This window comes from Pseudomonas sp. LAMO17WK12:I10 (assembly GCF_900215185.1).
In the GTDB taxonomy this organism is placed as follows: Bacteria; Pseudomonadota; Gammaproteobacteria; order Pseudomonadales; family Pseudomonadaceae; genus Aquipseudomonas; species Aquipseudomonas chlororaphis.
Genome location: NZ_OBDX01000030.1, coordinates 1 through 56322, shown reverse-complemented (window position 1 = coordinate 56322; position 56322 = coordinate 1). Strand labels below are relative to the sequence as shown.

50 protein-coding genes and 2 pseudogenes (1 of these 52 only partly in view) are annotated in these 56322 nt (G+C 63.8%); 26 read left to right on the top strand and 26 right to left on the bottom strand.

All coding sequences use genetic code 11. From position 1 onward, the window contains the following. Both CRO75_RS26215 and CRO75_RS26210 read right to left on the bottom strand, forming a co-directional pair. Positions 1–194, bottom strand: the 5' portion of a protein-coding gene (locus tag CRO75_RS26215) for a DUF6572 domain-containing protein (RefSeq protein ID WP_009043303.1). 163 nt of this gene lie to the left of the window's left edge; 194 of the gene's 357 nt are visible here — the first part of the coding sequence; the start codon lies at positions 192–194; the stop codon falls past the left edge of the window. A gap of 10 nt (positions 195–204) precedes the next feature. Next, a complete protein-coding gene (locus tag CRO75_RS26210; RefSeq protein WP_177409788.1) occupies positions 205–1473 on the bottom strand; it encodes an S-type pyocin domain-containing protein in 1269 nt (422 codons plus the stop codon). A gap of 268 nt (positions 1474–1741) precedes the next feature. Here CRO75_RS26210 and CRO75_RS26205 point away from each other — a divergent pair, with 268 nt between their 5' ends. The 3 genes from CRO75_RS26205 to dmeF all read left to right on the top strand — a co-directional run bounded on the left by CRO75_RS26205 (position 1742) and on the right by dmeF (position 3531). Further along, positions 1742–2080 (top strand): FKBP-type peptidyl-prolyl cis-trans isomerase, encoded by a 339-nt coding sequence (locus CRO75_RS26205; RefSeq protein WP_062825438.1) that lies wholly within the window; start codon positions 1742–1744, stop codon positions 2078–2080. Positions 2081–2293: 213 nt separating this feature from the next. Continuing rightward, a complete protein-coding gene (locus CRO75_RS26200) occupies positions 2294–2566 on the top strand; it encodes a metal/formaldehyde-sensitive transcriptional repressor (RefSeq protein WP_053260665.1) in 273 nt (90 codons plus the stop codon). A gap of 14 nt (positions 2567–2580) precedes the next feature. Then, entirely contained in the window at positions 2581–3531 is a 951-nt protein-coding gene (gene dmeF / locus CRO75_RS26195) for a CDF family Co(II)/Ni(II) efflux transporter DmeF (RefSeq protein WP_097139195.1), read from the top strand. Here the strand turns inward: dmeF and CRO75_RS26190 are convergent. The 3 genes and pseudogenes from CRO75_RS26190 to CRO75_RS26180 all read right to left on the bottom strand — a co-directional run bounded on the left by CRO75_RS26190 (position 3506) and on the right by CRO75_RS26180 (position 6099). After that, positions 3506–4507, bottom strand: a complete 1002-nt coding sequence (locus tag CRO75_RS26190; protein ID WP_097139192.1) for an alpha/beta hydrolase — start codon at positions 4505–4507, stop codon at positions 3506–3508. The genes dmeF and CRO75_RS26190 overlap by 26 nt on opposite strands. Positions 4508–4598: 91 nt before the next feature. Beyond that, the gene (locus tag CRO75_RS26185; protein ID WP_062825441.1) at positions 4599–4946 is read right to left on the bottom strand and encodes an antibiotic biosynthesis monooxygenase; all 348 of its coding nucleotides are present in this window, start codon (positions 4944–4946) and stop codon (positions 4599–4601) included. Then, positions 4946–6099, bottom strand: a pseudogene (locus CRO75_RS26180) (cytochrome P450). Before CRO75_RS26180 ends, CRO75_RS26185 begins: the two are co-directional and overlap by 1 nt. An 81-nt stretch (positions 6100–6180) precedes the next feature. Here CRO75_RS26180 and CRO75_RS26175 point away from each other — a divergent pair. From CRO75_RS26175 to CRO75_RS26150, 6 genes are all read left to right on the top strand, one after another. Then, entirely contained in the window at positions 6181–6954 is a 774-nt protein-coding gene (locus CRO75_RS26175; RefSeq protein ID WP_097139190.1) for a helix-turn-helix transcriptional regulator, read from the top strand. Positions 6955–7022: 68 nt separating this feature from the next. Continuing rightward, on the top strand, positions 7023–7520 hold the full coding sequence (locus tag CRO75_RS26170; RefSeq protein WP_097139188.1) for an AAA family ATPase: 498 nt from the start codon (positions 7023–7025) through the stop codon (positions 7518–7520). A 919-nt stretch (positions 7521–8439) separates the two neighbouring features. Next, entirely contained in the window at positions 8440–9849 is a 1410-nt protein-coding gene (locus CRO75_RS26165; protein ID WP_009043313.1) for a circularly permuted type 2 ATP-grasp protein, read from the top strand. Positions 9850–9852: 3 nt separating this feature from the next. Then, positions 9853–10803, top strand: coding sequence for an alpha-E domain-containing protein (locus tag CRO75_RS26160; protein WP_007925069.1), 951 nt, complete (start codon positions 9853–9855; stop codon positions 10801–10803). Continuing rightward, positions 10800–11597 (top strand): transglutaminase family protein, encoded by a 798-nt coding sequence (locus CRO75_RS26155; RefSeq protein WP_097139186.1) that lies wholly within the window; start codon positions 10800–10802, stop codon positions 11595–11597. Before CRO75_RS26160 ends, CRO75_RS26155 begins: the two co-directional genes overlap by 4 nt. Before the next feature lie 231 nt (positions 11598–11828). Then, positions 11829–12713, top strand: coding sequence for an N-acetylmuramoyl-L-alanine amidase (locus CRO75_RS26150; RefSeq protein WP_097139184.1), 885 nt, complete (start codon positions 11829–11831; stop codon positions 12711–12713). Between the two features lie 83 nt (positions 12714–12796). On the opposite strand, the gene CRO75_RS26145 is transcribed toward CRO75_RS26150, so the two are convergent. The 5 genes from CRO75_RS26145 to CRO75_RS26125 all read right to left on the bottom strand — a co-directional run bounded on the left by CRO75_RS26145 (position 12797) and on the right by CRO75_RS26125 (position 19100). Continuing rightward, positions 12797–13816, bottom strand: coding sequence for a branched-chain amino acid aminotransferase (locus tag CRO75_RS26145; protein WP_062825447.1), 1020 nt, complete (start codon positions 13814–13816; stop codon positions 12797–12799). Between the two features lie 294 nt (positions 13817–14110). Beyond that, entirely contained in the window at positions 14111–15502 is a 1392-nt protein-coding gene (gene lpdA / locus CRO75_RS26140; protein WP_097139182.1) for a dihydrolipoyl dehydrogenase, read from the bottom strand. Positions 15503–15505: 3 nt separating this feature from the next. Continuing rightward, positions 15506–16804 (bottom strand): dihydrolipoamide acetyltransferase family protein, encoded by a 1299-nt coding sequence (locus CRO75_RS26135; RefSeq protein ID WP_097139180.1) that lies wholly within the window; start codon positions 16802–16804, stop codon positions 15506–15508. After that, positions 16805–17863, bottom strand: a complete 1059-nt coding sequence (locus tag CRO75_RS26130) for an alpha-ketoacid dehydrogenase subunit beta (RefSeq protein WP_009043319.1) — start codon at positions 17861–17863, stop codon at positions 16805–16807. 1 nt (position 17864) lies between these two features. After that, the gene (locus CRO75_RS26125; RefSeq protein WP_097139178.1) at positions 17865–19100 is read right to left on the bottom strand and encodes a 3-methyl-2-oxobutanoate dehydrogenase (2-methylpropanoyl-transferring) subunit alpha; all 1236 of its coding nucleotides are present in this window, start codon (positions 19098–19100) and stop codon (positions 17865–17867) included. A gap of 197 nt (positions 19101–19297) precedes the next feature. On the opposite strand from CRO75_RS26125, the gene bkdR reads away from it, so the two are divergent. Continuing rightward, positions 19298–19786 (top strand): Bkd operon transcriptional regulator BkdR, encoded by a 489-nt coding sequence (gene bkdR / locus CRO75_RS26120; RefSeq protein ID WP_009048410.1) that lies wholly within the window; start codon positions 19298–19300, stop codon positions 19784–19786. A gap of 181 nt (positions 19787–19967) precedes the next feature. On the opposite strand, the gene CRO75_RS26115 is transcribed toward bkdR, so the two are convergent. Next, entirely contained in the window at positions 19968–20909 is a 942-nt protein-coding gene (locus tag CRO75_RS26115) for a polysaccharide deacetylase family protein (RefSeq protein WP_085531473.1), read from the bottom strand. 204 nt (positions 20910–21113) lie between these two features. On the opposite strand from CRO75_RS26115, the pseudogene CRO75_RS33350 reads away from it, so the two are divergent. Then, positions 21114–21266: pseudogene (locus tag CRO75_RS33350) on the top strand (LysR family transcriptional regulator); the annotation flags it as partial. A gap of 51 nt (positions 21267–21317) precedes the next feature. Then, positions 21318–21947: a PAS domain-containing protein gene (locus CRO75_RS26110; protein ID WP_009043321.1), complete on the top strand. Its 630-nt coding sequence runs from the start codon at positions 21318–21320 to the stop codon at positions 21945–21947. A gap of 167 nt (positions 21948–22114) precedes the next feature. On the opposite strand, the gene CRO75_RS26105 is transcribed toward CRO75_RS26110, so the two are convergent. The 5 genes from CRO75_RS26105 to dapF form a co-directional block, all read right to left on the bottom strand. Continuing rightward, positions 22115–22489 (bottom strand): Rid family detoxifying hydrolase, encoded by a 375-nt coding sequence (locus CRO75_RS26105; protein ID WP_085531471.1) that lies wholly within the window; start codon positions 22487–22489, stop codon positions 22115–22117. A gap of 102 nt (positions 22490–22591) precedes the next feature. Next, the gene (locus CRO75_RS26100) at positions 22592–23857 is read right to left on the bottom strand and encodes a dicarboxylate/amino acid:cation symporter (RefSeq protein ID WP_097139176.1); all 1266 of its coding nucleotides are present in this window, start codon (positions 23855–23857) and stop codon (positions 22592–22594) included. A gap of 134 nt (positions 23858–23991) precedes the next feature. Beyond that, entirely contained in the window at positions 23992–24957 is a 966-nt protein-coding gene (locus CRO75_RS26095) for a threo-3-hydroxy-L-aspartate ammonia-lyase (RefSeq protein ID WP_097139173.1), read from the bottom strand. A gap of 20 nt (positions 24958–24977) precedes the next feature. Further along, positions 24978–25163, bottom strand: a complete 186-nt coding sequence (locus tag CRO75_RS32675; RefSeq protein WP_256596237.1) for a hypothetical protein — start codon at positions 25161–25163, stop codon at positions 24978–24980. 93 nt (positions 25164–25256) lie between these two features. Next, positions 25257–26057 (bottom strand): diaminopimelate epimerase, encoded by an 801-nt coding sequence (gene dapF, locus CRO75_RS26090; protein WP_097139171.1) that lies wholly within the window; start codon positions 26055–26057, stop codon positions 25257–25259. Positions 26058–26330: 273 nt separating this feature from the next. Here dapF and CRO75_RS26085 point away from each other — a divergent pair, with 273 nt between their 5' ends. Beyond that, entirely contained in the window at positions 26331–27998 is a 1668-nt protein-coding gene (locus tag CRO75_RS26085) for an MFS transporter (RefSeq protein WP_097139169.1), read from the top strand. Next, positions 27995–29140: an HlyD family secretion protein gene (locus CRO75_RS26080; protein WP_097139168.1), complete on the top strand. Its 1146-nt coding sequence runs from the start codon at positions 27995–27997 to the stop codon at positions 29138–29140. Before CRO75_RS26085 ends, CRO75_RS26080 begins: the two co-directional genes overlap by 4 nt. A gap of 168 nt (positions 29141–29308) precedes the next feature. Here the strand turns inward: CRO75_RS26080 and copD are convergent, their stop codons facing one another. The 3 genes from copD to CRO75_RS26065 all read right to left on the bottom strand — a co-directional run bounded on the left by copD (position 29309) and on the right by CRO75_RS26065 (position 31069). Then, entirely contained in the window at positions 29309–30169 is an 861-nt protein-coding gene (copD, locus tag CRO75_RS26075) for a copper homeostasis membrane protein CopD (RefSeq protein ID WP_097139166.1), read from the bottom strand. 3 nt (positions 30170–30172) lie between these two features. Further along, a complete protein-coding gene (gene copC / locus CRO75_RS26070) occupies positions 30173–30535 on the bottom strand; it encodes a copper homeostasis periplasmic binding protein CopC (protein WP_097139164.1) in 363 nt (120 codons plus the stop codon). Positions 30536–30628: 93 nt separating this feature from the next. Then, positions 30629–31069 (bottom strand): acetyltransferase, encoded by a 441-nt coding sequence (locus CRO75_RS26065; RefSeq protein WP_097139162.1) that lies wholly within the window; start codon positions 31067–31069, stop codon positions 30629–30631. A 239-nt stretch (positions 31070–31308) separates the two neighbouring features. Here CRO75_RS26065 and CRO75_RS26060 point away from each other — a divergent pair, with 239 nt between their 5' ends. After that, a complete protein-coding gene (locus tag CRO75_RS26060) occupies positions 31309–31929 on the top strand; it encodes a TetR/AcrR family transcriptional regulator (RefSeq protein WP_007922198.1) in 621 nt (206 codons plus the stop codon). Positions 31930–32166: 237 nt separating this feature from the next. Here the strand turns inward: CRO75_RS26060 and preA are convergent, their stop codons facing one another. From preA to hydA, 3 genes are all read right to left on the bottom strand, one after another. Beyond that, positions 32167–33441: an NAD-dependent dihydropyrimidine dehydrogenase subunit PreA gene (preA, locus tag CRO75_RS26055; protein ID WP_097139160.1), complete on the bottom strand. Its 1275-nt coding sequence runs from the start codon at positions 33439–33441 to the stop codon at positions 32167–32169. Next, on the bottom strand, positions 33442–34821 hold the full coding sequence (locus tag CRO75_RS26050; protein ID WP_097139158.1) for an NAD(P)-dependent oxidoreductase: 1380 nt from the start codon (positions 34819–34821) through the stop codon (positions 33442–33444). It lies immediately after the preceding gene. A 269-nt stretch (positions 34822–35090) separates the two neighbouring features. After that, the gene (gene hydA / locus CRO75_RS26045) at positions 35091–36536 is read right to left on the bottom strand and encodes a dihydropyrimidinase (RefSeq protein WP_097139156.1); all 1446 of its coding nucleotides are present in this window, start codon (positions 36534–36536) and stop codon (positions 35091–35093) included. A gap of 623 nt (positions 36537–37159) precedes the next feature. Between hydA and CRO75_RS26040 the strand changes: the two genes are divergently transcribed. From CRO75_RS26040 to msrA, 6 genes are all read left to right on the top strand, one after another. After that, positions 37160–38647, top strand: coding sequence for an NCS1 family nucleobase:cation symporter-1 (locus CRO75_RS26040; protein WP_097139155.1), 1488 nt, complete (start codon positions 37160–37162; stop codon positions 38645–38647). A 171-nt stretch (positions 38648–38818) separates the two neighbouring features. Continuing rightward, a complete protein-coding gene (locus CRO75_RS26035; RefSeq protein WP_097139153.1) occupies positions 38819–40102 on the top strand; it encodes a Zn-dependent hydrolase in 1284 nt (427 codons plus the stop codon). 266 nt (positions 40103–40368) lie between these two features. Further along, positions 40369–41337 carry an aliphatic sulfonate ABC transporter substrate-binding protein gene (locus CRO75_RS26030; RefSeq protein ID WP_097139151.1) on the top strand — a complete coding sequence of 323 codons (969 nt, stop codon included), beginning with the start codon at positions 40369–40371 and terminating at the stop codon, positions 41335–41337. Between the two features lie 125 nt (positions 41338–41462). Next, a complete protein-coding gene (locus CRO75_RS26025; protein ID WP_097139149.1) occupies positions 41463–43529 on the top strand; it encodes an ATP-binding cassette domain-containing protein in 2067 nt (688 codons plus the stop codon). After that, positions 43526–44581 carry a glycine betaine ABC transporter substrate-binding protein gene (locus tag CRO75_RS26020; protein WP_097139148.1) on the top strand — a complete coding sequence of 352 codons (1056 nt, stop codon included), beginning with the start codon at positions 43526–43528 and terminating at the stop codon, positions 44579–44581. Before CRO75_RS26025 ends, CRO75_RS26020 begins: the two co-directional genes overlap by 4 nt. Positions 44582–44598: 17 nt before the next feature. Further along, positions 44599–45048: a peptide-methionine (S)-S-oxide reductase MsrA gene (gene msrA / locus CRO75_RS26015; RefSeq protein WP_097139146.1), complete on the top strand. Its 450-nt coding sequence runs from the start codon at positions 44599–44601 to the stop codon at positions 45046–45048. A gap of 1050 nt (positions 45049–46098) precedes the next feature. Here msrA and CRO75_RS26005 read toward each other — a convergent pair. From CRO75_RS26005 to CRO75_RS25995, 3 genes are read right to left on the bottom strand one after another with little or no spacing between them, the layout of a single operon-like run. Beyond that, positions 46099–47517, bottom strand: coding sequence for an efflux transporter outer membrane subunit (locus CRO75_RS26005; RefSeq protein ID WP_097139144.1), 1419 nt, complete (start codon positions 47515–47517; stop codon positions 46099–46101). Beyond that, the gene (locus CRO75_RS26000; RefSeq protein WP_097139142.1) at positions 47501–48667 is read right to left on the bottom strand and encodes an efflux RND transporter periplasmic adaptor subunit; all 1167 of its coding nucleotides are present in this window, start codon (positions 48665–48667) and stop codon (positions 47501–47503) included. Before CRO75_RS26000 ends, CRO75_RS26005 begins: the two co-directional genes overlap by 17 nt. Beyond that, positions 48657–51878 (bottom strand): efflux RND transporter permease subunit, encoded by a 3222-nt coding sequence (locus CRO75_RS25995; protein WP_097139140.1) that lies wholly within the window; start codon positions 51876–51878, stop codon positions 48657–48659. The genes CRO75_RS26000 and CRO75_RS25995 overlap by 11 nt, the downstream gene beginning before the upstream one ends. 221 nt (positions 51879–52099) lie before the next feature. Here CRO75_RS25995 and CRO75_RS25990 point away from each other — a divergent pair, with 221 nt between their 5' ends. From CRO75_RS25990 to sigJ, 4 genes are all read left to right on the top strand, one after another. After that, complete coding sequence (locus CRO75_RS25990; RefSeq protein WP_097139138.1) at positions 52100–52510, top strand: hypothetical protein; 411 nt, start codon at positions 52100–52102, stop codon at positions 52508–52510. A 123-nt stretch (positions 52511–52633) separates the two neighbouring features. After that, positions 52634–53638 carry a PDDEXK nuclease domain-containing protein gene (locus CRO75_RS25985; protein WP_097139136.1) on the top strand — a complete coding sequence of 335 codons (1005 nt, stop codon included), beginning with the start codon at positions 52634–52636 and terminating at the stop codon, positions 53636–53638. Positions 53639–53738: 100 nt separating this feature from the next. After that, complete coding sequence (locus tag CRO75_RS25980) at positions 53739–54179, top strand: carboxymuconolactone decarboxylase family protein (RefSeq protein ID WP_097139134.1); 441 nt, start codon at positions 53739–53741, stop codon at positions 54177–54179. Between the two features lie 2 nt (positions 54180–54181). Beyond that, positions 54182–55069, top strand: a complete 888-nt coding sequence (sigJ, locus tag CRO75_RS25975) for an RNA polymerase sigma factor SigJ (protein ID WP_097139132.1) — start codon at positions 54182–54184, stop codon at positions 55067–55069. 331 nt (positions 55070–55400) lie between these two features. Here sigJ and CRO75_RS33345 read toward each other — a convergent pair whose 3' ends face one another. Then, positions 55401–55952, bottom strand: coding sequence for an HNH endonuclease (locus CRO75_RS33345; protein ID WP_239990643.1), 552 nt, complete (start codon positions 55950–55952; stop codon positions 55401–55403). A 132-nt stretch (positions 55953–56084) separates the two neighbouring features. On the opposite strand from CRO75_RS33345, the gene CRO75_RS25960 reads away from it, so the two are divergent. Then, the coding region (locus tag CRO75_RS25960) for a transposase (RefSeq protein ID WP_143504067.1) at positions 56085–56322 on the top strand (238 nt) is incomplete at its 3' end.

Sequence of the window (56322 nt, the reverse complement as noted above, 5' to 3'; positions counted from 1 at the left end):
TAGCTCTCTAGGATTTCACCGCTTTCGATGAACGCGATGTAAGTGTTGATCTTCTCTTGCAGCAATAATAGGTGTTCACCTTGTTGGGTTTTATCACCCCATTCAAGGTGGTCCGTGATAACCAGAATCACGTTATCGGGTTCCCACTCTGGCACTGCAATAATATCTACGACTTTCGTGTCTACGATGGACATGTCTGTTCCCTCAGAGGGCCGGGTCAGGTCGGATGATTTCGACTCTGGTGGGTGGAATAGTGGTGCCTCCGGGGAAGCCGGGTTTACCTTTGCCTACAACGGTCGCACCGGTTTTCTCAATTTCCGGGAAAGCCTTTTTCTGGTTCTTGGTCAATGGTGCGATTTCAGAAGATTTGCATTCAACACATGAGATTTCGCCATCAGCATTCCTGCCCATCATATCAATACGTGTGCGCACTCCACTGTCGGTTTTCACTGTGACTTCACGGGCACTTTCGGGCTTGGTCTTGCTGTACTCGTCATAAGACATGTCCTCAAAAGCCTTGCCCTGCTTCCTGTTCTTCTCCAACTGAATGTTGAACACGATGTACAGAGGCTGAATCCCGGACCCCGGCGGGAAGACCAGGATGAAGTCTTTGTAATCAGGCGGGTAGAGCGGGTTGACGATGATGCTATCCGCCTGTTCGGTGGGCGGATAAATCCATATCTGGGGAGCTTGTGGTGCAGCTTCTAGCGGGGGAATTCCTGACGTGCTGGATGGGTCAATGGCTGGTGTCCAGGTCAGGGTGATCCCGTCTCCGAAATCGGCCACCTGCTGAGAGCCCTGAGTCTCGAACCGGGCAACAGGGATCATTTCCCAGTCGCTGCGCTTCTCAGTGTTGTATCCGTAGCCTTTCAGCGTGCCGTCAGCTTGCTGTTCTATGTGCAACCGGACACGTGTGCGGCCTTCCTTGAGCGCTTTGAGCTGTTCGGTTGTGTACAGGCTGCTGTCGCCCAAGCTCGATGGCCAGAGCAACGCGGCTATGCCCGCCAATCCACCTGCAATAACGCCCGTGGTAAAAAACGTGGTACCCGCACTCGCGCCTGTTGCCGCAGTACCCGTGCTGATTCCAGCACCGGCCCCAGTGCCAACCCCTGTAGCAGCACCAGCAGTAGCAGCCACTCCACCTAATAGAAGTGTTCCAAGTGCAGCAGGTAACGCGTGACCACTGATTTGCTGGAGAGGGATTTTCCCCGTTGCATCCGCTTCGCGTCCGCCCAGCAAAACGAGCTGCCCGTATTCGCTGATGGCATTGGTGGGAATGGCGGAGCTGGCGTAGTTGATGACCCCATCAGGGAGCTTGCAGGGCTTGGTAAAGGTGCACCCAGCTGTCTGGGGTTTGGCTTCTGCCTTCGGTGGCAGGTCCGGGTATTGCGCCCAGCGTTGGGCGCCCAGATCGACGGGCTCTACCCCCTTGTTGCGATAGCCCTTCGGGGCGTTCGGTACGTAGCCACTCATCCGTGTTTGCGTCCACATTGTCCATAAAGAAGCCCCCGTCAGAGGGGGAGCGAAGAGCATTTGCAGTTGGCTTAGGGACGCTATTGGATTCGGCTATGGAGGGTCTGTAGGGACAATCTGAAAATTTTGGCTGGGCCAGGAGGCATCAGTAATGTGCCCTGCCTCAGCCCCATCCAGGAGCATGCCTTACAGGTCGCGAGGGCGAAAATTTGTTACTTTCCGCACCCTCGGTGGCCACTGCCGGCCGCCGTCAATAGAGAGTGAGTGGATGAGCGATTCGTTGCAGGTGATCGATATCGAAGTGGGCGAGGGCAAGGCGGTGGTCAAGGGCGCCTTGATTACCACCCAGTACCGCGGTTTCCTGGAAGACGGCACGCCCTTCGATTCGTCCTGGGAGCGCGGCAAGCCTTTCCAGTGCGTGATCGGCACCGGACGGGTAATTAAAGGCTGGGACCAGGGCCTGATGGGCATGCAGGTCGGCGGCAAGCGCAAGCTCTTGGTGCCGGCGCACCTGGGTTATGGCGAGCGGTCGATGGGCAAGATCCCGCCGAATGCCAACCTGGTGTTCGAAATCGAGTTGCTGGAAGTCCTGACCCGCGACGATTGATTTCGCCCATCGCCCAGGTCAGGAGATCTGCCTGATCTGGGCGTGACCTTCCTCGGTAAATCCCTCTTTGAAATCGTGTCTCCGTGCTTCGCCTGGCAGGGCTGGGCCGTGGGTGATCGATAGGCAGTGGCGGACGACCGGTGTCATCAAGCCCTTGCGTAGGCCCATGGCATCGGCCAGGATAAACGCCATATAGGTATAGGGGGTATAGGTATGTCGCACACGCACGCACAGAAAGACGATCTGCTCAAACGGGTCCGGCGCATCCAGGGCCAGATGCAGGCCGTGGAGCGGGCCCTGGAGTCCGGCGCGGAGTGCGCCAAGACCCTGCACCTGGTGGCGGCCACCCGTGGCGCGATCAACGGGCTGATGGGGGAAATCATCGAGGCCCATGCCCTGGAGCATGTGGCCCATCCTGAACTCAGCGATGCCGAACGGGCCAAGGGCGTGAACGAACTGCTCGAAGCCATTCGTCGTTATTCCTGACTGGAGGCCACACCATGCGCCCGACCTTGCCAGCGGCAGGCTTGACCCACGACCACCACTTCCTCGGTGCCGCCCACGATGAAAACGCCCGGCGCACATTGTGGGTGGTGGCGCTGACCTTCGTCATGATGATTGGCGAAATCGCCGCCGGTTATCTCACCGGTTCCATGGCCTTGCTCGCCGATGGTTTCCACATGGCGACCCACGCCGGGGCCCTGGGCATCGCGGCGGCGGCCTACGGTTTTGCCCGGCGCAATGCCGACAACGCGCGTTTCAGCTTCGGCACCGGCAAGGTCGGCGACCTGGCGGGGTTCGCTTCGGCGCTGATCCTCGGCCTGGTGGCCATCGGCATTGCCGGCGAGTCGTTGCTGCGGCTGTTGCAGCCGACCCAGGTGGCCTTCACCGAGGCGACTGTGATCGCCGTGGCCGGGCTGCTGGTGAACATCGTCAGTGCCTTGCTGCTTTCCGGCGGCCACGCCCATCACGGCCACGTTGATCAGCAGGCTCATGAGCATCCGCACGAGCATTCACACGGGCACGGCCATCACCACGACAACAACCTGCGCTCGGCCTACGTCCATGTGCTGGCCGATGCCCTGACTTCGGTCCTGGCCATCGCCGCATTGCTGGCGGGGCGTTACCTGGGGTGGGTCTGGCTCGACCCGGTGATGGGCATCGTTGGCGCGGTGGTGATCGCCCGTTGGGCGTATAGCCTGATGAAGTCCAGCGCGGCGGTACTGCTCGACACCACGGACGAACAACTGGCCGGCGAGATTCGCCAGTCGGTGGAAGCCGCCGGCGATGCGCGCATCACCGACCTGCATGTGTGGCAGGTCGGCCCGCAGGCGCGGGCGGCGATTGTCAGTGTGGTGGCGGCCGCCGGCGTCAGCGCCGAGACCATCCGCCAGCGCCTGGCGCCGGTCCACGAACTGTCGCACCTCACCCTCGAGCACCGCAGTCTGTAACGCTGGCCCCTGTCCGGGCCGCAGGCGGGCAGGGGTAATGCCGGCGCAGAAAATCCAACAGCCGCAGATTGACCTCTGCGGCCTGTTCGCTTTGGATCCAGTGCCCGCAATCCGCCAGCCGATGCTGTTCCAGGCGCGGCACCTTGCCGGGCATGCGCTCCAGCGTGCGGGCTTCCAGCTGGCCCACCGGGTCGCGGTCGCCGATCATGAACAGGGTGGGTTGGCTCACCTGGCATTCGCCCAGGTGTTCGGTCCGTTGCCAGTTGCGCTCGAAGTTGCGGTACCAGTTCAAGGCGCCGCGAAAACCTCGCCCTGCAAAGGTGCGCCGGTACACCGCAAAATCCTCCGGCGTGCACCAGGCGGGCGGTGCGTGGCGCGCAGGCATGCCCTCGAACAGCAGGGCCGACGGGCTTTTTTCATCCAGCAGGCGTTCGCAGTCGTGCATGAAATGCAGCAGGCTGCGGTCGATGTCGGCGTCCAGTTCCCGCTCGGCGACGCCGGGTTCCTGGAAGTACAGGATGTAGTTGAAACGCTCGGCGAACAGCTCGCGCATGATCTCCACGGCCGGGCGTTTCGGGCGGCCGGCGAACGGCACCGACAGGGTCACCAGGGCCTTGACCCGTTGCGGCTCCAGCAGCGCCAGATGCCAGGCCACCACGGCGCCCCAGTCGTGACCGACGATGCAGGCCTGCTCCTGGCCCAGGGCATCCATCGCTTGTTGAATATCGGCGCACAGGGTCAACACGTCATAGGCCGCCACCTCCTCGGGGGCGCTGCTGTCGCCGTAGCCGCGCATCTGCGGGAGCAGCACCCGGTAGCCGGCGGCCGTCAGAGGCGCGACCTGCCGGCGCCACGAATACCAGCACTCGGGAAACCCATGCAGCAGCCACACCGGCGGGCCGTCCAGCGGGCCGGCGGCATGCAGGTGCAATTCGATGCCATTGAGCTTCAGGGCGTGTTGGGTGATCTGGCTCATGATCCTGTCCTCCCGGGTCCAAGCATGACCCTAGCAGAAGCCCGATCACCCTCTGAGCACCATTCATTGGTCGAATAGGCGCCCAGCAGTGTTACCCGGCATGGGCCCGGCGGCTGTCCGCCGGCGCCTGCTCGCGCTGGGTCAGCCCGTAGTCGCGCGCCACCTCGGCGACCCGCAGCCGGTAGTCGGCGAACACCTGGGTCCGCCCCAGGGCCTGGGCCGTGCGATGGCGTTCCAGGGTGCGCCAGGCTTCGACCGCTTGCTCGTCGCGCCAGAACGACAGGGACAGCAGCTTGTCCGGCTCGCTCAGGCTCTGGAAACGTTCGATGGAAATGAAGCCGTCGATCTCCAGCAGCAGCGGTTTCAACGCGGCGGCGAGGTCCAGGTAACGCTGACGATGTTCCGGGCGGGGCAGGGCCTCGAATATCACGGCGATCATCAGTGCGACTCCGGCAGGCTAGTGAACAAGGGGATGCGCCCGTTGAGCGAGGGTTTGTAAGTCCAGGCGATGGGCTGGTCGAGGGTCGATTGCCGCGCCAGCGCACCGACCACCGCGCTGGCGATGGCCAGGGCCAACTCTTGGCCGGGGCATTGGTGGCGATCGCTGCCAAAGCTGAAACTGCGCCGCGCCTGGCGTTCGAGCAGCAGGCGATCCGGCTGCGGGTTCAACTGCGGGTCGCGATTGGCCGAGGCCAGCAACACCAGCACCACTGCGCCGGGCTCCAGCGTCACCCCGGCGATGCTGCAAGGCGCGGCGACGAAGCGCCGGGTGTTCTGCACCGGCGGATCGTGGCGCTGCACTTCGGCCAGCAGGTCGGCGACCCGGGTGGGCGCCGCTCGCAGGTCCGCGAGCAACCGGCGATCGCCCAGCAGGGCGCAGAGGGTATTGCCGATCAGCCCGGCGCTGGCTTCGAAGGTCTGGGACAACAGGCCGATCAGGTTGGCGATCAGGCTGTCGCGATCTTGAGCGTTGAAGCCTGCGACGATCCGTTGCAACAGTGGGCTGACGGGCGGCTGATCGAGCAGAACCTCAAAGCGTCGAGTCAGTTGTCCGGCCGCCCGATGGGCGGCATCCCGTTGTGCCCGGTCGCTGGCCGGCGACAGGCAGGCGACAGGCAGGCGACAAAGTCCCGGGTCAGCCCGGCAATCGCCGGCAATTGGTGCGCGGCAAAGCCCAGCAGCCCGGCGACCACCGCCACCGGCAGGTGGAACTGGCAGTCATGCAGCCTGGCCGGGGTATCGCTTGGCAGGCCCAGCAGCAGGGCGGCGACCCGCTGGCTGACTTCCTCGGCATGCACCTGTTGCAGGCCCGGCTCGATGGCGGCCCGGGGGCAACGCTGGCGTTCGCCGTCGTTCATCCGCATCAGCAGGCCGAACACTTGGCCGGCGGCACCGCCGACTATGCCTTGGGGCACCGGCTCGTGCGCAGGACGTACCCGGCACTCGGGATGGGCCAGCACCGCGGCCACCGCTGCGGCGCTGCTGGCCAGCCACATTCCCAGTCCGGGGTCGAAGGCCAGTCCGCCCCGGGCCCGCAGGCTGGCGTAGTAAGGGTAGGGATCGGCGTGGGTGACGGCGGTGATCGGGTCCATGGCGTGCGGCCTTATTCGCGGGGGAGAAGTGTTGCTACTATCGGCAACCTGCGAGGGGCACGATTCGTTCGGGAGCGAAATATGAATGCACAGCAGCACGACAACGCCGTATCCCAGGTCGCCGCGGCCATTGCCGAGCCGGCGCGGACGAAAATGCTCTGCGCGCTGATGGATGGCCACGCGCGCACCAGCACCGAGCTGGCGGCGATCGCCGATGTCAGCGCCTCCACCGCCAGCGCGCACTTGGGCAAGCTCAAGGAACTGGCCCTGGTGCGCCTGCATGTGCAGGGCCGCCACCGTTACTACAGCCTCGCCGACAAACGCGTGGCCCAGGCCCTGGAAGCGCTGATGGTGATCGGCCGCAACGCCGCGCCCGGGTTCAGCCCGCGCACTCCGGACCGCCTGCAGTTCGCCCGTACCTGTTACGACCATATGGCCGGCACCCTGGCGGTGCAGCTGCATGACCGCCTGCTCGAGGCCGGCTGGTTGCAGGAGCCGCAGGAGGGCTCCCAGGAGTACGTTCTGAGCCCGGCTGGCGAAGGGTTTTTTGTTGGGCTGGGCATCGATGTGCAAGCTCTGGCCAGCCTGCGCCGGCGCTTTGCCTGCCCGTGCCTGGACTGGAGCATGCGCCGCCCGCACCTGGGCGGGGCGCTGGGGGCGGCGTTGTTGCAGGAGGCAATCCGGCGCAAATGGCTGACCCAGGACCTGGACAGCCGGGCGCTGGGCTTGACCGCCCTGGGGCGCAAGGAGCTCGCCAGTCGGTTCGCCGTCCGGATCGAAGAACCGGGCAGCCCGGCCCTGCGTGTCAGGAACGTTGCCAAACCGGGTCGCCCGGCCGTTACCCAGGCTTCATAGCGGTTATCAACCCCATGGCTGGCGTTGCCGTCAGCCTCCAAATGCAGTCCCGGCCTGGAGTTCTGCCTATGCTCATCGTCTTCAGTGGCCTGCCCGGCAGCGGCAAGACCACCATCGCCCGGGCCCTGGCCAGCCATCTGCGGGCCACCTACCTGCGCATCGACAACATCGAGCAGGCACTGCGCAACGGCGGGCTGGCGGAAGTCGGCAAGGCCGGGTACGACATCGCCAATGCCCTGGCCCGCAGCAACCTGGCCCTGGGCAACCGGGTGGTGGCCGATTGCGTCAATCCGGTCGCCGAGAGCCGCCAGGCCTGGCAGGGCATAGCCGAAGCCGAGCAGAGCCCGTTGCTCAACATCGAGGTGGTCTGCACGGACCTCGCCGAGCACCGGCGCCGGGTGGAAAACCGTGAGGCGGATGTGCCCGGCCTGCGTCCGCCGAGCTGGCAGTCGGTGCTCGATCACGATTACCAGGCCTGGAGCGGTGAGCGCTTGAGGCTGGACAGTTCGCTGTTATCGCCAGCCGAGGCGGTGCGGATCATCGTCGGGCATCTGGAAGGGCTTTAACGTCGGTGTGCCTGATCTGCCGCGGTGCCTGTATCGCGAGCAAGCTCGCTCCTGCAAGGGTAGGCAGTGGCGATAATCGATAAACACTGGAATGAAGACTTCGGCGGATAACGTCGGCGAACGTTATTCCTTCGGGCGCGAACCGTGCAAAGTCGGAAATGCCCGGTTCAATTATGTCCGACACTTTTACAAACTAGCGCTGGCGAAAAGCTGAAATTGCGCCAATAGTTGGCGCTATTGGGTGTTTCGTTCGCCGTTGGTGCGTTTTCCGGACCGCTAATGGTGCGCTGTTCTTTCTCTCGGCAGGCCGCGTCAACTCTTGCTTTGTGCAAAGCGATAACAGCTGCTTTGCCAAAAATCCCCGTGTCAGGGCAAAAAAACCTTCCTCGACAGTTTCTGCACTTTTTTCGTTCGCGCCAGTGTTGTGCAAAGCCGTTCAGGCGGCTTTCCGGATAAAACGTTTCAGCGTCAACCGGGGATGGGGCCCCGTGGTTGAGTGAAAAATGCCGTCAAGCGGGCGTTTTTTCACCCTTGGGGACTTTATTTGCAGGGAGGCGGGGTTTGGGCACAGCGATTGCTACAGCAGATAAACAGCCTTCGAATTCCAGTGAAGTGTGCTGTCGAAGTTTCGGAAAACTTTCAGATTGAAAGTTCACATTAAAACGAAAAAGGAGGTGACGAGTTCCACAATCAATGGACGTCATCGCGGGCGATCCATTGCCGAAAATCCATACGGGAAGTTTCGCCAAGCGACTGGCGTCAATAAGTGGGGGTATTTCCGCCAGCATCGAGCGGAATATTCAAGCCGCACAATGAGGTGCTCAACAGAACAGTTTCTATCGCACAGCGTAAGGCCCGATTTATTGAAACAGAGAGTTTAAATAAAAAAGCCGTTTAAACCACGGCGAGGAGTTGGGGTATGTCCCGTGCTTTTTTTAACGAAATGTATGATGCGAGTGGTGGCTGCCGCCCACATTACCAGGAGTTCGCCCGCTGGCTGGCGGACACTCCCGTGGAGCTGCTGGACCAGCGTCGGCGCGAAGCCGACCTGCTGTTCCACCGCGCTGGCATCACCTTCACGTTGTACGGTGACGAGCAAGGCACTGAACGGCTGATTCCCTTCGACATCATCCCGCGCAGCATCAAGGCCAGCGAATGGCGGAACGTCGAGCGCGGCTGCATCCAGCGGGTCCAGGCCCTGAACATGTTCCTGGCCGATATCTACCACGGGCAACGCATTCTCAAGGAGGGCATCATCCCGGCCGAGCAGGTGCTGGCCAACGAGGGTTACCAGGTGGCGATGCGCGGCCTGGATTTGCACCGCAATATCTATTCGCACATCTCCGGCGTCGACCTGGTGCGTGACGGCGACGGCAGCTACTACGTGCTGGAAGACAACCTGCGCACCCCCAGCGGCGTGAGCTACATGCTCGAAGACCGCAAGATGATGATGCGCCTGTTCCCCGAACTCTTCGCCGCGCAACGGGTGGCGCCCATCGACCACTACCCGAACCTGTTGCTCGATACCCTGAAAAGCTCCAGCCCGCTGGACAACCCGACGGTGGTGGTGCTGACCCCGGGGCGCTTCAACAGCGCCTATTTCGAGCATGCGTTCCTGGCCCGGGAGATGGGCGTGGAGCTGGTGGAAGGCGCCGACCTGTTCGTGCGCGACGACCGCGTATTCATGCGCACCACCTCCGGTGCCCAGGCGGTGGATGTGATCTACCGCCGCCTCGACGACGCCTTCCTCGACCCCTTGTCGTTCAACCCCGACTCCATGCTCGGCGTGCCCGGGCTGATCGCCGCCTACCGTTCCGGCAACGTGGTGCTGGCCAACGCGGTGGGCACCGGGGTGGCGGACGACAAGTCGATCTACCCCTATGTCGACGAGATGATCCGCTTCTACCTGAGCGAGGAACCGATCCTGAAGAACGTGCCGACCTGGCAATGCCGCAAACCCGAGGAACTGTCCCACGTACTGGCCAACCTGCCGGACCTGGTGGTCAAGGAAACCCAGGGCTCCGGCGGCTACGGCATGCTGGTGGGGCCGGCGGCCACCGCGGCGGAGATCGAAGACTTCCGCGCCCGGCTCAAGGCCCGCCCGGAGGCCTATATCGCCCAACCCACCCTGTGCCTGTCGACGTGCCCGACCTTTGTCGAGAACGGCATCGCCCCGCGGCATATCGACCTGCGTCCGTTCGTCCTGTCGGGCAGCGAAACCCGCCTGGTGCCGGGCGGCCTGACCCGCGTGGCCTTGCGTGAAGGCTCGCTGGTAGTGAACTCGTCGCAGGGCGGCGGCACCAAAGACACCTGGGTCGTGGAGGATTGACCAATGCTTTCAAGAACCGCTGCAGACCTCTACTGGATGTCCCGTTACCTGGAGCGCGCCGAGAACCTGGCGCGCATGCTCGAAGTCAGTTACTCGCTGTCGCTGATGCCCCAGGCGGGGCGTAGCGACGGCCATGCCGAGCTGGCGATGTCGCTGCTGGCCGCCGGCACCCTGGACGACTACAACCAGCGTTACGGCGAGTTGAACACCGAACGCATGTTGCACTTCTTCGCCCTCGACGAGACCAACCCCGGCAGTATCTATTGCTGCCTGCGGGCGGCGCGGACCAACGCCCACGCAGTGCGCGGGCGCATCACCGCCGACATGTGGGAAAACATCAACGCCACCTGGCTGGAGATGCGCAACATCGCCAAGAGCGGCCTGGGGCGCTACGGCATCAGCCATTTCTGCGAGTGGGTCAAGGAGCGCTCGCACCTGTTCCGCGGCGCGACCTCGGGCACCATCATGCGCAACGACGCCTATTGCTTCATTCGCCTGGGCACCTTTATCGAGCGGGCCGACAACACCCTGCGCCTGCTGGATGCGCGCTACGAAATGTTCGGCGAGGAGTCGGAGGAGGTCAGCGACAACTCGGCCCGCGGCTACTACCAGTGGAGCGCCTTGCTCCGCGCCCTGTCCTCGTTCGAGGCGTTCAACGAGATTTACCGCAACGCGCCGGGGGCCGAGCAGGTGTCCGAGATGCTGCTGTTGCGCGCCGACGTACCACGCTCGCTGCATGCCTGCGTCGAGGAGCTGGACCAGATCCTCGCCAGCCTGCCGGGCAACAACGGCCGTCCGGCCCAGCGCCTGGCCGCCGAGCTGAACGCGCGCCTGCGCTACACCGGGATCGACGAGATCCTCGCGTCGGGCTTGCACCTGTGGCTGAGCGACTTCATCGCCCAGATCCGTCACCTGGGGCAGACCGTCCACGAATCCTATCTGGAGGTTGTATGAAACTTTCCATACGCCACGACACCACCTACAGCTACGCTGATGAAGTCTGCACCAGCATCCAGTTCCTGCGCCTGACCCCGCAGAACAGCGAGCGCCAGCACATCCTCGAGTGGCACCTGGAACTGCCGCGCCTGGTGCGCAGCCAGCTCGATCCCTACGGCAATATCCTGCACGTGCTGACCATGGACGAACCCCATGGCGCCCTGGTCCTGAGCGCCTATGGCCAGGTGGAAATCGACCAGGCCCGGGAGATGGAACACGACAGCCAGTCGCCGCTGCCGTTCCTGCGCAGCAGCCCGCTGACCAAGGCCGACGCGGCTCTCGGCGCCTTTGCCGCGCAACACTGCGGCACCCGGCGCGACCGCGCGGCGCTGATCGAGCTGATGCACGCCCTGGCCGCACACATGGTCTACAGCCCGGGCGCGACCACGGTGGACACCACCGCGGCCGAGGCTTTCGCCGGCCGGGTCGGGGTCTGCCAGGACCACACCCATGCGTTCCTGGCCTGCGCCCGCGGCCTGGGGATTCCCGCGCGTTATGTCTCCGGCTACCTGTGCACCGAAGACGAAAGCCACCTGGCCAGCCACGCCTGGGCGGAGGCCTGGATCGACGGCGGCTGGTACAGCTTCGACGTGACCAACCGCCTGGCCCGGCCCGAGCGGCACCTGAAGCTGGCGGTCGGCCTCGACTACCTTGACGCCTGCCCGGTGCGCGGCATGCGTCGCGGCGGTGGCGCCGAACACATGCTGGCACAGGTCCAGGTGAACTCGATGTTCCAGGTCCAGCACCAGTAACCGCGAACTTTCCCGCACTATCGGGCATGCCGGCCCCGGCATGCCCACCCCTTGGGGCGTAGTAGCCCTGCGTGGCCCATCATCCGCGCTCTCTGTCGTCGGACTTTCTCAGCGACTTTCGGACTTTTCCTAAAGACAGTCTTTCCTCCCGGTCCCTAGCATGCGCCACTCCGCAGGCCTGCAACGCAGCAAGCCGGGCGGGGAAAGGAAAGCAACGTTCAAGGGCAAGTCATGAAGAAATACACCACGGTCTTAAGCCTCTTGCTGGCGATGACCGGTTGTACCAGCAGCAACCAAGACACCTCCGAGGCCACGCTCACGGAGAAAGACGGCTACGTCCTTTCGAAAGGCGAAAGGGCGGTGGCGAAGAACCATCGGATCCGTTTCCTGGTCCTGCACTACACCGCGCTCGATCAGGCGCAGTCCTTCGAAACGCTGACGCGATCGGAACACGTCAGCGCCAACTACCTGATTTCCGACCGGCCGAAGACCTACAAGGGCCTGCCGGTGGCCGACCAGTTGGTCGATGACCACGACCGCTCCTGGCATGCGGGAGTGAGCCAGTGGAAGAACCGTAGCAACCTGAACGACACCTCGCTCGGGATCGAGATCGTCAACGCGGGTTGGGACAAGGACACCGGCCAGTTGCTGGGCGAGCCCTACAACGAGCGCCAGATAGAACTGCTGATCAGCCTGACCCGGGACCTGGTCAGGAAGTACGACATACAGCCGACGGACATCGTCGGGCACTCGGATATCGCCCCCGGGCGCAAGATCGATCCGGGGCCGTTCTTTCCCTGGAAACGGCTTGCCGAAGCCGGCATTGGCGCCTGGCCCGACGAGCGCACCCTCGACGACTACCTGACTCGTTTCAGCGTGTCGCCGCCGAGCATGGTCCAGGTCACGAAGGCGCTGCAAACCTATGGTTATGGCTATCTGGACCAACAACCGGAAAGGGTAGTGGAAGCTTTCCAGATGCGCTTTAACCAGGAGAATGTCAGCGGGATCGTGGATATCCGCACGGCTGCCATCCTGTTTTCCCTGATCGACAAATATCACGGCAAGGACAAGGCGAGCGCCATTCTGCTGTCGCCGGAAGTGGCGGCGCTCGGCTAGGGGCACAGGTTTCGGCGCCCATGAAAAAAGCCCGCCGATCACGCAAGTGAAAGGCGGGCTTTTTGCTGCCGGGGGGCGTCAGGTCAGACCTTGACGATCCAGCCGGCTGGCGCTTCGACGTCGCCGGTCTGTACGCCGGTCAGCTCTTTGTAGAGCTTCTGGGTGATCGGGCCGACTTCTTTTTCGCTGTAGAACACATGCAGCTTGTCCTGGTACTCGATGCCGCCGATCGGCGTGATCACCGCGGCGGTGCCGCAGGCACCGGCTTCCTTGAAGTCCGACAGCTTGTCGATCAGCACGTCGCCTTCGATCACTTCCAGGCCCAGGCGGGTCTTGGCCAGTTCGATCAGCGACAGGCGGGTGATGCCCGGCAGTACCGACGGCGACTTCGGCGTGACGAATTTGTTATCAAAGGTGATGCCGAAGAAGTTGGCCGAACCGACTTCCTCGATCTTCGAGTGGGTCAAAGGGTCCAGGTAGATGCAGTCGGCGAAGTGCTTCTTCTTGGCTTCCGAACCTGGCATCAGGCTGGCGGCGTAGTTGCCACCGACCTTGGCCGCGCCGGTGCCTTGTGGCGCCGCGCGATCGTAGGTGGAGATCAGGAAGTTGTGCGGGGTCAGGCCGCCCTTGAAGTAGGCGCCGACCGGAATGGCGAAGATCGAGAAGATGAACTCGGGGGCGGTACGCACGCCGATGTTGTCACCCACGCCGATCACGAACGGGCGCAGGTACAGCGCGCCGCCGGTGCCGTAAGGCGGGATGAAGCGTTCGTTGGCGCGCACTACTTGCTTGCACGCTTCGACAAACTGCTCGGTGGACACCTGCGGCATCAGCAGGCGCGCGCAGCTGCGCTGCATGCGGGCGGCGTTCTGGTCCGGGCGGAACAGGTTGATCGAACCGTCCTTGCAGCGGTAGGCCTTCAGGCCTTCGAAGCACTGCTGGCCATAGTGAAGGGCGGTGGAGCCTTCGCTGATGTGCAGCACGTTATCTTCGGTCAGGGTGCCTGTGTCCCACTCGCCGTTCCGCCAGTGCGACAGATAGCGCTTGTCTGTCTTGATGTAGTCAAAACCCAGCTTGTCCCAATTGATGCTTTCGTTACCCATGACACCCTCTATCGCTTAACAACCGTCGCAACGGCTCAAGGCTTCTGACGTTTTTTGGATGGGCACAACAATACTGCATTCCGGGGGGGCACCGCATCCCGGGCGATGGGAGGGGCAGCAAAAAAACCTGGCCTGCTCATGAACCCTCCTGTCGTCCCGTGGAGCGCCCTGTAGCCGCTGCCGAAGGCTGCGATCGGCCTCGAAGAGGACGTGCTCTTGAGATCCTGGAAGGCCCTGCGGGCCTTATCGCAGCCTGCGGCAGCAGCTACAGGGTGTTGCCTCCCGGTGTGGCGTTTACAGATGCAAGGCGTGGCCCAGGGCCCGCAATGCCGCTTCCTGCACCGCCTCGCCCAGGGTCGGGTGGGCGTGGATGGTGCCGGCGATATCTTCCAGGCGCGCGCCCATTTCCAGGGACTGGCCGAAGGCCGTGGACAGCTCGGACACGCCGACGCCCACCGCCTGCCAGCCGACAATCAGGTGATTGTCACGGCGTGCCACCACCCGCACGAAACCGCTTTTCGATTCCAGGGTCATGGCGCGGCCATTGGCGGCGAACGGGAAGTTCGACACGATGCAGTCCAGGCCGGCGGCCTTGGCCTCGCCCGGGGTCTTGCCGACCACCACCAGTTCCGGGTCGGTGAAGCACACCGCGGCAATGGCCGTTGGGTTGAATTCCCGATGCTGGCCGGCGATCAGCTCGGCGACCATCTCGCCCTGGGCCATGGCCCGGTGCGCGAGCATCGGTTCGCCGGCGAGGTCGCCGATGGCCCAGACATTGCGCATGCTGGTCTGGCAACGCTGGTCGATGCGCAGGGCCGAGCCGTTCATCTCCAGGTTCAGCGCCTCGAGGTTCCAGCCCTGGGTGTTCGGCTTGCGCCCGACCGCCACCAGCACCTGGTCGGTTTCCAGCTGCAGGCTGTCGCCGTTCGGGTCACGCACCTGCAAGGTGTGGGTCCCGGCATCGAAACCTTCGACGCTGTGCTTGAGGTAGAGCTTGATCCCCAGTTGCTTCACCGATTCGAGCACCGGTTGGGTCAGCTCGCTGTCATAGGCCGGCAGGATGCGCTCCTGGGCCTCGACCACGCTGACCTCGGCGCCGAGCTTGCGGTAGGCGATGCCCAGCTCCAGGCCGATATAGCCGCCGCCGACCACGATCAAGCGCTTGGGCAGGGCCTTGGGCGCCAGGGCTTCGGTGGAGGAGATGATCGGCCCGCCAAGCGGCAGCATCGGCAGGTTGACGCTTTTCGAACCGGTGGCCAGCAGCAGGTGCTCGCACTGGATGCGGGTGTCGGCGCCTTCGATGTCCACGGTCTTGCCGTCGACGACCCTGGCCCAGCCATGGATCACCTGGACCTTGTGCTTTTTCAGCAGGGCGGCGACGCCAGTGGTCAGGCGGTCGACGATGCCGTCTTTCCATTCCACGCTCTTGCCGATGTCCAGGGTGGGTGCCGAGACGTTGATGCCCAGGGCCGAGCCCTGGCTGTGATGGCGGGTCTGCTGGAACTGCTCGGCGACATGGATCAGCGCCTTGGACGGGATGCAGCCGATGTTCAGGCAGGTGCCGCCCAGCGCCTGGCCTTCCACCAGGATGGTCGAGATGCCCAGCTGGCCGGCGCGGATCGCCGCCACATAACCGCCAGGACCGCCGCCGATGATCAGCAAGGTAGTGTTCAGAGTTTGTTGCATGGGTTACTCCAGGAACAGACTGGCGGGTTGTTCGAGCAGGCCGCGAATGGCCTGGATGAAGAGCGCCGCGTCCATGCCGTCGACCACCCGGTGATCGAAGGAACTGGAGAGGTTCATCATCTTGCGGACCACGATCTGGCCTTTGATCACCATTGGCCGTTCGACAATCTTGTTCACCCCGACGATCGCCACTTCCGGCAGGTTCAGCACCGGCGTGCTGACGATGCCGCCCAGGGCGCCGAGGCTGGTCAGGGTGATGGTCGAGCCGGACAGTTCGTCGCGGGCCGCCTTGCCGCTGCGCGCGGCTGTAGCCAGGCGCGCGATTTCCGCGGCGCTGTCCCACAGGCTGCGGGCTTCGGCGTGGCGCACCACCGGCACCATCAGGCCGACGTCGCTTTGCGTGGCCACCCCGACATGCACCGCGCCGTGGCGGGTGATGACCTGGGCTTCGTCGTCGTAACGCGCGTTGATCTGCGGGAAGTCGCGCAGGGCCACGACCAGGGCCCGCACCAGGAACGGCAGCAGGGTCAGCTTGCCGCGGGTGGCGCCGTGTTTTTCATTGAGGTGCGCGCGCAGTTCTTCCAAGGCGGTGACGTCGATTTCCTCGACATAACTGAAGTGGGCGGCGCGCTGGGTGGCTTCCTGCATGCGCTGGGCGATCTTGCGGCGCATGCCGATCACCGGGAACTGCTCCTCGTCGTCACGCTGGGCATAGCCGGACGGCGCCGAGCCGCTCTGGGCGCGCTGATTGCCCTGGGCCAGGTAGGCGTCCAGGTCTTCGTGGAGGATGCGGCCGGCCGGGCCGCTGCCCTGCACCAGGCGCAGCGCGATGCCCAAGTCCAGCGCATGCTTGCGCACGGCCGGGGAGGCCAGCGGGCGCTCGTCGGCGTTGCGGGCTACTGGCATTTGGGGCGCCTGTGGCGCGGGGCGGCAAGCGGCGGCGGGTTTGCTTTCCAGCACTGGCGCGGCTTCGACCTTGGGCGCTGCTACCGCGGGTGCTGCTTCTTTAATAGCCGCGGGTTCCTTGAGCAGCTGATCGGATGCCTTGAGGTTGCCGGCGCCTTCGACCTCGATGCTGATCAATATGCTGCCCACCGCCATTACTTCGCCGGGCTGGCCGCCCAGGGATAGGACCTTGCCGTGCACCGGGGAGGGGATATCGACCATGGCCTTGTCGGTCATGACGTCGGCCAGCACCTGGTCCTCGACCACCAGGTCGCCGACCTTGACGTGCCACTGCGCCAGTTCTACTTCTGCGATGCCTTCGCCGATGTCCGGCATCTTGATTACGTGCGTGCCCATTCAGACCTCCATGACCCGTTGCAAAGCCGCGCCCACTCGGGACGGGCCAGGGAAATACGCCCACTCCTGCGCGTGCGGGTAGGGAGTGTCCCAACCGGTCACGCGCTCGATAGGCGCTTCCAGGTGGTGGAAGCAGTGTTCTTGCACCAGCGACACCAGCTCGGCGCCGAACCCGCAGGTGCGGGTGGCTTCGTGGACCACCACGCAGCGGCCGGTCTTTTTCACCGATTTGACGATGGTCTCCAGGTCCAGCGGCCACAGGCTGCGCAGGTCGATGACTTCGGCGTCGATCCCGGTTTCCTCGGCGGCCACTTGCGAGACATACACCGTGGTGCCGTAGGTCAGCACGGTGACGTCCTTGCCCGGCCGGGCGATGGCAGCGACGTCCAGCGGCACCTTGTAGTAGCCGTCCGGCACCTGGGCCGAGGGGTGTTTCGACCAGGGGGTTACCGGGCGGTCGTGGTGGCCATCGAACGGGCCGTTGTACAGGCGCTTGGGCTCGAGGAAGATCACCGGGTCATCGTTTTCGATGGAGGCGATCAGCAGGCCCTTGGCGTCGTAGGGATTGGACGGCATCACGGTGCGCAGGCCGCAGACCTGGGTGAACATCGCCTCGATGCTCTGGCTATGGGTCTGGCCGCCGTAGATGCCGCCGCCGCAGGGCATGCGCAGGGTCATGGGGGCGGTGAACTGGCCGGCGGAGCGATACCGCAGGCGCGCGGCTTCGGAAATGATCTGGTCCGAGGCCGGGTAGACGTAGTCGGCGAACTGGATTTCCGCCACCGGGCGCAGGCCGTAGGCGCCCATGCCGACGGCGACGCCGACGATGCCGCTTTCCGAGATCGGTGCGTCGAACACCCGCGAGGTGCCGTACTTGGTCTGCAGGCCCTCGGTGCAACGGAACACGCCGCCGAAATAACCGACGTCCTGGCCGAACACCACCACGTTGTCGTCACGCTCTAGCATCACATCCATGGCCGAGCGCAGGGCCTGGATCATGGTCATGGTGGTCGTGGTCATGGCGGTGTCCAACTGGATATTGTTGTTGTGGTCGTTCATGTCAGATTCCCAGTTGCTGGCGTTGGCGCTTGAGGTGCTCGGGCATTTCCTTGTACACGTCCTCGAACATGGTCGCGGCGCTGGGGATCTGCCCGCCGGCGAGGGTGCCGTACTGCTCGGCCTGTTTCTGCGCGGCGATGACTTCGGCTTCCAGCTCGGCGCTGATCGCGGCGTGTTCCTCTTCGGACCACTGGCCGATCTTGATCAGGTGCTGCTTGAGGCGGGCGATCGGGTCGCCGAGGGGGAAGTGGCTCCAGTCGTCGGCCGGGCGATACTTGGACGGGTCGTCGGAAGTGGAGTGCGGGCCGGCGCGGTAGGTGACCCATTCGATCAGGGTCGGGCCGAGGTTGCGCCGGGCGCGTTCGGCGGCCCAGCGGGACGCGGCGTAGACCGCGATGAAATCGTTGCCGTCCACCCGCAGCGAGGCGATGCCGCAACCCACGCCGCGTCCGGCGAAGGTGGTGGCTTCACCGCCGGCGATGGCCTGGAAGGTGGAGATCGCCCACTGGTTGTTGACCACGTTGAGGATCACCGGCGCGCGGTACACGTGGGCGAAGGTCAGGGCGGTGTGGAAGTCCGACTCGGCGGTGGCGCCGTCGCCGATCCAGGCCGAGGCGATCTTGGTATCGCCCTTGATCGCCGAGGCCATGCCCCAGCCCACGCCTTGCACGAACTGGGTGGCCAGGTTGCCGGAGATGGTGAAGAAGCCGGCCTCTTTCACCGAGTACATGATCGGCAGTTGGCGGCCCTTGAGCGGATCGCGCTCGTTGGACAACAGCTGGCAGATCATGTCCACCAGCGGCACGTCGCGGGCCATCAGGATGCTTTGCTGGCGGTAGGTGGGGAAGCACATGTCGTCGATGTTCAGTGCCAGGGCCTGGGCGCTGCCAATGGCTTCCTCGCCGAGGCTCTGCATGTAGAACGACATCTTCTTCTGGCGCTGGGCGACCACCATGCGGTTGTCGAAGGTCCGGGTCTTGAGCATGGCACGCATGCCCTGGCGCAGGACCTCGGCCGGCACGCTTTCAGCCCATTCGCCCAGGGCGTTGCCCTGGTCGTCGAGCACGCGAATCAGGCCACGGGCCAGGTCGGCGGTGTCGGCGGGTTCTACATCGATTGGGGGTTTGCGCACCGTGCCGGCGTCGGTCAGATGCAGGTAGGAGAAGTCGGTTTTGCAACCGGGACGGCCTGAGGGTTCGGGCACGTGCAGGCGCAGCGGTTCGTACGCTTGGGTCATGGCTTGTCTACGCTCGATCTTGTGAATTTCTTGTAGTGGGCGCGCTTAGCTGACAGTCATTCTTTGGGTAAAAGAAATCTTGTCCTACAACAATCATAGGCCGGGCCAAGGAGAATATTTATCTCTGTTTCGTTGCGCTCAGGATGATTTGCAGATAAAAAATCTGCATAAACATAAAAATCAGGTTGATTTGTCTCATGCGCAAACTGGACCGTACCGACATCGGCATTCTCAACAGCCTCCAGGAGAACGCCCGCATCACCAACGCCGACCTCGCCCGTTCGGTGAACCTTTCGCCCACCCCGTGCTTCAACCGCGTGCGCGCCATGGAGGAGCTGGGGCTGATCCGCGAGCAGGTGACCCTGCTGGATGCCGACCTGCTGGGGCTGCACGTCAACGTGTTCATTCACGTCAGCCTGGAGAAGCAGGTGGAAGAGGCGCTGCAGCATTTCGAAGAGGCCATTGCCGACCGCCCGGAAGTCATGGAGTGCTACCTGATGGCCGGCGATCCGGACTACCTGATCCGCGTGCTGGTGCCGACCATCCAGGCCCTGGAGCGCTTCATGATGGACTTCCTGACCAAGGTCCCCGGCGTGGCCAACATCCGCTCCAGCTTCGCCCTCAAGCAGGTGCGCTACAAGACCGCGCTGCCGCTGCCGGCCAATGGCTTGACCCTGGGGAATTGAGCTTTATTGAGGGCGGGCAGGGTGGGACCGGCCTGATCGCGGGCAATCGAGCCTCGACCGGCCGCTCCTACAGAAGCACGCGATCTTCTGTAGGAGCGGGCGATCCGACTTGCCTGCGATAACCATCGACGGGCCGCCGCTCGCGGATCGCCCCAGCGAGCATCCGCCAACGCATAACGCTTCAATCGTTGTAAGCCGCCTCGCTGTTATCGATCAGCGGGTTCTTCTCCGTCAGCACGATCTGCGCGATCCGGTCCTTGCGCATAAAGCTGACCTTCGGATGGGACTGGGCGTAGCGGATAAAACGCTCCACCGCTTCGACCATCGCCGGCGTGCCGCCGATCCGGTCGTGCAGGCTCACCGACATCATCCGCCGCCGGCTCGCGCCTTCGGCGTACAGGCGATCGAACTCCAGCACCAACTGCTGATAGAACTGTTCGGCGGAGAAGTGCCGGCCCTCGATCAGCACGATGTCGTTGTTGCGCAGGGTGTAAGGCACCACGGCGAATTTCTTGCCACGTACCAGGGTAACGAAAGGTTCGTCACGGCTGACGTCGTCGATGTGGTAGGTGAAATTCAGATCCTGCAACACTTTCAGGGTGTTGGGGCTGCGCCGCAGCCAGTTGGCGTTGTAGCCGACCGAGCGCTGGCCGGTGAGCTTTTGCACCGCGTCCACACCATCGCCGATGAACTGTTTTTCCTGGGCGTAGCTCATGTTGTAAGAGTCGGCCCAACGCATGCCATGGGCCGCCACCTCGTGGCCACGCTCGGCGATGGCCTTGACCAGCTCCGGGTGTTTCAGCGCGGCTTCGCCGACCACATGGGAGGTGACCTTGATACCGGTGCGGTCCCACAGGTCGAGCAGGCGCCACAGGCCTTCCTTGTGGCCGTAGTCGAACCAGGTGTTGGCCGGCAGGTCGGGGTAGCCCTTGGGCAGCGGACTCCCGGAAAACGGGCTTTCGGCGCCCTCCGGTTGGCCACCGGTCTCGAACTGCATGGAAAACGACAGCACCAGCTGCGAGCCGTCCGGCCAAGGACGCTCCTGGGCGAACGCCAGGGCCGGCGCCAGCAGGCTGAAGGCGAGCAGGCGCTTGAGCCAGCGCAAGTGTTTGTGGGGGGACATGGTGGCACTCCTTAAGGAAAAAGTGCCGATAGGCTGGCATCAGGCTTTTTCCTGAAACATCCCCTCGAAGCCAGATCACCTTTAAAGAAAATTTACCAATCGAGCCGGGATGGGTCTTACTGTGCGTGTTCATGCTCAAGCGCGATGAGCTTGCCCGTTGAGTCGCACACCGAGCCATAGCCGAGGTTTGGTTCTCCGTTCACAATGGTCCGCGTATTGGCGGACTGGGCGTTTGAGAACGCTCCGATTCTTCTGCTGCTACCCACCAGGAAAAACAGGTCCCGTAAAATACAGGCGCTTGCCTCTTTCTCGAGCGAATCATTCAAAGCCCAAGGCACTGATAAAAGCCCTGCATAGGCTGTTATTGTCTTCTCATTGAAATCTTCTACTTTGCTGGACATCTTCGCTATGAAGAAAAACACGACCCCCGAGCAACAGGCGCTGATCAGTCAGCTGGAGCAAATTGCAGAAGGCTTGAGCCAGACCTTCAGCCCATTTTGCGAAGTGGTACTGCACGACCTGCGAGATCCCGAGCACGCCATACTGGCTATTCACAATAATCTTTCCGGCAGGATGGTTGGACATCCCGCTACCGAATTGGGACTTGCTCGAATTGCCGACCCCGCTTACCCCCAGGTAATTGCCAATTATCCCAATCATTTCAAAGATGGCCGCCAGGCCAAAAGCACATCGATTGGCATCAAGGATTCCACAGGGCGTTATGTGGCCGCGCTCTGTATGAATATCGACCTGACCCTGTTCAGAAGCCTGCAGGGCATGCTCGATCAGTTCGGGGCCTTCAGCGGCGAACGTCCCCATGAGTCGCTCGAGTCGAGCGGTGCAGAGTCGATTCGAGCGCGCATCGATCAGTTTGCCGCACGCATGGCCACCACTCCCCGTGCCCTGAAGGCGGGCGATCGAAGGGCTCTTCTCCAGGAACTGAAGGAGTGCGGTCTGCTGGACATCAAAAAAGCCATGGAGACGGTGGCTTCACACCTCGGCGTATCGCGCGCAACGGTGTATAGCGATACGAAGTGATTGGCACCTCATGCGCTCCTGGCCACACGGGGCAGCGTTGACCCGATCGGTAGATTGAAACGATCGGCGTCAGACGTATCGTCCTCAAACCTTTGGGAGGTTGGCGCTTCCCGATCCAGCGAGTGGCGCCAGGCATCGAGGTGCCTTCGCACCTCGACCCCGGTGGGTTACATACGGGCCACAGCCTCAATCTCGACCAGATAGCCATGGTGCAGTTCTGGCACCGGCACTACGGCGCGCGCTGGACGATGGCTGCCCAACATTTCGCAATAGATCTCGTCGAAGGCTGGCCAATGCTTTATGCCCGCCACATACACAGTGACCTTGACCAAGTCAGAGGCAGTGCGGCCTGCGGCATTGAGAATCGCCAACAGATTGCTGAGGGCTATGTGTGCTTGTTCGGTGAACGAAGCTTCGATGTTGTGAGTGCCATCGGGACTGACGGGAAGCTGACCCGAAATGTACAGCGAGTCTTGATGAATGACCGCTTGCGAGTAATGGCCGGCAGGAGGGGAAGCGGTATCGGTGCTTACAATTTTCATGAGTAACCTTATATAGAGGGGAGCCGATGCGGTAGGCCATGCAACCCATCCGCTCCCGGTGTTCGATTGAATGGCGGTGCCATGGGTTTTTGTAAGGGGCGGTTAAACGGCTTGCAGGCTTTTCTCGGTATCGTTTGCTGTCTCGATCGGGTCCTCATTGCCGTGTCGCCCGATGACAGCGGTAGCGACGCCGCAGCCAAAGACGTTGGTGGCGGTGCGCCCCATGTCCAGGACTGGATCAACGGCGAGGATGAGCAGCAGGCCCGCTTCCGGAAGGCCGATCATCGGCAGACCCGCAGCCAGGACGACCAGCGAGCCACGCGCCACCCCCGCAGTTCCTTTACTGATAACCAGCAGCGTCAACAGCACCATGATCTGGTGGGAGAACGTCATTTCGATGTTGTACGCCTGGGCGATGAACATCACGATGAAGGATTGGTACATCATCGAGCCGTCCAGGTTGAATGAGTAACCTAGCGGCAGGACGAAGCTGCTCACGCGCTTGTTGGCGCCGAATATGTCCAGGGCGGCAATGGTTTTCGGGTACGCGGCCTCGCTGCTAGCCGTGGAGAACGCGATCAGCAGCGGTTCACGCATGTGCTTGAACAGGTCCTTGATACGGGGCCCGAGGGCCAGATAGCCGGCAAGCGTGATCAGCGTCCAGAGTAGCGCCAAGCCGAGGAAATACTGTCCCACCATCTTGCCAAAGGTCACGACCATACCCAGGCCATGCACGGTGATAGTGGCGGCGATGGCTGCAAAAACGGCCAGAGGAGCCACATACATCACGTAGTCAGTGACCCTGAACATGACATTGGCCAGCTCTTCGAGGATATCCACGATGAACTGGCCTTTGCCCTTGACGAACGCCAGTGCGGATCCGAAGAACAGGGAAAACACAACGATCTGCAGCACTTCGTTGCTACCCATTGCCTCAATGATGCTTCGAGGGAATACATGGGTGAGAAAGAGCGGCAGGCTAAAGGCGGAAGTGTTCAGGCCGCTATTCACTGCGTCACCGCTAACCGCCAGGTTCAGACCCGTTCCAGGCTGGAAAAAGTTGGCAAGAAGCAAGCCAATGGACAGTGATACCAGGGAAGCGATCATGAACCAGGTAATGGCTTTGAAGCCAACGCGGCCCATCGAACCGTTTCCCGACATGCTGGCCACGCCGGTAACCAGCGTGGCCAGCACCAGGGGTGCGATGACCATTTTGATCAGGCGTAAAAACACGTCAGTGACCAGGTTCAGGTACCCGGCAACTTCTTTGGCGGCGGTAGTATCGAGTTGACTATGAAGGATGCCCCCCAGGACGACGCCGGAAATCATCGCAATGACAATTGCTTTAACGAGAAGACGGCTTTTCATGTGCACCTCTTTTTTATTGTGGCTATATCTATAGCCATGTTATCGGGCTGAATATGTTCATCGAATTTCGGCAAGACGATGCCGTCAGGCGCTGTTGAACGCCTGATGTTCTTCAATGGATAAAGCGCGCTGTCTTAAAGCTGGAGAAACTTTCCAAACTTGTCGATATCAATGTTGCCGCCGGTAATGATGATGCCGACGCGTTTGCCTTGAAGTTCATTCCTTAACTTTCTTGCGGCGGCAAGCCCCAGGCATCCGGTGGGTTCAACCACGGTTTTCATGCGCTGGGCAAAGAACTTCATTGCACAAATAAGCTCTTCGTCGGTAACGGTGACAATCCGGTCAACGCCATTCAGGATAATGGGGAAAGTGTAATTTCCAAGGTGCTGGGTTTGCGCCCCATCAGCGATGGTGTCGGGGGTATCGATGTGAACAATTTCACCTGAATTGAACGATTGTTGGCCGTCATTACCGGCTTCAGGCTCGACCCCGATCAAGGTACAGCCGGGTGACAGTGCGCGTGTTGCAAGGGTTGTTCCAGACAGCATTCCTCCACCCCCCAGGCCCACAAACAACGCATCCAGTTGGCCCACGTTTTCGAACAGTTCCTTGGCGGCGGTTCCCTGACCGCAAAGCACGTCCGGATGATCGTAGGAGGGGATCAACGTCATACCGTGCCTGGCGGCCAGGGCTTTGCCGATAGCCTCGCGGTCTTCGGTGTAACGGTCATAGAAGACCACCTCGGCGCCATAGCCTTTGGTCGCCGCGACCTTGGCGGCAGGCGCATCAGTGGGCATGACAATAGTGGCCGGAATTTTCAACAGGGATGCTGCTAATGCAATGCCTTGCGCGTGATTTCCAGAGGAGAACGCCACAACACCGCCTCGGCGTTGCGCTTCGCTGAATTTAGCGAGGGAGTTGTATGCCCCCCTGAATTTGAAAGAGCCGGTACGTTGGTAGTTTTCACATTTGAAAAAAACCTTGGCACCGATTTCATCATCGATCGTGCGCGAGGTCAGAACTGGCGTAGCGTTCGCTACTCCCTCAAGTCGCGTCGAGGCATCGACTACATCTTGATAAGTGGGCAGAGTGATTTGCATAACAAAATGTCCTCAAAGAATTACCACGGCCAAGAAATATCCTGGCCAATACCTTCGATATTGGCTTGCTTGAACAGCAGTTGAGCACCTGTCAGGTCTTGTAGCGCTAACCCCGTCATAACGAAAAGAGTGATGTCGTTCGCCCTGCGGATGAGTTCGACTTGCCCTGTCAGCAGGTCACCCATTTCCGCTTGCGTGGCTGGCACTCTAAAGGGTTAAGACAAATTATCCAGTTCTGGACTATTTGTAAAGTTCTGCTGCAAACCGTCTGTCATCGCGACAGGTCCGCCCAGGCACCCTCAGCCGCAGAGCGTCCCGCTGAACACCTGCACCACATTGCCGGCCAGCCGCACCTTGCCCTGGCCATTCCAACTGACGGTGACGGGGCCGCCGTCGCACAGCACCCGGACCGGGCTGTCCAGCAGGCCGCGGCGGATGCCGTTGACCGCCGCGCCACAGGAGCATGAGCCGGAGCCCAGAGGGATGGCGCCGTTGCGTTCCCAGATACGCAGGCGAATGGTCTGGCGGTCGATGACCTGGACGAAATGCACATTGGTTTTCTGCGGGAACAGCGGATGCGCCTCGATCCGCGGGCCGAGTGTGGCCACATCGATGGCTTGCACATCCTCGACGAAAAATGTGCAGTGCGGGTTGCCCATGCTGCACGCCGCCGGCTCGCCGGGCAGGGGCAGGGCCAGGCTGTCGAGGGCCGTCGCCAGCGGAATGTCCTGCCAGGCAAATTGCGCCACGCCCATCTCCACCGCTACCGACTGATCGTCCAGGCGCGTGCAATGCTGGATGCCACGCACGGTTTTCACCCGCACCGAGTCTGCGCCGCTTTCGCGCATCAGCAGGTCGGCCGCGCCGCGGGTGGCGCTGCCGCAGGTGCCCAGGCTGGAACCATCGGCATTCCAGAAAGTCAGTTGCGCCGCCGTCTCGGAGCAATCGCCGAGCACCACCAGTTGATTGAAACCCACGCCGCGATGGCGATCGCCCAGGGCCCTGGCCAGCTCGCTGGTGATCGGGTTGTCGCGCCCGCGGGCATCGACCAGCATGAAGTCGTCGCCATTGGCATGCAGCTTCTGAAAAGGCAGGGGCATGGAGGTCTCCGCGGCTGGAGCGCAAGGGGAGGTCGATTCTAGAGGGGCAGGGGCGGCGATGGTAAGCGCGACGTCGCAAGAAATGATCTGTAGGAGCCAGCTTGCTGGCGATACGGGTACAGCGGCCAGCCAGGCACACCGCTATCGCGAGCACGCTCGCTCCTACAAAGACGCCTCAGGTTCCGGCAAACTGCCGGGCAACCCGGAACAACTCTGGATCGTCCGCCACTCGGGCGGACATGGGACAAGCTCACGCAATGGCAAGGTCACTGAATGGATAGTTACGCCCCGCGCAACTGGCAACCCCACGAAAAGCCCAGCTTGCCCGGCTCCCCCTCGACGCCGCTGCACCCCACCCACAAGCGCCTGGCCTATGCCCTGGTCGGTTTGCTGGTGGCGATCACCGGCGGCCTCGGCAACTCGCTGGTGATCGCCAACCTGCCTTACTTGCAAGGGGCGCTGGGCGCGACCACCGCAGAAATGGCCTGGTTGCCGGCCGCCTACGTGATGACCAACGTGTCGATGAACCTGCTGCTGGTGAAGTTTCGCCAGCAGTTCGGCCTGCGCGCCTTTACCGAGGTGTTCCTGGTGCTCTATGCGCTGGTGACCTTCGGCCACCTGTTCGTCAACGACCTGAGTTCGGCCATCGCCGTGCGCGCGGCCCACGGCATGGTCGGCGCGGCCCTGAGTTCCCTGGGCCTGTACTACATGGTCCAGGCATTCCCGGCCAAGTGGCGGATGAAAGCCCTGGTGCTCGGGCTGGGCGCCTCGCAACTGGCCTTGCCCCTGGCCCGGCTGTTTTCCGAAGACCTGCTGCAGATCGCCGAATGGCGCGGCCTGTACCTGTTCGAACTGGGGCTGGCGCTGGCGTCCCTGGGCTGCGTGTTCCTGCTCAAGCTGCCGCCCGGCGACCGTTTCCGCACCTTCGAGAAACTCGACTTCCTGACCTTCGCCATCCTCGCCAGCGGCGTCGCGCTGCTCTGCGCGGTGCTGTCCCTGGGGCGTATCGACTGGTGGCTGGAGGCGCCGTGGATCGGCTACGCGAGCGCCGGTTCGATCGTGCTGATTCTCGCCGGCCTGGCCATTGAACATAACCGCAGCAACCCGATGCTGATGACCCGCTGGCTGGGCAGCGGGGCGATGATCCGCCTGGCCCTGGCGGTGATCCTGATCCGCATGGTGCTGTCCGAGCAGTCCACCGGCGCCGTGGGTTTTCTCCAGGCGCTGAACATGAGCAGCCAGCAGATGCGCCTGCTGTACGGGGTGATGCTGCTGGGCAGCATCGCGGGCCTGGCCACCAGTGCCCTGACCATCAACCCGGCGCACCTGCTGATGCCGCTGGTCATCTCCCTGGCGCTGATGGCCGTGGGCTCGGTGATGGACAGCTTCTCCAGTAACCTCACGCGCCCGGCCAACATGTATTTCAGCCAGTTCCTGCTGGCCTTCGGCGGCACCTTCTTTCTTGGCCCGACCATGGTCCTGGGCACGCGCAACGTGCTGACCAACCCGCGCAACCTGGTGAGCTTCTCGGTGCTGTTCGGCATCTGCCAGAACCTCGGCGGGCTGATCGGCTCGGCGCTGCTGGGGACCTTCCAGATCGTCCGCGAGAAATACCATTCCAGCCATATCGTCGAGCAACTGGTGCTGATGGATCCACGGGTGTTGGGCCGGGTGCAGAGCGGCGGGGTGGCCGTCGGCCGGGTCATCGCCGACCCGCAGGCGCGCGAGCTGCAAGGCATCCGCAGCCTGGCCAGCGCCGCCACCCGCGAAGCCAACGTGCTGGCCTACAACGATGTGTTCATGCTGATCGCGGTGATTGCCGTGCTGACCATGATCTGGATCTTCATTCGCAGCCTGTGGCTGATGAGCACGACCAAGGCGGTCGCGCCAGCGTCCCCAGCCCCGACTCCCGTCCAACCCAGCGGTGCCATTTCTTCATGACCGAACCGACCATCACCACCACCAACGCCATTGCCTCGACCCCGGAAGGCAGCACGCCGCCCTCGATGCCGATCACCGAGCCGCGTTCGCTGCGGGTGCGGATCATCTCGTCCCTGGGGTTCGCCGCGATCGCCATCACCGGTGTATTGATCGTGCTCTATGCCTGGCAGCTGCCGCCGTTCAGCAGCCCCATCGAAAGCACCGAGAACGCCCTGGTGCGCGGCCAGGTGACGATCATCGGGCCGCAGCTCAGCGGTTATGTGTTCGAGGTGCCGGTGCAGGACTTCCAGTTCGTCAAGGCCGGCGACCTGCTGGTGCGCCTCGACGACCGTATCTACAAGCAGCGCCTGGAGCAGTCCCTGGCCCAACTGGCGGCGCAGAAGGCGGCGCTGGCCAATGTGGTGCAGCAACGCAACAGCGCCGAAGCCACCATCAAGCTGCGCCAGGCGGCGCTGGCCGACAGCCAGGCCCAGGCGCGCAAGAGCGCCGCCGACCTGCGCCGTAACCAGGAACTGATCGCCGACGGCTCGGTGTCCCAACGGGACCTCGACGTGACCCGCGCCGCCAACGCCCAGACCCTTGCCGCGGTGGCCCAGGCCCAGGCGCAGCTGGACATCGCCCGCCAGGACCTGCAGACGGTGATCGTCAATCGCGGCTCGCTGGAGGCCGCGGTGGCCAATGCCGAGGCGGCGGTGCAACTGGCGCGGATCGACCTGTCCAACACCCGGGTCACCGCGCCGCGCGACGGCCAGCTGGGGCAGATCGGCGTGCGCCTGGGGGCCTACGTCAATTCCGGGGCGCAGCTGATGGCGCTGGTGCCGAACCAGCTCTGGGTGATCGCCAACATGAAGGAAACCCAGATGGACAACATCCGCGTCGGCCAGCCCGCAAGCTTCACCGTCGATGCGCTCGACCACCGCAAATTCCACGGCCATGTGCAGCGCATTTCGCCGGCCACCGGTTCGGAGTTCGCCTTGTTGCAGGCCGACAACGCCACCGGCAACTTCGTCAAGATCGCCCAGCGGATACCGGTGCGCATCACCGTCGACCCCGACCAGGCAGAAAGCGAGCGCCTGCGCCCGGGGATGTCGGTGGTGGTGAGTATCGATACGGCGGCGGAGCCCAAGGACCCCATCGAATAACCCGTAGCTTCTGTAGCCGCTGCCGAGCCCTGGCGAGGCTGCGATCGGCTTGGGTGGCACTCCGACCCAGCAGACGCCAAACCAGGCACCGAGCAGAGTCAGTTACACCACGCCGCCAGGTCTACGGGGCTGCGCCCCGATCGCAGCCCGCGGCAGCGGCTACAGGGCTTAAGCGGTGAGAGGCGGCAGGGTGCCGAGTAGCGACACGGCCGCCACCGCGGCGATGCCCAGCAGCCATTCCAGCAGCACGCTACGGCGCAGGGTGCCCAGGTGCTGCTGGCAGTCCTCGATCCGCAGGCGGTTGAACAGGGCCAGGGCGAACATGCCGCACACCAGCAGCACCTTGATCAGCAGGATCAGGGCAAAGCCGGACAGCAGCGGTGTCGGCCACAGCTGGCCGGTCAGCACTCGTACATTGATCAGACCCGTGACCAGCAACCCACCTACCAGCCCGTAACCCACGCCGCTGAAACGCCGCAGCAGCGGGCCCAGCGGCAGGCCGTCCGGCTGGCGCAGAAGCATCAGCAGCACCAGCAAACCGCCCAGCCACAGGCTGACGCAGCCCAGGTGGACGATCTGGTTGAGGATCAGCAACTGGCCGCTGAGGCCATCGAGCATGGCGCCGTGGCCCACAGGGGCGAGGGTGGCCAGCAGCAGGGCGGCGAGGGTCAGCCGTAGCGCCAGCGGCTCACCCAGGCGGGTCAACAGCAAAACCACCAGCGCGCCATTGAGCAGCAGATGCCAGGTCCATACCTGGCCGAAAAAAGTCTTGCCCAATACCAGTCGCAAGGTCGCCGGGTCCAGGGCCGCGGCGCCGCTGCCAGCCATGCTGGCGGTGATCAGCAGCAACCAGCAGATGCCGGTGGCCAGGGCGATTCCGGCCAGCCAGCGGCCGAGTCGCGTCAGGCGGCGATCCAAGGCGGCAACGGGCTCGCGCCCCAACAGCAGGGGCCTGAACACCCAGGCCCCGAACAGCAGCAGGACTGCCGCGAAATGCACGAAGCGGCAGAGCACCAACAGGGTCGACATCGGTTACTGGCCGACCTTGAAGCTGTAGCTGCCTTCGCTCTTGTGGGTGTCCACCGACACCGCGTGCCATTCGACCTTGTAGGCGCCCGCCGCCAGCGGCGCCGCCGGGGTCACGACCAGGGTCTTCTTGTCCGCGCCTTCGGTGGCCAGGGCCTTGACGGCGACCGCCGCGCCATCCTTGCTCAGGCTGACTTTAGTGAAGGCCGCCTCGACGCCTTCGGAGAACACCAGGCGCAACTCGCTCGGCGCGCTCACCGTGCTGTCGGCGGCCGGAACCTGGCTTTGCAGGTGGGCGTGGGCGAAGGCCGAGGAGGCGGCGACGAGAGAGGCCAGCAGGGTGCTGGTGGTCAGCAGTTTTTTCAGCATGGGAAATACCTGTTCAATGAGTGTCGGGTAGTCGATGCGCCGATGAGTATAAGGACCGCGGCTGGGTCGCTGGATGAAACATCGGCGCGGTTTTCAAGCGCTTTTCAGGCGCATGTGGATGATCGGGAACGGCCGGCCCTGGCCGTCGGTTGCCGAACGGCCGATGTCTTCGAAACCGTAGTGCCGATAAAAACCATGGGCCTGGGGGTTCTGTTCGTTGACGTCGACGCTGAGCCGCGGATGCCGGCTGCGCACATGGTCGAGCAGTTGCCGGCCGACGCCCTGGCCACGGCGGGCCGGTTCGATAAACAGCATTTCCACCTTGTCGCCGGCGGTGGCGATAAAACCGGCCGGGCTACCGTCGGCATCCTCCAGCAACCAGGCTTCGAGGGCCGGCAGGTAGGTGTCGCGCACCAGGGGGTAGAGCAGCTGGATGTCGTCTTCGGCGATAAAGTCGTGGGTGGCCCGTACCGAGCGTTCCCACAGGGCGGCGAGCCGCGGATCGTCCGCGGCCCGGCGTTTGCGAATGTTCATGGATAAGCTCCATAGCGGCGTTGCAGGATGGCCGAAACGCTTTGGGTTCGGCGGCGAAAGTCCTGCCTGCATGTCCGTGTCGCGAATCAACGCCTGGACGGAACACTTCAGGTGCCCGGGAATAAGGCGGGAGGGATCCTAACCAATCGGTTTTGCCGGGGAAAGCCGGGCGCAGGAAGTTTCGTTTTTGTACGAAGGCCGATGGTAGTCTTGCAGCAGACTGTTTTCAGGGAGCCCTTATGGGCAATCACAAGATCGAGATCCGTCGCAGCAACGTCGAAAAAATCCTCCTGGCGGCGGAAAAGGTGTTCGCCGAAAAAGGCTTCAGCGGCACGGCCATGGCCGATATCGCCGCCGAGGTGCAATTGCCGCGCTCCAACCTGCATTACTACTTCAGCACCAAGAGCGAGCTGTACAGCGCGGTGCTGCTGGAGCTGCTGGAACTGTGGAAGCAGGACGCGCTGTGCTTTGAGATGTTCGACGATCCGCGGGTGGTGCTCAGCAGTTATATCCGCGCCAAGATGAACCATTCGCGCAGCCGGCCTTACGGCTCGAAAGTCTGGGCCAACGAAATCATCCACGGCGCGCCGACCCTGGGCGAGGCGCTGGACGCCAGCCTGTACGACTGGGCGAAGATGAAGGAAGCGAAGATCCGCCAGTGGGTCGAAGACCAGCGCATCCTGCCGGTGGAACCCTCGAGCCTGCTGTACATGATCTGGGCCTCGACCCAGCACTACGCCGACTTCGACCACCAGATCATGATCATCAACGAGCATCAGCCGCTGTCGGACATGCAGTTCGAAAAGGCCGTGCAGACGGTGACCAGCGTGATCCTGCGCGGGATCGGGCTGGAGCCCTGAGCGCCGGCGTGTAGCCGCTGCCGAGCGCAGCGAGGCTGCGAACGGTCGCGAAGCGGCCGCAACCCGGATAACGCGCAAGACCTGACACACCGCGGATTCAGGTTTTGCGGCAACTGTGTTGCCGATCGCAGCCTCGCGGGCTCGGCAGCGGCTACAGGCAGGCGTCAACGTTTACGTCCATCGCGAGCTTGCTCGCGATGGACGTCAGTCCAGCCAATGCTATTTCCCCGGCGAACCTCACACCGCCTCGCGATACGGATTGCGTGGATCGTGCTGCCAGTCGAGGAACGGCTTGCCGGTGTCCTGGGGCACCATCTCGATGCAGTCCTGCACCGGGCAGGTGATCTGGCACAGGTTGCAGCCCACGCATTCGGCGTCGATCACTTGGTATTTATGCGTGCCGTCGGCCTGCTTGAGGCTGGCGATGGCCTGGTGCGAGGTGTCTTCGCAGGCGATATGGCAGCGGCCGCAGCCGATGCAGGCGTCCTGGTCGATCTTGGCGATCACCTGGTAGTTGATATCCAGGTACTTCCAGTCGGTGGTGTTGCCCACCGCGCGCCCGGAGAAGTCCTGCAGGCTGTGATAACCCTGGCTGTCCATCCACCGCGACAGGCCGTCCTTCATCTCCTCGACAATGCGGAAACCATGCAGCATCGCGGCCGTGCACACCTGCACCGCGCCGCAACCCAGGGCGACGAATTCCGCGGCATCGCGCCAGGTGCCGATGCCGCCGATACCGCAGATCGGCAGGCCGTGGGTCTGCGGGTCACGGGCGATCTCGGCGACCATGTTCAGCGCGATTGGCTTGACCGCCGAACCGCAGTAGCCGCCGTGGGTGCTCTGGCTGCCGACCATCGGGTTGGCCACCATGTGCTCAAGGTCCACGCTGGTGATCGAGTTGATGGTGTTGATCAGCGACACCGCGTCGGCGCCGCCGCGATGGGCCGCGCGGGCGGCCATGCGGATATCGGTGATGTTCGGCGTCAGCTTGACGATCACCGGCAGCGAGCAATAAGTCTTGCACCAGCGGGTGACCTGTTCCACGTACTCCGGTACCTGGCCGACCGCCGCGCCCATGCCGCGTTCCGGCATGCCGTGGGGGCAGCCGAAGTTCAGTTCGATGCCGTCGGCGCCGGTGGCTTCCACCAGCGGCAGGATGTTTTTCCACGATTCCTCGACGCAAGGCACCATCAGCGACACGATCAGCGCGCGGTCCGGCCAGTCCTTCTTGACCTGGGTGATTTCCCTGAGGTTGATTTCCAGGGAACGGTCGGTGATCAGTTCGATATTGTTGATGCCCAGTACTTCGCGGTTGGCGCCGAAGTGCGCCGAGTAGCGTGACGACACGTTGACCGCCGCCGGGTCCTCGCCCAGGGTTTTCCAGACCACGCCACCCCAGCCGGCCTCGAAGGCGCGGACCACGTTGTAGGCCTTGTCGGTCGGCGGCGCGGAGGCCAGCCAGAACGGGTTGGGGGCTTTGATACCGGCGAACACAATCGACAGATCGGCCATTTACGCAGCCTCCACGTTGAGCATGAGTTGGGCATGCATGGCCTCGGCGGCCCGCTTGCCGTGTTGCACCGCCTGGACGGTGAGGTCCTGGCCGAGGCTGACGCAGTCGCCGCCGGCATACACCCCGGGGATGCTGGTGCGCAGCTGTTCGTCGACTTCGATGCGCTCGCCGGCGCGCTTGAGCTCCTGAGCCAGTGGGTCGCCCAGCGGGTCGCTCAGCGCAGCACCGTCGAACGCCTGGCCGATGGCCTTGAAGATCGCGTCGGCAGCCAGCTCGAAAGTCTCCCCGGTGGTTTGCAGGCGGCCCTCCACCAACCGGGTGCGGGCGAAGCGCATGCCGCGCACCTGGCCCTGGGCGTCGAGCAGCACCTCTTCGGGCGCGGCCCAGGTCAGCAGGCGCACCTGATTGGCCTTGGCGATGTCCTGTTCATGGCGAGTCGCGCCCATGTCCTCGATGCCGCGGCGGTACACCAGGTTGACATCGCGGGCGCCGAGGCGGGCCATCTGCACCGCCATGTCGATCGCGGTATTGCCGGCGCCGAGGACGATGCAGCGGTCGGCCAGGGGCAGTCGGGTGAGGTCGTCGGCCTGGCGCAGTTCGCGGATGTAGTCGGTGGCGGCCAGCAGGCCGGGGGCGTCCTCATGGGGCAGGCCCAGCTGTTTGCTGGCGGCCAGGCCGAGGCCGAGGAACACCGCGTCGAATTGCTGGTGCAGCTCGGTGAGGCTCAGGTTGTCGCCGAGTCTGTGCCCGTGGCGGATTTCGATGCCGCCGATCTGCAGCAGGAAATCCAGCTCCTTCTGGGCGAAGTCGTCCACCAGCTTGTACTTGGCGATCCCGTATTCGTTGAGGCCGCCGGCTTTTTCCCGGGCCTCGAAAATCACCACCTCATGCCCGTGCATGGCGCAGCGGTGGGCGCACGACAGCCCCGCCGGCCCGGCGCCGACCACGGCGATGCGCTTGCCGCTGGCGGCGGCGCGCTGGAACGGGTGCTGGCTGAAGTGCGCGTTGTCCACCGCGTAACGCTGCAACAGGCCGATCAGCACTGGCGCGCATTCCTGGGCGTTGTTACGCACGCAGGCCTGCTGGCACAGGATCTCCGTCGGGCATACCCGGGCGCAGCTGCCGCCGAGGATATTGGCCGAGAGAATCTTCTGCGCCGCGCCCTGGACGTTGTCGGTGTGGATATGGCGGATGAACGAGGGAATGTCGATCTCGCTGGGACAGGCGTTGACGCACGGCGCGTCGTAGCAATACAGGCAGCGCGAGGCTTCCAGGTGCGCCTGGCGGTCGTTGAGCGGTGGCGCCAGGTCGCTGAAGTGGCCGGCGAGGGTGGCGCCATCCTCCTGGGGATGGGGCAAGTGGTTCAGGGTCTTGATCACGGTTCAGGCCTCACGGTTTTTTGTCGATTGCCTCTGACGGGCATTGTTTTCACAACGGAGCTGTAGCCGCTGCCGTAAGCCGGCCCCGGCTTCTACGATCCTGTAGCCGCTGCCGAGCGCAGCGAGGCTGCGATCGGCAACGCAGTTGCCGCAAAACCTGAATTCGCGGTGTGTCAGGTTTTGCGTGTTATCCGGGTTGCGGCCGCTTCGCGACCGATCGCAGCCTCGCTGCGCTCGGCAGCGGCTACGGGGATCGCGGGTCGCCGGGTTCAGCGTTTGACGGCGGTCGGTTTATGCAACTCGGCGCGCTTGCTCAGCAGGTCGAACACCGCCGGGTAGGCCGGGCGCTCGATGTAGCGGCCGGCACCGCGTTCGGCGCGCAGGTCGCCGTCGGCCCAGACCAGCTTGCCCTGGCTGATGGTGTGGCTGGGCACGCCGCGCACGGTCTTGCCTTCGAAGATGTTGAAGTCCACCTGCTGGTGGTGGGTCGCAGCGGAGATGGTGCGGCTGCCTTGCGGATCCCAGAGCACCAGGTCGGCATCGGCGCCGACGCGGATCGCGCCCTTGCGCGGGTAGAGGTTGAAGATCTTCGCCGCGTTGGTGGAGGTCAGGGCGACGAAGTCCTGCATCGACAGGCGACCGCTGTTCACCCCTTCATCCCAGAGCACGGCCATGCGGTCTTCGATGCCGGCGGTGCCGTTGGGGATCTTGCTGAAATCGTCGCGGCCGGCGGCTTTCTGTTCGGCGCAGAAACAGCAGTGGTCGGTGGCGGTGGTGTGCAGGTTGCCCGATTGCAGGCCGTGCCACAGCGCGTCCTGATGGCCGCGAGGGCGGAAGGGCGGGCTCATCACGTAGCCGGCGGCGGTCTGCCAGTCCGGGTGGCGGTACACGCTGTCGTCCAGCAGCAGGTGCCCGGCCAGCACTTCGCCGTACACCGGCTGGCCCTTGCCGCGGGCGTAGGTGATTTCGTCCAGGGCCTCCTGGGTCGAGACATGCACCAGATACAGCGGCGTGCCCAGGGTTTCGGCAATGCGGATCGCCCGGCTGGCGGCTTCGCCTTCGACTTGGGAAGGGCGCGACAGCGGGTGCGCTTCCGGCCCGGTGATGCCCTGGGCCAGCAGCTTGCGTTGCAGGTGATAGACCAGCTCGCCGTTCTCCGCGTGCACCGTCGGCACCGCGCCGAGTTCCAGGCAACGCTCGAAGCTCGCCACCAGGGTGTCGTCGGCGGCCATGATCGCGTTCTTGTAGGCCATGAAATGCTTGAAGCTGTTGATCCCGTGCTGGTTCACCAGCTCGGCCATCTCCTCGCGCACCTGCTCGCTCCACCAAGTGATGGCGACGTGGAAGCCATAGTCCGAAGCTGACTTCTCGGCCCAGCCGCGCCACTGGTGAAAGGCTTCCAGCAGGGACTGCTGCGGGTTGGGAATCACGAAATCGATGATCGAGGTGGTGCCACCGGCCAGGCCCGCCGCGGTGCCGCTGAAGAAGTCTTCGCTGGCCACGGTGCCCATGAAGGGCAGTTGCATATGGGTGTGGGGATCGATGCCGCCGGGCATCAGGTATTGGCCACTGCCATCGAGCACTTCGCAGCTGGTATCCAGATGGTTATCCAGATTCTGGCCGATGGCCTTGATCACGCCGTCGGCGCACAACACATCGGCTTTATAACTTTCATCATGGGTAATAACGGTGGCGCCACGGATCAACAGAGACATTCCGAGTTCCTCGCAGGCATGACCGGCTTATGCCGGTTCTAGTGTTTTTGTAATACGCAGGCTGCGGAATGTTTATTCCTGTCAGCGGTGTCAGGAATAAAAACTAGCTGGTGTTCAATCAATCGACAAGATTATTTTTTATAAGCATATATCTAAGTTAAGTAATTGAAATATAACGACTTAAATCGTAAATCCGCAAAATGGTGCAGCCTTTCACCATTTTGACGCACTTGACAGGATCGAAATATGAGCAAGATTTCCTATGTGAAATCAGCCGCTTGAAGGAGGCCTGTGGCCCAGACAAAAGTTTGAAAAAAGTTTGCGTGCACCAGATTGAGTCCTGACCTGATGGGCAACTTGCCCGGCATTCGGCCTGAGTGAACCGGCAAGTTATCCAGGGCAGGAAGTTGTTCAGAATAAAACTGAAGAAACATCAGTTGTTTACATGGATTTTACCGACTGTGGAGCACCGTCGACGGGCAAGCCGGCACGCTTATTGAGTGCCGCCGTCGACAGGATGGCCGGTCGGTAAAAGTCGTCAGTTCTCCGGCCATCGCCGGGCTGGCAGCACGTCTGCCAGCCCGTTTGATGAGCAAAAATAATCAGAAAAAAGTGGAGCGGCCATGCAACAGAACAGATCCCAAGTGACCGAGCGTGCTGGCCTGTACGAGCTGGACGCCGGCAGCGACGTGCTCGACAGCCCCCGTTACAACCACGATATCGCGCCGACCAAGGTCCATGAGCGCACCTGGAACAAATGGCACATCACCGCGCTGTGGGTCGGCATGTCGATCTGCGTGCCGACCTACACCCTGGGCGGTGTGCTCACCGCCTATTTCGGGCTGACGGTGGGCGAGGCGCTGCTGGCGATCCTGCTGGCCAATATCGTGGTGCTGGTCCCTTTGACCCTCAACGCCTTCGCCGGCACCAAGTACGGCATTCCATTCCCGGTGCTGCTGCGTTCGTCCTTCGGCGTCATCGGCTCCAACGTGCCGTGCCTGATCCGCGCCCTGGTGGCCTGCGGCTGGTTCGGCATCCAGACGATGTTCGGCGGCCTGGCGATCCACCTGTTCCTCGGCTCGATCTTCGAGGGCTGGAAGGCCCTGGGCGGCACCGGCGAGGTAATCGGCTTCATGCTCTTCTGGACCCTCAACCTGTGGGTGGTGCTGCGCGGCGCCGAGTCGATCAAGTGGCTGGAAACCCTGTCGGCGCCCCTGCTGGTATTGGTGGGGGCGGGGCTGCTGGTGTGGGCGCTGCCCAATGTGTCGCTGAGCGAGCTGCTGGCGCAACCGCCCAAGCGTCCGGAAGGCGCCAGCGTCTACAGCTACTTCTTCGCCGGGCTCACGGCGATGGTCGGGTTCTGGGCCACCCTGTCGCTGAATATCCCGGACTTCAGCCGCTACGCGAAAAGCCAGAAGGACCAGATCCTCGGGCAGATCTTCGGCCTGCCGCTGACCATGTTCCTGTTCGCCGCGCTCGGGGTGGTGATGACCGCCGCTTCGGTGAAACTGGTGGGCGTCACCGTCTCCGACCCGGTGAGCCTGATCGGCCATATCCAGAGCCCCGGCTGGGTGGCCCTGGCCATGGCGCTGATCATCATCGCCACGCTCTCGACCAACACCGCGGCGAACATCGTCTCGCCGACCAACGACTTCCAGAACATCGCACCGAAGCTGATCGGCCGCACCAAGGCGGTGATCCTCACCGGGCTCGTCGGCCTGGCGCTGATGGCCCATGAGCTGCTGAAAAAACTCGGCCTGCTGGTCTCGGACGTCAGCCTGGAGACCGTGTATTCCAACTGGCTGCTGGGTTACTCCAGCCTGCTGGGGCCCATCGCCGGGATCATGGTGGTGGATTATTTCATCATCAAGAAGCAGCGCCTGGACCTGGCCGGGCTGTACCGCGATGACGTCTACCCGGCGTGGAACGGCTACGGCTTTATCGCCTTTGGCGTGCCGGTGGCGCTGACCTTGCTGTCCCTGGGCAGCGATGCGTTCAGCTGGTTCTACAGCTACGGCTGGTTCACCGGCTCGGCCCTGGGCGGCTTGCTCTACTACGGCCTGTGCAGCATGGGCCGCCCGCAGAGCGTGAGCGTCAAGACGCCGGTATGACCCTTGAATGGCGTTATGGCGGCCGGCCAATCGCGAGCAAGCTCGCTCCTACAGGGAGCGTGTGGCTTTTTGCAGGAGCGAGCGTGCTCGCGAAAAAGTTCATCGCCCAGCGCCAGATTCCAGACGAGCGCCCCTCGTCAACGACAACCAGAAAAGCCTGAGGAGATCACCATGAACGCTGCCGTCGACGTTCTGCAATCCAGCCACCGGCACATCAACCGCGACCGCCTGTGGCAGTCGCTCATGGAGCTGGCGAGGCTCGGGGCCACGGTCAAGGGCGGGGTCTGTCGCCTGGCCCTGACCGACCTCGACCGTCAGGCCCGCGATCTGTTCGTGCAGTGGTGCGAGGCGGCCGGCTGCACGGTCACGGTGGATGGCATCGGCAATATCTTTGCCCGCCGCCCCGGGCGTAACCCGCAGTTGCCGCCGGTGATGACCGGCAGCCATATCGACACCCAGCCCACCGGCGGCAAGTTCGACGGTTGCTTCGGCGTGCTGGCCGGGCTCGAAGTGCTGCGTACCCTCAACGACCTCGGGGTGGAAACCGAGGCGCCGCTGGAAGTGGTGGTGTGGACCAACGAAGAAGGCTCGCGCTTCCCGCCGTGCATGATGGGCTCCGGGGTGTTCGCCGAGAAATTCACCCTCGAGGAAACCCTGGCCAAGACCGATGCCGAAGGCGTGAGCGTCGGCGAGGCGCTGAACGCCATCGGCTATGCCGGCAGCCGCCAGGTCAGCGGGCACGCGGTGGGGGCCTACTTCGAAGCCCATATCGAGCAGGGGCCGATCCTCGAGGACGAAAAGAAAATCATAGGCGTGGTGCTCGGTGCCCTCGGCCAGAAATGGTTCGACCTGAAGTTGCGCGGCGTCGAAGCCCACGCCGGCCCGACCCCGATGCACCTGCGCAAGGACGCCCTGGTCGGCGCGGCGGCGGTGGTGGCCGCGGTCAACCGCGCCGCCCTTGGCCATCAACCCCATGCCTGCGGCACCGTGGGTTGCCTGCAGGCTTATCCCGGTTCGCGCAACGTGATCCCCGGTGAGGTGCGCATGACCCTGGACTTCCGGCACCTGGAACCGGCGCGCCTGGACTCGATGATCGCCGAGGTGCGCCAGGTGATCGACAGCACCTGCCAAGAACATGGCCTGACCTTCGACATGCAGCCGACCGCGGACTTTCCACCGCTGTATTTCGACAAGATCTGTGTCGACGCGGTGCGCGATGCGGCGCAGGGGCTGGGCCTGTCCCATATGGACATCGTCAGCGGCGCCGGGCACGACGCGATCTTCGTCGCCGAGCTGGGGCCGGCGGGGATGATCTTCGTGCCTTGCGAAGGCGGCATCAGCCACAACGAAATCGAAAACGCCGACCCCGACGACCTCGCCGCCGGCTGCGCGGTGTTGCTGCGGGCGATGCTGGCGGCATCCCAGGCCGTCGCCCAAGGACAGCGGGTGGCCTGAGGACATGCGCCTGTAGCCGCTGCCGAGCCTGCGAGGCTGCGATAAGGCCGAAGGCCTTCAGCGGTCTAGAGATCCCCGCGCCCCCTGCGGGGTCGATCGCAGCCTCGCGGGCCCGGCAGCGGCTACAGGGCGATGGGTGATCGGCCAGCACATGCACCTCGGGCCTGCCAGCCGAACCTAAGCTAATGCTTAAAAAGTATTTATATTTGAATTCTTAGATCGATTAGCTTTTAGCGACTTTCCTGTCTCCCAGAAGGTCCGCCCCCATGCGCCTGCCCTTTGCTTTGCGTCGTAGCTTGTCGATCACCGCCCTGGCCGGTCTGGCGCTGGGCATGGCTCTCAATGCCCAGGCCGATAGTGATCTGCGCATCGGCTACCAGAAATCCTCGACCCTGCTGGCGGTGCTCAAGGCCCAGGGCACCCTGGAAAAACAACTGGCGGGGCAGGGCGTGAAGATCTCCTGGCATGAATTCACCAGCGGCCTGCCCCTGGCGGAATCGCTGAACGTGGGCAACGTCGATATCAGCGCCGACGTCGCCGACACGGTGCCGGTGTTCGCCCAGGCCGCTGGGGCCAAGCTGACCTATTTCGCCACGGAGACCCCATCGCCCGCCGCCCAGTCCATCGTCATTCCCAAGGACTCCACGCTCAAGTCCCTGGCCGACCTCAAGGGCAAGCGTGTCGCCGTGACCAAGGCCGCCGGCAGCCATTACCTGCTGATCGCCGCGTTGCGCGAAGTCGGCCTGGGTTTCGCCGATATCCAGCCGGTGTACCTGACCCCGGCCGACGGCCGCGCCGCCCTGGAAACCGCCAAGGTCGATGCCTGGGTCACCTGGGAACCCTTCGTCGCCAGCGCCCAGCGCCAGCAAGGCGCGCGGGTGCTGCACGACGGCCAGGGCCTGGCCAGCTACCGGCGTTATTACCTGGCCTCCAACGATTACGCCAAGGCCCACCCCGAGGTGCTGAACCAGGTGTTCGCCGAGCTGCAGAAGACCGGCACCTGGGTCAAGGCACACCCGACGGAGGCGGCAAAACTGCTCGGCCCGCTGTGGGGCAACCTGGACGTGAGCACAGTGGAGCTGGCCAACAGTCGTCGCACCTACAAGGTGGAAGCGGTGCAGCCGGACACCCTGGGCGAGCAGCAGAAAATCGCCGATGCCTTCTACCAGGAAAAACTCCTGCCCAAGCCGGTGGATGCCCGCGCGGTGCAGCTGTGGAGCCCCAAGCATTTGTAACTGAGCCTTGGCTCGCCTGTGTCGGCGAGCCCCTTCCCACGGGGTAGCCGGCTGACCGGCCCCAGCCATTTTTCTTCTTTATCACTGCCGGTGACGCGGTTGCGCGTCCGGCATCAGGAGTGCCCGTGTCTGCCGTTTATCCCCAAGAGGCCTTTGCCGTCCCAGCCTCGTCCGCCCCGCAACCGGCCAGCGCCGAGGTGGTGCTCCAGCTGCGCAACCTGACCAAGCGCTACGGCCGCGGCTCGTCCGCGCCGGCGGTGGAGCAGGTCAGCCTCAGCGTGCGCCGTGGCGAAGTGCTGTGCCTGATGGGCACCTCCGGCAGCGGCAAGTCCACCTTGCTGCGGCACATCAACCGGCTGATCGAGCCCAGCAGCGGCGAGGTGCTGATCGATGGCGCGGCCATCAGCCAGCTTTCGGCCAAGGACCTGCGCACCCTGCGTTCGCGGCGCATCGGCATGGTCTTCCAGCACTTCGGCCTGCTGCCCCATCGCAGCGTGCGCGACAACGTCGCCTTGCCCCTGGAACTGCGCGGCGAACCCGAGGCCCAGCGCCACGCCGCGGCCGATGTGCAGCTGCGGGCCATGGGCCTGGAGGGCTGGGGCGAGCACTATCCCCATGAGCTGTCCGGCGGCATGCAGCAGCGTGTCGGCCTGGCCCGGGCGCTGGTCAGCGAGCCGGACATCCTGCTGATGGACGAACCCTTCAGCGCGCTGGACCCGACCATCCGCCGTGACCTGCAACGCCACTTCCTGCGCCTGGTGCGCGAGCGCGGCATCACCACCTTGCTGGTGACCCACGACCCGGCGGAAGCCCTGCGCCTGGCCGACCGCATCGCGGTGCTGCGCCAGGGCCAGCTGATCCAGCTCGGCACGCCCGGCGAGTTGCTGGAGCAGCCGGCGGACGCTGAGGTGGCGGACTTCTTTCAGGAGCACGGCGTGCGCAGCGACACGCTGGCCGCGGCGCCCGTCGCTTCGGCTAAGACAACCGCCGCTCCGGCGCCCGTGGCCCCGGGGTTTTCCTTCTGGCAGGCGCTGTTGCTGGGGCCGGCGGCCTTGGCCGCCAGCGGCCGTGGCGCGCTGTATTGGCTGGGGTTCGCCCTGGAGTTGGCGGCGGCCAGTGCCCTGGGCCAATGGTTGGCCAGCGCCAGCCTCGGTTGGGCTGGGTTGGCGGTGCTCGGCCTGTTGCTTAGCCGCCTGCTCAGCGTGACCCTGGCCCGCCGTCCGAGCCGCCAGGGCCGTTCCGACTGGCGCCTGCCGTGGCTGGTGCTGCTGTTGTGCCAGGGCCTGGTGCTGTGGCGGGTGCTGGCGGTGGATGCCAGCGGCCCCTGGCTGCAGTTTCCCGCCGACCGCCAGGCGCTGCTGGGCACCGCGGCGGCCATCGACCAGTTGATCGGTTGGTCCCAGGTCACCTTCGAAAGCACCTTTGTCGGCGTGATAGTCGCCGTGCGCACGGTGATCGAAAGCATCGAAAGCCTGCTGGGCTGGCTGCCCTGGCCAGTGCCGGCGCTGGCCCTGGTGCTGCTGGCCTGGCGCAGTGCCGGCGCGGCCCTGGCCCTGACCAGCGCGGCGGCCTTGCTCTATATCGGCCTGTTCGGTTTCTGGGAGCGGACCATCGCCACCCTGGCCCTGGTGGGTTCCTCGGTGCTGCTGTCGCTGCTGATCGGCGTGCCCGCCGGCATCCTCCTGGCCAAGCGCGCCCTGGCCCGGCGCCTGATCACGCCCTTGCTGGACGTGATGCAGACCCTGCCGACCTTCGTGTACCTGATCCCGGCGGTGGCCTTCTTCTCGGTGGGCAAGACCCCGGCGGTGATCGCCACGGTGATCTTCGCCCTGGCGCCGATGATCCGCCTCACTGCCCTGGGGATCCGGGAAGTACCCAAGACCGCCGTCGAAGCGGCCCTGGCCCATGGCGCCACGCCGTGGCAGATCCTGACCAAGGTCGAGCTACCCCTGGCCGCCGGCTCGCTGCTGCTGGGGATCAACCAGACCCTGGTGATGAGCCTGTCGATGGTGGTGGTCGCGGCGCTGATCGGCGCCGGCGGCCTGGGCTACGACGTGATGACCGCGCTGCGCAATATCAAGGGCGGCGAGGGCATGTTGGCCGGCGCGGCGATCGTGTTCTGCGCGTTGATTCCCGACCGCATCATTCAAGCGACCCTGCGCCAGCGGGATCGCGCTTTCCATCAGCAATGAGGTGTCTCTTGAACAAGTCGTTTTCCCGCACCCTGGGCGCTGCCGCGCTGCTGCTGGGGCTGGCTCTGCCAGCCCTGGCCAAGGACAAGATCGTCATCGGCGAACAGAACTGGACCGGCGCCATCGCCATCCAGAACATCCTCGGCGAGGTGATCAAAAGCCGCCTTGACGGCGACGTGTCTTACCTCGCCGGTGACATACCGGTGCTGTTCGCCGCCGCGGCCAAGGGCGACGGCTCGGTGGATGTGCTGACCGATATCTGGCTGCCTAATCAATCCGCCGCCTGGGCCAAATACGTCACCGGCGGCACCCGCTCCCTGGTGCCGAACAAGCAACCCTACCTGGGGGTGCAGGGCTTCTACATCCCCGGTTACCTGCAAGACCAATACGGCGTGAAGTCGGTCTACGACCTGCAGAAACCCGAAGTGGCCAAGCTCTTCGAACCCCTGGGCGGCGGCAAGGCGCAACTGCTGGTGGGCCCGGCGGGTTGGGAGTCGACCTATATCGGCCAGATCAAGGCCAAGGATTTCGGCTTTGCCGACAAATTCGAGTCGGTGTCCACCGAAGCCTCGGTGACCTACGCCAAGCTGGCCGCGGCCTACAAGGCCCAGCGCGGCGTGGTGTTCTACGCCTACACCCCGGACTGGATCTTCTCCGCCTTCGACCTGCGCCGCCTGGACGAACCGGCGTTCGACGGCTACGCCCAGGACAACAAGAAGGGCGACCCGCTGTACAAGGCCGACGGCTGCTGGAAATTCGTCAGCCCGACGGTGGACGCCGACTGGCTGAACAAGAGCACGATCACCTGCGCCTACCCGGACGCCCGGGTCTATGTCCTGGCCTCCAGCGCCTTGCAGAAACGCGCGCCACGGATCGCCGCCTTCCTGGAAAACTTCAGCATCGACCCGCAGGTGTTGAACGACCTGATCCTCAGGATCGAGAAGGAACAGCAACCGGCGGCGCAAGCGGCCAAGGCCTGGGTCCAGGCCAACCCGGCGATCGTCGATCAATGGCTGGGCGCCAGCGGCGAGAAAGTTGGGTCGGTGCAATGAGCGAGGAGCGTCGGAACATGAGCGGGATCAAACAGGCCACCTTCGGCGCGGGCTGTTTCTGGGGCGCGGAAGCCGCGTTCCGGGCACTGCCGGGAGTGGTGGAGACACGGGTGGGCTACGCCGTGGAGGCGGGCGATGAGTCGTTGCGGATCGAGGTGGTGCAGGTGGACTTCGATCCGCGGGTATTGGCTTATCCGAGCCTGATCGAGCACTTCTGGGGGCTGCATGATCCGACTTCGGTGGATCGGCAGGGGGAGCATGGTGGGGGGAAATATCGCTCGGCGATCTTCCACGCCAGCGCCCTACAGGCCGAACAGGCACGGCAGGCCAAGACGGCCCTGCAAGACTCCGGCCGCCTCAACAAACCCGTGGCCACGGTGATCGTGCCCCTGGGTCGGTTTGAACTGGCGGATGAAGCGCACCAGCGCTACCTGGAAAAGAATGGCTTGAGCAGTTGCCATATCTGAGGGGTTGGCCGCAGGCGGTTTGCTCTCGCTGCAGGTCGGCTTCTGTAGGAGCAACCGGTCGACGCTCGATTGCTCGCGATGGTGTCGGCTCTGGCACTGGACTTTTTGGACGGGGTACATATCCGTTCCTGCGGTAACGGCGGCTTAGGGTTCCGCCCTTACGGCGGGTCACTTTGGAAGAGCGCCAAAGTAACCAAAACGCTTTGCCCCACCATTCGGTGCCTCGCTAGTGCTCGGCATGCCCTCACTCCGGTCCTGCTCCGGGGGCCGCCGCAATGGGCCATCCCTGGCCCAGTGCGGCTACCTCGGCATCCCTGCCGAGGTGCCCCCTGCGCAAGACCTGCGTTCGGCCTCTGGGAAAGGGGCGGGTAGATCAAGAGCAAGATCAAAAGCCAAAGCCAAAGCCAAAGCCAAAACAAAGCCAAGCCAAAGCTTGCTGCCTTCGCCATGCTGCAACTCTTCTGTCTGACACGCTTTGTGTAGCCGCTGCCGAGCGCAGCGAGGCTGCGATCGGCCCGCAGGGCCGCTAAACCTGACGCCTCGCAGGATCTGGGGAAACGCAGTGTCCGCCTGGCGAGTCCTTCGGCCTCGATCGCAGCCTCGCTGCGCTCGGCAGCGGCTACAGAGACCGCATTCCCAGCCAGGCCGGCCGGTAGGCCGCCTCGCGTTGTTTTTGATGGTTTGCCCCATCGGGAGGCCGAGTGGAGGTTCTGCGCAGTGGGCAACTCGGCAGGGATGCCGAGTTAGCCGCCCCAGGCCATGGATGGCCTGTGGCGGCGGCCCACGGAGCAGGACCGGAGCGAGGGAATCCGAGCCTTAGCGAGGACCGGACGCCAGGGGCAGGGCCCTTTGGTTACTTTGGGGCCCTTCCAAAGTGACCCGCCGTAAGGGCGGAACCCTAAGTGGCCGTAACCGCAGAAACGGATATGTACCCAATATCCAATCCCCCCAACGCTTCAGATGCACAGAGAAATTAGGCTTGTGACTGCTGAGCGAGCGATCGGAAACCCGCTCCCTCGCCACAGTTGAGCGGATCCGTATCCGCTCAAATCAAACCCCACTTTTCCACCCCCCACCCAACGCCACCACCAACCCCACACTCGCCTGCAACCGCCGCGTCTGCAGCGCCTGCAACCCCCGCTGCGCCTGCAGCGCCGCGGTCTGGGCCGTCACCACCTCCAGATAACTCACCGCCCCCGCCTGATAACTGTTCATCGCCAGGGCCTGCGTATGCTCGGCGGCATTCACCGCCGCCTGCTGGTCCAGGGCCTCCTGCTGCAAATCCCGCAACTGCCCCAGGTTGTCCTCCACCTCACGCACCGCCCGCAGCACCTGGCTGCGGTAATGGGCGGCGGCTTCCTCGAATTCGGCGTGGGCCTGGCGTTCGTTGGCGCTCAGGCGGCCGCCGTCGAAGATCGGCAGGTTGACCAGAGGCCCCAGCGCCCAATAGCGATTGCCCGCCGCCAGCAGGTTGCCGCTGCCCTGGGTCTGCCCGCCGAGCAGGCCGGTGAGGCTGAAGTCCGGGTACCAGGCGGCCCGGGCCACGCCGATGTTGGCGTTGGCGGCGAACACCCGGCGTTCGGCGGCGGCGATGTCCGGGCGGCGTTGCAGCAGGGCGCTGGGCAGTTGTTGCGGCACGCTGGGCACGGCCAGGGTCTGCTGGGTCGCGGGCAGTTGGAACTGGCTGGCCGGTTCGCCCACCAGTTCGCCGATCGCGTGTTCGGTGAGGTTGCGTTGCCCGCGCACTTCGTCCAGCTCGGCCTCGGCGCTGGCCAGCTGATTTTGCGCGCGGGTCAGGTCCAGCTCCGAGGCGATCTGCCCCTGGTAGCGGCTGCGGGTCAATTGCAGGGCCTGGGCGTAATCGTCCAGGGACTGGCTGAGGATCGCGCGCTGCGCATCCAGGCCATTGAGCTGCACATAGAGCGTCGCCAACTGCTGTTGCAGGCTCAGGCGCGCCACCGCCAGGTCGTCGGCCGAGGCTTCGGCCTGGGCGTCGCCGGCGGCCACCTGATTGCGAATCCGCCCCCACAGGTCCGGGTCGAAGCTCAGCGAGAAACCGGCGCTGTTGCTGTTGTACAGCGAAGGCTGGCTGCCGCCGCGCAACGGCCGATGGTCCGACTGGCGCTGGCGCAGCGACTGGCCGCTGGCGCTGATCTGCGGGAACAGCCCGGCATGCAGCTGGCTGGCATAGGCCTGGGCCGCGTCGAAGTGCGCCAGCGCCGCCGCAAGGTCCGGGTTGGCCTTGAGCAGGCGTTGTTGCAGGTCATCCAGGCGCGGGTCCTGGTACAGCCGCCACCACTGGCTGGCCAGCCGATCCGCCGGTTGCGCCGGATGCCAGGGGCCGTCGCTGGTCTGTTCGCGGTAGTGGGCCGGCAGTTCCACCGGCGGCACCTGATAGCCGGGCGCCAGGGAACAGCCTTGCAGGGCCAGCACCAGCAACACCGCAAGCGGCTCAAGCCTTGGGCGCATGCTCACCTCCGGCGTCGGCCAGTTGCACCAGGTCGCCTTCACGCAGGGCATCGGGCGGGTTGTCGATCACCCGGTCGGCGGCTTGCAGGCCCTGGTCGATCACCAGCCGCGCGCCGAGGTCGAGGCCGATATGGATGTCCCGCAGGTGCACGTGGTTGTGCTCGTCGAGCAGCGCCACCTGGGTGCCCTGGGCGCGGAAGATCAAGGCGCTGGCCGGAATGCTCACGCCCCGGGTGTCGGCGGGCAGGGCCAGCGCGGCTTCGGCGTAGTCACCGGGCAGCAGCGCGCCGTCGGGGTTGTCGGCGATGAACTGGGCGAGCAGGGTGCCGGAGCGCTGATCGATGGCAGTGGAGTCGCCGATCAGCCGCGCGCTGAAGTGCTGGCCGGGGTGCTCCGGCACCGTCAGCTCGGCGCTGAGGCCGGGGCGGATCACGCTGGCGTAGTTCTGCGGCACCGGCACGTAGAGCCGCAGCTTGCGGGTGTCGGCCAGATCGAACAGCTGCGGATCGCTGTCGTTGTCGGCCTTGATCAACTGGCCGATATCGGTGTGGCGCGCGGTGATGGTGCCGGCGAAGGGCGCGCGGATGGTCTTGTAGTCCTCTAGGGCCGAGAGTCGCGCGTAATCGGCAGCGGCTGCTTCGGCATTGGCCTTGGCGGCCGCGGCGTTGGAGGTTTTTTCATCGGCCTCCTGGCGCGACACCGAGTGGCTGGCCACGAGGTTCTGCCAGCGCACGGCGGTGGTCTGCGCCAGCCGCGCATTGGCCTGTTCCTGCACCAGCCGGGCATGGGCCTGGGCCAGCTGCTGGTCGAGGTCGGGGCTGTCGATTTCGGCGAGGACTTGCCCGGCCTTGACCCTGGCGCCGATGTCACTGTTCCAGCTTTTCAGGTAGCCGCTGACCCGGGCGTGGATCGGCGCCTTGCTCCAGGCTTCCAGGTGCGCCGGCAGGCGCAGGGTGTCGCCCTGGCGGTTCTGCTGCGGCTGGAACACCAGCACCTGGGGCACGGCGGCGGTTTCGGTCCAGGCGGCCACCGCGCGTTCATGGCGGGTGCGCGCGGCCAGGCCGTTGGCCACCAGCAGGGCGGCCAGGGTCAGGCCGCCGATGCCCAGCCACAGCAGGCGTTTGCGTGAGGGGGTGTGTTCAGGCGACATGGGTACTTTCTCCAGCGACAGCGCGAGTGGGGTGACGCCCGTGGACCAGGCTGAACACCACGGGAACGAACAACAGGGTGGCGGTGGTGGCGAGGATCAGGCCGCCGATCACGGCGCGGCCCAGGGGCGCGTTCTGCTCCTCGGACAGGGCCAGGGGCAGCATGCCGATGATCATCGCCAGGGCGGTCATGCACACCGGGCGAAAACGCGTGTAGCCGGCTTCCAGCGCGGCCTTCAGGGCATCGCCGTGTTCCGCCAGGCGTTCGCGGCAGAAGCTCACCACCAGGATCGAGTTGGCCGTGGCCACGCCCATGCAGAGGATGGCCCCGGTCAGCGCCGGCACCGACAGCGAGGTGCCACTCAAGAACAGCATCCAGACGATGCCGGCCAGGGCCGCCGGTAGCGCGGTGATGATCACGAACGGATCGAGCCAGGACTGGAAGTTGACCACGATCAGCAGGTAGATCAGCACCACCGCGCCCAGCAGGCCCAGGCTCAGGCCGCTGAAGGCTTCATGCAGGGCGTCGATCTGCCCGTGCAGGCTGATGGTCGCACCCTTGGGCCGCAGCGCCTGGCTGTCATCGAGGACTTTCTGGATATCCCGGGCCACGCCGCCCAGGTCGCGGCCCTGGACGCTGGCGTAGAGGTCCAGGGTCGGCTGGATGTTGTAGTGGGTGACCACCGCCGGGCTGTCCACCCGCGAGATGCTGGCCAGGCCGCCGAGGATCTGCGACTGGCCGTTGCTGCCGGTCACCGGCAGGGCCTCCAGGGACGGCAGGCTGTCCAGGCGGTATTGCGGGGTGGCGGCGACGATGGAATAGGACACGCCGTTCTGCGGGTTGAGCCAGAAGGTCGGCGCCACCTGGGAACTGCCGGCCAAGGAGGCCACCATGCTGTTGGTCACGTCGCGCTCGGTGATCCCCAGGCCATTGGCCCGCAGGCGGTCGACCTTGACTGCCAGCGACGGGTAGCCGGTGGACTGCTGGATGCGCAGGTCGGCGATGCCCGGCACATGTTGCAGGCGCCGTTGCAGCTCCAGGGCATAGGCGCGGTTGGCGGCGCTGTCGGGCCCGGAGATTTTCACGTCCAGCGGTGCCGGCGCGCCGAAGTTGAGGATCTGGCTGCTGATGTCCGCCGGCAGGAAGGCGAACTGGCTGCCGGGAAAACTTTCCGGCAGGGCCTCGCGCAATCGCTTCACGTAGTCGGCGGTCGGCGCATGGCCGGGCTTAAGGGTGACCTGGATGTCGCCATCCTGCGGGCCGATGGTGCCGCTGCTGCTGTAGGCCATGTCGATGCCGCTCAAGGGGATGCCGATATTGTCGATCACGCTGTCCAGCTGCTCTGGCGGAATCACCTCGCGAATCCGCGCCTCGATGCGGTCGAAGGCCGCCGCGCTTTCCTCGATCCGCGTGCCCAGGGGTAGGCGCACATGCAGGGCCAGGGCGCCGGCGTCGGTGACCGGGAAGAAGTCCTGGCCCAGGCTCGGCAGCAGGGCGAAGGAGGCCAGCACGCAGGCGAGAAACCCCAGCAGGAAGCGCTTGCGGTTGGCCAGGGCCAGGGCCAGCAGGCCGTGGTAGGTGTCGCGCACGTTGGAGAAGCGCCGCTCGAACCCCTGCTGGAACCCCAGCAGCCCGCGCACCAGGGCATGCCGTGGCCGGACGTGCTGCTCGCCCTCGTGATGGTTGATGAACTCATCTTCCGGATGATGCCCCGGGCCCGGCTCCGGCACATGGGACTTGAGCAGGTACATGGCCAGGGTCGGCACCAGGGTCCGCGAGAGGATGAACGAGCTGGCCATGGCGAAGATCACCGCCAGGGCCATGGGGCGGAACAGGTAGCCGGCGATGCCCTGCAACAGGAACATCGGCACGAAGACAATGCAGATGCACAACAGTGAGACGAAGGCCGGGCCGACAATCTGTTTCGCGCCGTCGAGGATTGCGTCCTTCACCGCCTTGCCCTGTTCCAGGTGCCAGTTGATGTTCTCGATGGTCACCGTGGCGTCGTCCACCAGGATCCCCACCGCCAGCGCCAGCCCGCCGAGGGTCATGACATTCAGGGTCTGGCCGCTGGCGGCGAGCAGGGCGATGGCGGCGAGCACCGCCAGGGGGATCGAGGCGGCGATGATCAGGGTCGAGCGCCAGCTGCCGAGGAATAGCAGGATCATCGCGCTGGTCAGCAGCGCGGCGATGATGCCTTCCCGGGCCACGCTGCCCACCGATTGCTTGACGAACACCGAGGCGTCGCCCAAGAGCGAAGTCTTCAGCGCCGGCGGCAGGGTTTCGTCGATGCGCGGCAGCATCTGGCGGATGCCATCGACGATCGACAGGGTGGAGATATTGCCGTTCTTCAGCGCCGGCATCAGCACCGCGCGGTGGCCGTCGACCCGCACGATATTGCTCTGCGGCGGCGAGCCGTCGCGCACATGGGCCACCTGGCCGATGGTGATCAGCGCACCGTCGACGGTTTTGATCGGCAGGTCGTTGAGCTCGTCGATGGCCGTCGGGCTGTTGTTCAGCAGCACCGTGTACTCACTGGCGCCGAGCTTGGCGGTGCCCACCGGGATGATCTGGTTCTGCGCCGCCAGGGCATTGCCCACGTCCTGCGCCGACAGGCCCTTGGCGGCCAGGGCCTGCGGGTCCAGGTCGAGGGTGATCTGCCGCTGCTTGCCACCCATGGGCGTCGGCATCGCCAGCCCCGGCACGGAGCTCAGGGGCAGGCGGATGTTGTTCTGCACCAGGTCGCGGATTTTCGCTTCCGACAGGGTCGGGCTGGAGAAGGCCATCTGCAGGATCGGCACCGTCGAGGCGCTGTAGTTGAGGATCAGCGGCGGGGTGATGCCCGGCGGCATCTGCTTGAGCACGGTTTGCGACACCGCCGTGACCTGGGCGTTGGCGGTGCGGATATCCACCCCCGGCTGGAAGAAAATCTTGACGATGCCCATGCCCGGCAAGGATTGCGACTCGATGTGCTCGATGTCGTTGACCGTGGTGCTCAGGGAGCGCTCGTAGGTGTAGATTACCCGGCCGGCCATGGCGTCCGGCGACAGGCCGGTGTACTGCCAGACCACCGCCACCACCGGAATACCGATATCGGGGAACACATCGGTGGGGGTACGCAGGGCCGCCAGCGGCCCGATGATGCAGATAAAAATCGCCAGCACGATAAACGTGTAGGGCTTGAGCAGAGCGGTCTTGACCAGCCCGAGCATGCGGTGGACCTCCGAGGGAAAACGAACCTCGGCAGCCTGCCGCGACCCACCTAACACGCGGCTTTCAGCCAGGTGAAGGAAGTTTTAGGTTGGGCCTGAATTTCCTTTCACGGGGATTCATTTGTCCTGTGGCGGGTGCCTCGACAAGCTGGATGGCAATCGGCGCGAGCGCTTTTTTCGCTCCGCCCTGTGTCGATTTTTTTACTGCCGAGGTACCTGCCATGAATGCCAAACCGCTGTTGCTGATTCCCGCCCTGAGCCTGGTGCTGCTGCTCTCCGCCTGCGCCGGCCCGATGCCCAAGGCCGATCCCAACGAAGCCTGGATCAGCCTGGAAGAAGAGGGCTCCAGCGACCTGCTGGCCGAACGCGTCGACGGCAAGAACGTCGACGACGGCCGCTACTTCCAAGTCCAGCCCGGCGCCCACCGCCTGGACGTGACCCTGTTTGAAGAAGTCGGCGGCGACTCCAACCAGGTCGATTGCCGCGGGCAGGTGAGTTACCCGAACTTCAAGGCGGGGGAGCATTACAAACTGGTGGAGTCGACGTTGGGGACTGAGGTGCGGGCGAGGTTGTATGACGGGGAGGGGAAGCAGGTGGCGAGCGTGCGGGATTTTGAGTGTATGCCGGGGTGATAGGGCTGTCGGCGTTGCTCAATCCAGGAAATTTCGCTCAATAGAAAGAGAAGCGGCTGACTGCACGTTGATTGAGGGCCGCCTGATGATGGTGGACTACATCCTTCAGGCAGGACCCATTTTATGAATCAAGCACTGCCATCCACCGATGCGGCCTTCAACGAAGTGGCGCAAATGATCGCCGCCGCGCGCCAACGGGCGATGCGGGCGGTGAACACCGAACTGGTGGAGCTGTATTGGCAGGTCGGTGCCTATATCAGCCGCAAGATCGAGGCGGCGGAGTGGGGCGATGGAGTGGTTCAGCAACTGGCGGATTATCTTGCGCGGCAGCAGCCGGGGTTGCGGGGTTTTACCCGGCGTAACCTGTTCCGCATGCGGCAGTTCTATGAGGTTTATCGAGGCGAGGAGAAAGTGTCAGCACTGCTGACACAATTACCCTGGACCCAGAACCTGATCATTCTTGCGCAAGGCAAGCGGCCAGAAGAGCGCGAGTTCTACCTACGCATGACGATCCAGGAACAATGGTCAACCCGGGAACTGGAGCGCCAGATCAAATCGGCCCTCTTCGAGCGCTCACTGACCCAACCGGCAAAAGTCTCGACAGTGTTGAGACAAATTCATCCCGAGGCGTTGAAGGTGTTCAAGGATGCCTATGTGGTGGAGTTTCTCGACCTGGCCCCGGGGCATAACGAAGCGGATTTGCATCAGGGGCTGGTGCGGCAACTCAAAGACTTTCTGATCGAAATGGGCCGCGACTTCTGCTTTGTCGCTTCGCGCTATCCCTTGCAGGTTGGCGGGCGTGATTTCGTGCTGGATCTACTGCTGTTCCATCGCGGCTTGAATTGTCTGGTGGCCATCGAGCTCAAGGTCGGGCGCTTCGAGCCGGAATACCTGGGCAAGCTGGATTTCTACCTGGAAGCGCTGGACCGCCAGGTGCGCAAACCCCATGAGAACCCGGCCCTGGGCGTGCTGCTCTGTGCCAGCAAGGACGACGAGGTGGTCGAGTACGCCCTCAACCGCTCACTCTCACCCGCATTGATTGCCGAGTACCAGACACAACTGCCGGACAAGAAGCTTCTGCAGGCCAAGCTGCATGAGTTTTATGCGCTGAATCCTCAGGCGGTTTGAGCCGCCTTATCGGAGCCCGAATTATTTTTCCGCCCCCCCGTCACAAACCACCCACCTGGCCCGTCATGTCGGTGTATCCCTCAAATAACGGAGCCACCTCATGTCATCCAGCCACCCGACCCAAGCCGTCAACCTGCTGCAAACCATCCCCGAGATCTTCGAAAGCCTGGGCCAGGTCCACGGCCTGATCGACGCCCACGGCCTGGCGCGCAAGCTGCACCACCTGGTGGTATTGCGCGCCTCGCAGATCAACCAGTGCGGCTTCTGCGTGAAGATGCACACCCGCGAAGCCCGTGAAGACGGCGAAAGCAACGAGCGCCTGGACCGCCTGGTGGTCTGGCGCCATGTCAGCGATTTCAGCGCCGCCGAACGCGCCGCCCTGGCCTGGACCGAAGCCCTCACCGTGCTGCGCGAAGACACCGACTTCGGCCCGTTGCGCGCCGCCCTGCGCGAACATTTCAGCGAAGCGCAGATCGCCGCCTTGACGGCCGATATCGGCATGATCAACCTGTGGAATCGCTTGCAGGTGTCGAGGCACTGAGGATGGATCGAATCGATGACACGACGGTGTTCGAAAGCCGTCGCAGCTTCCTGCTGGGCCTGGCCTACCGCCTCCTGGGCTCGCGCGCCGAGGCCGAGGACGTGGTGCAGGACCTGTTCATCAAATGGCTGGAGGCCGACAAGGCCTCCATCGCCACCCCGGCCGCCTGGCTGACCACCGCCTGCACCCGGCACTGCATCGACCTGCTGCGCTCGGCCCAGCGCTCGCGCCTGCAATACATCGGCACCTGGCTGCCGGAACCGATCCACAGCCTGCATCACCACTCCCCCGAACAGAGCCACGAACTGGCCTCGTCGCTGTCCACCGCCTTCCTGCTTTTGCTCGAACGCCTGACCCCCAAGGAACGCGCCGCCTACCTGCTGTACGACATCTTCGACCTGGACTACCCCCAAGTCGCACAAACCCTCGGCGTCCAGGAAGCCACCTGCCGCAAACTGGTGTCCCGCGCCAAAGCCAGCCTGGGCAACACCCAGGCGCGCTACCAGCCGGAACCTTCACGCCAGCAACAACTGCTGAGCGCCTTCCACAGCGCCATCACCAGCGGCTCGACCCAAAGCCTGGCCGCCATGCTCTCCGAAGACGTTGAGCTCTGCGCCGACGGCGGCGGCAAAGCCAGCGCCATTCGCGAGACCTTGTATGGGCTGGAGGCGGTGCTGGGGTTTGTGGGGGAGTCGTTGAGCAAGTACTGGCGGGCGTATCAGTGGCAGGAGGTGGAGATCAATGGTGGGCGTGGAGTGGTGTTAAGAGGAGAGGGGGAGGTGGTGGCGGTGGTGAGTTTTGGGTATGACGCGGGGGGAAGGGTGAATCGCGTTTTTATCATGCGTAATCCGGAGAAGTTGGGGTTGTTGGGGAGTGGTTCGTTGGCGTGATGTTTGTATCGCGCCGCCTTGAGTGCTGCGGATTAGCAAACCTGGATCACTACTGCCGATCAGCTAGGCGAAGGTGATCCCTTGTAGGAGCAGCCGGTCGACGCTCGATTGCTCGCGATGGTCGTTAACGATGACTGTGTATTGATTGGATAAACGCAGCCTTTCAAGCCCATCGCTGGCAATCGAGCCTCGGCCGGTCTCAGCCAAAGCGACCAAGTAGGCGATCAAGTAAGCGACCAAGTAGCCCGCTGCACAAGGGGCAACGTAGCTGGCCAACAATGAGATGACCCAACCTGGAACCACTAGCAAACGGGCGATGTAGAAATACCGCTCACTCGCGATTGGTTTGATAGCGTGCCTTTACCTCAGACACGCTCAGCCACTTACGTCGCGAATGCACCACGCGATGACAGTTAGCGCATAGCAACGCCAGGTCAGTGAGCTTGGTTTTGTCGCCGGGCTGGAGTGTGTGCAGTGGCTTAGTGTGGTGAATGTCTATGATGCCTTCGATATCCGCACCATAGGTTTTGCTGAAGTTGAAGCCGCAGGCTTCGCACTTGAGTTCACCGTGTTTCTTGAGGGCTTCGTCCTTTTTGTGTTTGACGAGCTTTTTGTCCCTTTCCCGTACCCGATGCACTCGGGTGAGCACCTTGCCTTCCTCAGCCTCGAAGAAGCCCGGTTCTTCCTCTTCATTTAAATTTATAGGGGTAGTTGTGCCGGGCTCGACGTTGGCGTTGATGGCGGCCACGACTTCGGCGAGTCGTTTGGGGTTGTTAGCGAACTCCAGCCATACCAGCTCTTCATCCTTGTTGCCTTTTGCAAGACCAGTACGACCGGAGTTGGTATAGCTCGGGTCCCAGCGCCGGAAATTGTTGAGCTTCATGTAAACACCATTGGTGTTGCGAAAGCTCTGGTTCTTACTCAGGCCAGTGGCGTTGCCAATGAGGTTGAGGTGAATCGCCCCGGGTTTCGTAGACACCTCCATGCCTTAAAATGAGGCCAATCAGGAGGTGCCATGAGCAACCCGCGTTATCCCGAAGAATTCAAAATCCAAGCGGTCAATCAAGTGACCGAAAAGAAGCTTCCCGTCGCTGACGTAGCGGCCCGTCTTGGTGTGTCGACGCATAGCCTCTATGCGTGGATAAAGCGCTACAGCAAACCTCAAGAAGAACGGCAGCAAGACGATGACCAGCACGCTGAACTGCGTCGACTGCGAGCGGAACTCAAGCGGGTCACTGAAGAGCGAGACATCT

Coding starts and splice junctions, on each gene's coding strand:
- CRO75_RS26040 (WP_097139155.1), top strand. CDS start 37,160: ATGCAACAGAACAGATCCCAAGTGACCGAGCGTGCTGGCCTGTACGAG.
- CRO75_RS26065 (WP_097139162.1), bottom strand. CDS start 31,069: ATGAACATTCGCAAACGCCGGGCCGCGGACGATCCGCGGCTCGCCGCC.
- CRO75_RS26200 (WP_053260665.1), top strand. CDS start 2,294: ATGTCGCACACGCACGCACAGAAAGACGATCTGCTCAAACGGGTCCGG.
- CRO75_RS26020 (WP_097139148.1), top strand. CDS start 43,526: ATGAGGTGTCTCTTGAACAAGTCGTTTTCCCGCACCCTGGGCGCTGCC.
- CRO75_RS26085 (WP_097139169.1), top strand. CDS start 26,331: ATGGATAGTTACGCCCCGCGCAACTGGCAACCCCACGAAAAGCCCAGC.
- copC (WP_097139164.1), bottom strand. CDS start 30,535: ATGCTGAAAAAACTGCTGACCACCAGCACCCTGCTGGCCTCTCTCGTC.
- CRO75_RS26035 (WP_097139153.1), top strand. CDS start 38,819: ATGAACGCTGCCGTCGACGTTCTGCAATCCAGCCACCGGCACATCAAC.
- CRO75_RS26150 (WP_097139184.1), top strand. CDS start 11,829: ATGAAGAAATACACCACGGTCTTAAGCCTCTTGCTGGCGATGACCGGT.
- lpdA (WP_097139182.1), bottom strand. CDS start 15,502: ATGCAACAAACTCTGAACACTACCTTGCTGATCATCGGCGGCGGTCCT.
- CRO75_RS26135 (WP_097139180.1), bottom strand. CDS start 16,804: ATGGGCACGCACGTAATCAAGATGCCGGACATCGGCGAAGGCATCGCA.
- CRO75_RS33345 (WP_239990643.1), bottom strand. CDS start 55,952: ATGAAGCTCAACAATTTCCGGCGCTGGGACCCGAGCTATACCAACTCC.
- msrA (WP_097139146.1), top strand. CDS start 44,599: ATGAGCGGGATCAAACAGGCCACCTTCGGCGCGGGCTGTTTCTGGGGC.
- CRO75_RS26115 (WP_085531473.1), bottom strand. CDS start 20,909: ATGTCCCCCCACAAACACTTGCGCTGGCTCAAGCGCCTGCTCGCCTTC.
- CRO75_RS26060 (WP_007922198.1), top strand. CDS start 31,309: ATGGGCAATCACAAGATCGAGATCCGTCGCAGCAACGTCGAAAAAATC.
- sigJ (WP_097139132.1), top strand. CDS start 54,182: ATGGATCGAATCGATGACACGACGGTGTTCGAAAGCCGTCGCAGCTTC.
- CRO75_RS26110 (WP_009043321.1), top strand. CDS start 21,318: ATGAAGAAAAACACGACCCCCGAGCAACAGGCGCTGATCAGTCAGCTG.
- CRO75_RS26130 (WP_009043319.1), bottom strand. CDS start 17,863: ATGAACGACCACAACAACAATATCCAGTTGGACACCGCCATGACCACG.
- CRO75_RS26160 (WP_007925069.1), top strand. CDS start 9,853: ATGCTTTCAAGAACCGCTGCAGACCTCTACTGGATGTCCCGTTACCTG.
- copD (WP_097139166.1), bottom strand. CDS start 30,169: ATGTCGACCCTGTTGGTGCTCTGCCGCTTCGTGCATTTCGCGGCAGTC.
- CRO75_RS26100 (WP_097139176.1), bottom strand. CDS start 23,857: ATGAAAAGCCGTCTTCTCGTTAAAGCAATTGTCATTGCGATGATTTCC.
- CRO75_RS25985 (WP_097139136.1), top strand. CDS start 52,634: ATGAATCAAGCACTGCCATCCACCGATGCGGCCTTCAACGAAGTGGCG.
- CRO75_RS25990 (WP_097139138.1), top strand. CDS start 52,100: ATGAATGCCAAACCGCTGTTGCTGATTCCCGCCCTGAGCCTGGTGCTG.
- CRO75_RS26005 (WP_097139144.1), bottom strand. CDS start 47,517: ATGCGCCCAAGGCTTGAGCCGCTTGCGGTGTTGCTGGTGCTGGCCCTG.
- CRO75_RS25980 (WP_097139134.1), top strand. CDS start 53,739: ATGTCATCCAGCCACCCGACCCAAGCCGTCAACCTGCTGCAAACCATC.
- CRO75_RS25995 (WP_097139140.1), bottom strand. CDS start 51,878: ATGCTCGGGCTGGTCAAGACCGCTCTGCTCAAGCCCTACACGTTTATC.
- CRO75_RS26190 (WP_097139192.1), bottom strand. CDS start 4,507: ATGAGCCAGATCACCCAACACGCCCTGAAGCTCAATGGCATCGAATTG.
- preA (WP_097139160.1), bottom strand. CDS start 33,441: ATGGCCGATCTGTCGATTGTGTTCGCCGGTATCAAAGCCCCCAACCCG.
- bkdR (WP_009048410.1), top strand. CDS start 19,298: ATGCGCAAACTGGACCGTACCGACATCGGCATTCTCAACAGCCTCCAG.
- dmeF (WP_097139195.1), top strand. CDS start 2,581: ATGCGCCCGACCTTGCCAGCGGCAGGCTTGACCCACGACCACCACTTC.
- CRO75_RS26205 (WP_062825438.1), top strand. CDS start 1,742: ATGAGCGATTCGTTGCAGGTGATCGATATCGAAGTGGGCGAGGGCAAG.
- dapF (WP_097139171.1), bottom strand. CDS start 26,057: ATGCCCCTGCCTTTTCAGAAGCTGCATGCCAATGGCGACGACTTCATG.
- CRO75_RS26175 (WP_097139190.1), top strand. CDS start 6,181: ATGAATGCACAGCAGCACGACAACGCCGTATCCCAGGTCGCCGCGGCC.
- CRO75_RS26210 (WP_177409788.1), bottom strand. CDS start 1,473: ATGAGTGGCTACGTACCGAACGCCCCGAAGGGCTATCGCAACAAGGGG.
- CRO75_RS26185 (WP_062825441.1), bottom strand. CDS start 4,946: ATGATCGCCGTGATATTCGAGGCCCTGCCCCGCCCGGAACATCGTCAG.
- CRO75_RS26080 (WP_097139168.1), top strand. CDS start 27,995: ATGACCGAACCGACCATCACCACCACCAACGCCATTGCCTCGACCCCG.
- CRO75_RS26165 (WP_009043313.1), top strand. CDS start 8,440: ATGTCCCGTGCTTTTTTTAACGAAATGTATGATGCGAGTGGTGGCTGC.
- CRO75_RS26125 (WP_097139178.1), bottom strand. CDS start 19,100: ATGACCCAAGCGTACGAACCGCTGCGCCTGCACGTGCCCGAACCCTCA.
- CRO75_RS26145 (WP_062825447.1), bottom strand. CDS start 13,816: ATGGGTAACGAAAGCATCAATTGGGACAAGCTGGGTTTTGACTACATC.
- CRO75_RS26030 (WP_097139151.1), top strand. CDS start 40,369: ATGCGCCTGCCCTTTGCTTTGCGTCGTAGCTTGTCGATCACCGCCCTG.
- CRO75_RS26000 (WP_097139142.1), bottom strand. CDS start 48,667: ATGTCGCCTGAACACACCCCCTCACGCAAACGCCTGCTGTGGCTGGGC.
- CRO75_RS26095 (WP_097139173.1), bottom strand. CDS start 24,957: ATGCAAATCACTCTGCCCACTTATCAAGATGTAGTCGATGCCTCGACG.
- CRO75_RS26170 (WP_097139188.1), top strand. CDS start 7,023: ATGCTCATCGTCTTCAGTGGCCTGCCCGGCAGCGGCAAGACCACCATC.
- CRO75_RS26155 (WP_097139186.1), top strand. CDS start 10,800: ATGAAACTTTCCATACGCCACGACACCACCTACAGCTACGCTGATGAA.
- hydA (WP_097139156.1), bottom strand. CDS start 36,536: ATGTCTCTGTTGATCCGTGGCGCCACCGTTATTACCCATGATGAAAGT.
- CRO75_RS26105 (WP_085531471.1), bottom strand. CDS start 22,489: ATGAAAATTGTAAGCACCGATACCGCTTCCCCTCCTGCCGGCCATTAC.